General features: G+C 73.8%; 32 protein-coding genes and 2 pseudogenes. 17 read left to right on the top strand and 17 right to left on the bottom strand.

The window, feature by feature from the left end:
* From IF55_RS37970 to IF55_RS34100, 6 genes and pseudogenes are all read right to left on the bottom strand, one after another.
* A pseudogene (locus IF55_RS37970) lies at positions 1-192 on the bottom strand (ABC transporter permease); the annotation flags it as partial.
* Positions 193-270: 78 nt separating this feature from the next.
* Complete coding sequence (locus IF55_RS34120) at positions 271-1,125, bottom strand: glycosyltransferase family 2 protein (protein ID WP_048833012.1); 855 nt, start codon at positions 1,123-1,125, stop codon at positions 271-273.
* A 38-nt stretch (positions 1,126-1,163) separates the two neighbouring features.
* The gene (locus IF55_RS34115) at positions 1,164-1,943 is read right to left on the bottom strand and encodes a CDP-alcohol phosphatidyltransferase family protein (protein WP_078645732.1); all 780 of its coding nucleotides are present in this window, start codon (positions 1,941-1,943) and stop codon (positions 1,164-1,166) included.
* Positions 1,921-2,982, bottom strand: coding sequence for an iron-containing alcohol dehydrogenase family protein (locus IF55_RS34110; RefSeq protein WP_030891698.1), 1,062 nt, complete (start codon positions 2,980-2,982; stop codon positions 1,921-1,923). The genes IF55_RS34115 and IF55_RS34110 overlap by 23 nt, the downstream gene beginning before the upstream one ends.
* Positions 2,970-3,722, bottom strand: a complete 753-nt coding sequence (locus IF55_RS34105; RefSeq protein WP_030891695.1) for a phosphocholine cytidylyltransferase family protein — start codon at positions 3,720-3,722, stop codon at positions 2,970-2,972. Before IF55_RS34105 ends, IF55_RS34110 begins: the two co-directional genes overlap by 13 nt.
* The gene (locus tag IF55_RS34100) at positions 3,719-5,551 is read right to left on the bottom strand and encodes a DUF5941 domain-containing protein (RefSeq protein WP_030891692.1); all 1,833 of its coding nucleotides are present in this window, start codon (positions 5,549-5,551) and stop codon (positions 3,719-3,721) included. Before IF55_RS34100 ends, IF55_RS34105 begins: the two co-directional genes overlap by 4 nt.
* A 289-nt stretch (positions 5,552-5,840) precedes the next feature.
* Between IF55_RS34100 and galE the strand changes: the two genes are divergently transcribed.
* From galE to idi, 3 genes are all read left to right on the top strand, one after another.
* Positions 5,841-6,824 (top strand): UDP-glucose 4-epimerase GalE, encoded by a 984-nt coding sequence (galE, locus tag IF55_RS34095; protein WP_030891690.1) that lies wholly within the window; start codon positions 5,841-5,843, stop codon positions 6,822-6,824.
* A 138-nt stretch (positions 6,825-6,962) separates the two neighbouring features.
* A complete protein-coding gene (locus tag IF55_RS34090; RefSeq protein ID WP_030891686.1) occupies positions 6,963-7,901 on the top strand; it encodes a cation diffusion facilitator family transporter in 939 nt (312 codons plus the stop codon).
* Between the two features lie 56 nt (positions 7,902-7,957).
* On the top strand, positions 7,958-8,575 hold the full coding sequence (gene idi, locus IF55_RS34085) for an isopentenyl-diphosphate Delta-isomerase (RefSeq protein ID WP_030891684.1): 618 nt from the start codon (positions 7,958-7,960) through the stop codon (positions 8,573-8,575).
* 134 nt (positions 8,576-8,709) lie between these two features.
* Here the strand turns inward: idi and IF55_RS34080 are convergent, their stop codons facing one another.
* The gene (locus tag IF55_RS34080) at positions 8,710-9,213 is read right to left on the bottom strand and encodes an ATP-binding protein (protein ID WP_030891681.1); all 504 of its coding nucleotides are present in this window, start codon (positions 9,211-9,213) and stop codon (positions 8,710-8,712) included.
* A 129-nt stretch (positions 9,214-9,342) separates the two neighbouring features.
* Complete coding sequence (locus tag IF55_RS34075; RefSeq protein ID WP_048833007.1) at positions 9,343-10,062, bottom strand: HdeD family acid-resistance protein; 720 nt, start codon at positions 10,060-10,062, stop codon at positions 9,343-9,345.
* An 82-nt stretch (positions 10,063-10,144) separates the two neighbouring features.
* Between IF55_RS34075 and IF55_RS34070 the strand changes: the two genes are divergently transcribed.
* Together IF55_RS34070 and IF55_RS34065 are read left to right on the top strand one after the other, a co-directional pair.
* Positions 10,145-10,966, top strand: a complete 822-nt coding sequence (locus IF55_RS34070) for an enoyl-CoA hydratase/isomerase family protein (protein WP_078645730.1) — start codon at positions 10,145-10,147, stop codon at positions 10,964-10,966.
* Positions 10,967-11,061: 95 nt separating this feature from the next.
* Entirely contained in the window at positions 11,062-13,134 is a 2,073-nt protein-coding gene (locus tag IF55_RS34065; protein ID WP_030891672.1) for an ATP-binding protein, read from the top strand.
* A gap of 51 nt (positions 13,135-13,185) precedes the next feature.
* Here IF55_RS34065 and IF55_RS34060 read toward each other — a convergent pair whose 3' ends face one another.
* The 3 genes from IF55_RS34060 to IF55_RS34050 form a co-directional block, all read right to left on the bottom strand.
* On the bottom strand, positions 13,186-13,806 hold the full coding sequence (locus tag IF55_RS34060) for a DJ-1/PfpI family protein (RefSeq protein ID WP_030891669.1): 621 nt from the start codon (positions 13,804-13,806) through the stop codon (positions 13,186-13,188).
* A gap of 30 nt (positions 13,807-13,836) precedes the next feature.
* Entirely contained in the window at positions 13,837-14,805 is a 969-nt protein-coding gene (locus tag IF55_RS34055; RefSeq protein ID WP_030891665.1) for a GlxA family transcriptional regulator, read from the bottom strand.
* A gap of 135 nt (positions 14,806-14,940) precedes the next feature.
* Positions 14,941-15,861, bottom strand: a complete 921-nt coding sequence (locus IF55_RS34050; RefSeq protein ID WP_030891663.1) for an NADP-dependent oxidoreductase — start codon at positions 15,859-15,861, stop codon at positions 14,941-14,943.
* Between the two features lie 83 nt (positions 15,862-15,944).
* On the opposite strand from IF55_RS34050, the gene IF55_RS34045 reads away from it, so the two are divergent.
* From IF55_RS34045 to IF55_RS34035, 3 genes are all read left to right on the top strand, one after another.
* Positions 15,945-16,514, top strand: coding sequence for a TetR/AcrR family transcriptional regulator (locus tag IF55_RS34045; protein ID WP_030891661.1), 570 nt, complete (start codon positions 15,945-15,947; stop codon positions 16,512-16,514).
* Between the two features lie 134 nt (positions 16,515-16,648).
* A complete protein-coding gene (locus tag IF55_RS34040) occupies positions 16,649-17,512 on the top strand; it encodes an SCO6745 family protein (RefSeq protein WP_030891659.1) in 864 nt (287 codons plus the stop codon).
* Between the two features lie 124 nt (positions 17,513-17,636).
* A complete protein-coding gene (locus IF55_RS34035; RefSeq protein WP_030891657.1) occupies positions 17,637-20,072 on the top strand; it encodes a Tex family protein in 2,436 nt (811 codons plus the stop codon).
* Positions 20,073-20,330: 258 nt separating this feature from the next.
* Here the strand turns inward: IF55_RS34035 and IF55_RS34030 are convergent, their stop codons facing one another.
* Positions 20,331-21,968, bottom strand: a complete 1,638-nt coding sequence (locus IF55_RS34030; protein WP_030891655.1) for an ABC-F family ATP-binding cassette domain-containing protein — start codon at positions 21,966-21,968, stop codon at positions 20,331-20,333.
* 196 nt (positions 21,969-22,164) lie between these two features.
* Entirely contained in the window at positions 22,165-23,226 is a 1,062-nt protein-coding gene (locus IF55_RS34025) for a hypothetical protein (protein WP_030891653.1), read from the bottom strand.
* Positions 23,227-23,356: 130 nt separating this feature from the next.
* Here IF55_RS34025 and IF55_RS34020 point away from each other — a divergent pair, with 130 nt between their 5' ends.
* Positions 23,357-24,310, top strand: a complete 954-nt coding sequence (locus IF55_RS34020) for an FAD-dependent oxidoreductase (protein ID WP_030891650.1) — start codon at positions 23,357-23,359, stop codon at positions 24,308-24,310.
* A gap of 129 nt (positions 24,311-24,439) precedes the next feature.
* Here the strand turns inward: IF55_RS34020 and IF55_RS34015 are convergent, their stop codons facing one another.
* The 3 genes from IF55_RS34015 to IF55_RS34005 all read right to left on the bottom strand — a co-directional run bounded on the left by IF55_RS34015 (position 24,440) and on the right by IF55_RS34005 (position 28,373).
* Positions 24,440-25,414, bottom strand: coding sequence for an ABC transporter substrate-binding protein (locus tag IF55_RS34015; protein WP_030891647.1), 975 nt, complete (start codon positions 25,412-25,414; stop codon positions 24,440-24,442).
* Positions 25,415-25,524: 110 nt separating this feature from the next.
* Positions 25,525-27,018 carry an enterochelin esterase gene (gene fes / locus IF55_RS34010; RefSeq protein WP_245661627.1) on the bottom strand — a complete coding sequence of 498 codons (1,494 nt, stop codon included), beginning with the start codon at positions 27,016-27,018 and terminating at the stop codon, positions 25,525-25,527.
* Positions 27,019-27,212: 194 nt separating this feature from the next.
* A complete protein-coding gene (locus tag IF55_RS34005) occupies positions 27,213-28,373 on the bottom strand; it encodes a nucleotide disphospho-sugar-binding domain-containing protein (protein WP_030891642.1) in 1,161 nt (386 codons plus the stop codon).
* A 156-nt stretch (positions 28,374-28,529) separates the two neighbouring features.
* Between IF55_RS34005 and IF55_RS34000 the strand changes: the two genes are divergently transcribed.
* From IF55_RS34000 to IF55_RS33970, 7 genes and pseudogenes are all read left to right on the top strand, one after another.
* Entirely contained in the window at positions 28,530-32,279 is a 3,750-nt protein-coding gene (locus IF55_RS34000; RefSeq protein WP_157854587.1) for an ABC transporter transmembrane domain-containing protein, read from the top strand.
* A 7-nt stretch (positions 32,280-32,286) separates the two neighbouring features.
* The gene (locus IF55_RS33995; RefSeq protein WP_030891638.1) at positions 32,287-33,354 is read left to right on the top strand and encodes a glucose-1-phosphate thymidylyltransferase; all 1,068 of its coding nucleotides are present in this window, start codon (positions 32,287-32,289) and stop codon (positions 33,352-33,354) included.
* Positions 33,355-33,402: 48 nt separating this feature from the next.
* Entirely contained in the window at positions 33,403-34,422 is a 1,020-nt protein-coding gene (gene rfbB / locus IF55_RS33990) for a dTDP-glucose 4,6-dehydratase (protein ID WP_030891636.1), read from the top strand.
* Positions 34,419-35,333: a dTDP-4-dehydrorhamnose reductase gene (gene rfbD / locus IF55_RS33985; RefSeq protein ID WP_030891633.1), complete on the top strand. Its 915-nt coding sequence runs from the start codon at positions 34,419-34,421 to the stop codon at positions 35,331-35,333. Before rfbB ends, rfbD begins: the two co-directional genes overlap by 4 nt.
* Positions 35,321-35,899: pseudogene (locus IF55_RS33980) on the top strand (dTDP-4-dehydrorhamnose 3,5-epimerase family protein); the annotation flags it as partial. The gene rfbD and the pseudogene IF55_RS33980, both read left to right, overlap by 13 nt.
* 143 nt (positions 35,900-36,042) lie before the next feature.
* Positions 36,043-37,095, top strand: a complete 1,053-nt coding sequence (locus IF55_RS33975) for a FecCD family ABC transporter permease (protein WP_030891626.1) — start codon at positions 36,043-36,045, stop codon at positions 37,093-37,095.
* Complete coding sequence (locus IF55_RS33970) at positions 37,092-38,162, top strand: FecCD family ABC transporter permease (protein WP_030891623.1); 1,071 nt, start codon at positions 37,092-37,094, stop codon at positions 38,160-38,162. The genes IF55_RS33975 and IF55_RS33970 overlap by 4 nt, the downstream gene beginning before the upstream one ends.
* A gap of 151 nt (positions 38,163-38,313) precedes the next feature.
* On the opposite strand, the gene IF55_RS33965 is transcribed toward IF55_RS33970, so the two are convergent.
* A complete protein-coding gene (locus IF55_RS33965) occupies positions 38,314-40,251 on the bottom strand; it encodes a Xaa-Pro dipeptidyl-peptidase (protein ID WP_245661625.1) in 1,938 nt (645 codons plus the stop codon).
* A gap of 235 nt (positions 40,252-40,486) precedes the next feature.
* Here IF55_RS33965 and IF55_RS33960 point away from each other — a divergent pair, with 235 nt between their 5' ends.
* Positions 40,487-41,989: a M1 family metallopeptidase gene (locus IF55_RS33960; protein ID WP_030891617.1), complete on the top strand. Its 1,503-nt coding sequence runs from the start codon at positions 40,487-40,489 to the stop codon at positions 41,987-41,989.
* Positions 41,990-42,165 lie beyond the last annotated feature (176 nt).

Genomic DNA, 42,165 nt, shown 5'->3' with positions numbered 1-42,165 from the left:
CAGCTTCGCCCGGGAAAACGCCACAATAAAATGCCGCCGATCCCACAACTGCCGCACATACTCCCCCAGCCCCGGCCGGGCACCACTCACCGCGAGACCGTACTTCTCGGCCAGGGCGGCGGCTGAGAGACCATCGTCGGGGGAAGGCTGGGCACTCATGGCGATCGCACTGTCGTGCGCTGTCTCGCTCACAGTTGACACTTTCGTCCTCAAGGTGCGCTGCCGGGGCCGCGCCCCGGATCGCGCCCGATGCTCTCAGACAAGAGCCTGTCAGATCACGGGAGGCCGGCCCAGTCGGGTCAGGCGCCAAACGGTACGCCACTTCATGGGGCGCCGAGGACCACAGGGGGTGGCCCAGCCCTCCTTGAAACCGCCGAGCCAGGCGCGCAGCGCGGGCATGGACGGGCGCCGGGCCAGGGTGAGCAGCAGCCAGACCCCGAGGTAGACGGGGACGAGCGGGGCGGGCAGGTTGCGGCGGGCCAGCCAGACCCGGTTGCGGGCCACCATGCGGTGGTAGACGGCGTGCCGGCTGGGGGCCGTGGTGGGGTGGTGCAGCACCAGGTCCGCGCGGTAGTCGATCATCCAGCCCGCGTCGAGGGCCCGCCAGGCGAGGTCGGTCTCCTCGTGCGCGTAGAAGAAGTCGTCCGGCAACCCGCCGACCTGGGCGAAGACGGCCGTACGGACGGCGTTGGCGCCGCCGAGGAAGGTGGTCACCCGCGAGGACCGCATGGGGTCGGCGGCGCGCAGCCGGGGGACGTGGCGGCGCTGGGTGATGCCGGTCTCGGGGTCGGCGATGCGGAAGCTGACGATGCCCAGCTCCGGGTCGGCGGCGAACGCCTCGCGGCACAGCCGGGCGGTGTCCTTGCCGGGCAGCAGTCCGTCGTCGTCGAGGAAGAGCAGGATGTCGACGTCCCGGCCGCCGGGGCCGAACGCCTCGATGCCGACGTTGCGGCCGGCCGGGATGCCCACGTTCTCGGGCAGCTCGACGGTCCGTATGGTCAGCCCGTCGACCTTCAGTTCGGGCAGCGGGGAGCCGTTGCCGACGACGACGACCTCGATCGCGTCGCCCTCCTGCTCGGCCACCGAGTGGAGCAGCGCGCGCAGTTCGTCGGGGCGGTTGCCCATGGTGAGGACGACCGCGCCGACGCGCGCGCCCGCGGCGCTCACTTGAGCCTGCTGGAGGCGAGGACGGACACGAGGTGCAGCAGGGTCTGCAGGAGCGCGATGCCGGCCATGACGGCGACGCCGAGCCGGGAGAAGAAGAGGTCGCCCCGGATGGAGTCCACGATCGCGAGGACGAGGATCAGCAGGGACGCCTCGATGCAGAGGATGAGCCGGTGGAACCTGAGCGCCCCGGCGGCGCGGCGGGCCAGTGCCATGCCGGAGGAGCGGGGCTCGGACGCGGCCTCCTTGACGGGCGGCAGCCCGCCCTGGTGGCGGGCGACGCCGACGAGGTCGGTCTCGGCCTTGATGAGGATGGCGCCGAGGGCGGCGAGGGTGCCGAGGAAGGCCCAGAGCCAGTCGATGCGGCCGCTGCCCCAGATGTCGGCGGCGCGCATGCCGAAGCCGACGAGTACGGCGGCGTCGCACAGGTAGGCGCCGACGCGGTCGAGGTAGACCCCGCCGAGCGAGAACTGCTTCTTCCAGCGGGCGACCTCGCCGTCGACGCAGTCGAGCAGGAGGTAGAGCTGGACCATCAGCACGCCGAGCACCGCGCCCCAGACGCCCGGCACCAGGAGGGCCGGGGCCGCGAGGGCGCCGCAGACGGTCATCAGGTAGGTGAGCTGGTTGGGCGTGACCCGCGTGTTCACCAGGTACCGGTCGCAGCGCAGCGAGATCTCCCGCATGTACATGCGCCCGGCCCAGTGCTCACCGCTGCGCCGGTCCTTCACGCCCGCGGGGTGAACGACCGGGCGGAGTTCAGCTACTGATGGCTTTTGCATAGTCGGCGTATGCGTCCCTGATCTGGTCGGTGGACAGGTCCAGGTGTTCCAGGATGGTGTAGCGCCCGGGGCGGGTCTGCGGTGCGTACTCGACGACCTTGACGAACTCCTCGACGCCGAAGCCGATGTCCTCGGGCAGCACCGGCAGGCCGTGCCGGCGGAGCACCTCGACCATGTGCGCGGACTCCTCGCGGGCGCCGCGCAGGTGCATCGCGAAGGCCGCTCCGATGCCGACCTGCTCGCCGTGGCTGGCGGCGCGCTTGGGGTGCAGGAGGTCGAAGGCGTGGTTGATCTCGTGGCAGGCGCCGGAGGCGGGGCGGCTGTCGCCGGCCACGGACATGGAGATGCCGGTGAGCACCAGGCCCTCGGCGAGCACGGTCAGGAAGCCGTCGTCGCCGACGCCGCCGGGGTGGCGCAGCACGGCCTCGCCGGCCTGCCGGGCCATGGCGGCGGCGAGCCCGTCGATGGCCTCGCCGGTCTCCCGGTTGGACAGCTCCCAGTCGGCGACGCAGGAGATGTTGGAGACCGCGTCGCCGATGCCGGAGCGGACGAAGCGGACCGGGGCCTCGCGGATGATGTCGAGGTCGATGACGACGGCGATGGGGTTCGGGACGCCGTACGAGCCGCGGCCCGCGTCGTTGTCGAGGGTGGCGACGGGCGAGCAGAGGCCGTCGTGCGAGAGGTTGGTGGCGACGGCGACCAGGGGCAGCCCGATGCGGGCGGCGGCGTACTTGGCGCAGTCGATGATCTTGCCGCCGCCGAGGCCGACGACGGCGTCGTAGCGGCCGGACTTCATGGCGTCGCCGAGCTTGATCGCGTCGTCGAGGGTGCCGCCGCCGACCTCGTACCAGTCCGCGCCCGGCAGGGCGGGCGCGAGCCGCTCGCGCAGCTTCGCGCCCGAGCCGCCGCTGATGGCGACGGCGAGCTTGCCGGAGCTGGAGATGCGCTGGTCGGCGAGGACGCCGGCGAGGTCGTTCAGGGCCCCGGCGCGGATGTCGACGACCAGCGGCGAGGGGATGAGCCTCGTCAGTACTGGCACGCGATCTCCCGGCCCTTCGCGAGGTCGTCGTGGTTGTCGATCTCGACCCACTTGAGGTCGCCGATGGGCGCGGTGTCGATGCGGAAGCCGCGGTTGATGAGCTCCTGGTAGCCGTCCTCGTAATAGAGGTCGGGGTCCTTCTCGAAGGTAGCCTTGAGGGCGTCGGCGAGCTCCTCGGCGGCCTCGGCCTCGATGAGGGTGACGCCGATGTACTCGCCGGTGGCGGCGGCGGGGTCCATGAGCTTGGTGATGCGCTGGGCGCCCTTGGCGGGGTCGACGACGACCTTCATCTCCTCGTCGGCCAGGTTCTTGACCGTGTCGAGGGCGAGGATGATCTTCTGGCCCCGGCCGCGGGCGTCCAGCAGGGTCCGCTCGACGGAGACGGGGTGCACGGTGTCGCCGTTGGCGAGGATCACGCCCTGCTTGATGACGTCACGGGCGCACCACAGGGAGTAGGCGTTGTTCCACTCCTCGGCCTTGTCGTTGTCGATGAGGGTGAGCTTGAGGCCGTACTTCGCCTCCAGCGCCGCCTTGCGCTCGTACACGGCCTCCTTGCGGTAGCCGACGACGATGGCGACCTCGCTCAGGCCGACCTCCGCGAAGTTGCCGAGGGTCAGGTCGAGGACCGTGATCGACTCCTCCGCCCCCTCGGGGCCCACCGGCACCAGGGCCTTGGGCAGGGTGTCGGTGTAGGGGCGCAGACGCCGTCCAGCGCCGGCTGCCAGCACGAGGCCGATCATGCGGGTTCTCCTGTTTCGTCGTGTACTGCGGGCGCCTTGGAGGACACCCAGAAGCGGATGCTCTCGCTGAGCACCGCGAGCGCGATGGCGGCCGCGAGGACCGTCAGCGCGATGGTGAGACCTTGACCGTGCCACAGGGCGGCGGCGGCCGTGACCACCAGGACCCGCCCCTCGTGTCCACCGGTCATCCGGACCAGCCAGTGCGGGGGCGCGCCGGTGCCGCCGCGGATGCGGTAGACCGTGTCGTAGTGATGGTAGGCGACCGCGGCCACCAGCCCGAACGCGGCGGGCAGCGCCCCGCTCGCCCCGGACTGGGCGGCGAGCAGCAGGATGATGCCGTACTCGGCGGCGCGGAAGAACGGGGGGACCAGCCAGTCCAGCGGGCCCTTCAGCGGCCGGGCGACGGCGCAGCCGGCGAAGACCGCGTAGACGACGGCCTGCGGCAGGGCCCGCCAGGTGCCGCCGTTGCCGGTGAAGACGGGGCCGACGAAGAGGCAGACGGCGGCCAGCAGGGCCCAGAACGGCGCGTTGTACGTGCCGGTGGGCAGGGTGCGGCCCAGCGTCCGTACGACGCCTTCGGCGAGCGGGCCGGAGTCGGCGAGGTCGGCGAGGGCCCGGGCGGCGCGGTCGGTGCGGCGGGCCTTGCGGGTCAGGGAGCGCAGCACGCGGCCCGCGGTGGTGTAGCAGGCGGCCAGCGCGCAGCCGATGAGCAGGACGTAGAAGACGATGCGCGGGGTGGTGAGCGCGGTCAGCACGGCGATCATGGCCCAGCGCTCGCCGATGGGCAGCACGATCATGCGGCGCAGCCAGACCGTCCAGCCGACGCTGTCGAGGCGGTCGGAGAGGGCGGCGGTGGGGCTGGTGTTGGCGCTGGCGTCGTGGTTGGCCTCGTTGAAGGAGAAGTCGACGACGTGCCGGCAGGTCTGGAGGACCATCGCGCCGAGCGCGAGCGCCCATACGTCATCGTGGCCGCCGCCGTGGGCCGCGCCGATGGCGAGCCCCGCGTAGTAGGCGTACTCCTTGGCGCGGTCGAAGGTCGCGTCGAGCCAGGCGCCGAGGGTGGAGTACTGGAGGGAGTAGCGGGCCAGTTGGCCGTCGGTGCAGTCGAGGACGAAGGAGGCGAGCAGCAGCACGCCGGCGGCGATGAAGCCGGGCCGGGTGCCGGTGGCCGCGCAGGCCGCGGCGATGAGCGCGGTGATCAGGGAGGCCGTGGTGACCTGATTGGGCGTCAGGCCGCGGCGGGCGCACCAGCGGGCGATGTACCGGGAGTACGGGCTGATGCAGTAGGTGGTGAAGAACCCGTCGCGGGACTTGACCGCGGTACGCAGCCGGACGGCCTCGTCGTCGACGGCCTCGACGTCGCCGCGGGCCGCGGAGCGCGCCTCGGGGCCGGTCGGGACGGCGGCGACCAGGATGCCGAGGTCGGGCCGGTGGACGGCGGTGCCCTCGGCGTCCAGGGCGGCGGCGATCTCGTCGGGCAGTACGGCCGCGGCTGCCCGCACCGTGGTGTGCGCGGCGCCGGGGGCGCTCTGCGCGGCCGTCGCGAGGGCGCGGGTCAGGGCGGCGCGCGCCTCGGGCCGCGCGGTGAGCGCCCCGGTGACGGCGGCGGCGGGGAAGCGGGGGTCGGTCAGGGCCAGGCGCAGGCTGTGTACGTGCCCGACGAAGCGGGCGTCGACCAGCGCCACGCGGTCCTGGGGCGGGAGCGCGGCGAGCGCCGTCGCGGCATCGGCGGCGTCGGCCGCCATACGCACGTCGAAGCCCAGCGACCGCAGGTCGTCCGGGAGGGACGAGCCGGCGACCGGGGGGCCGGTGAGAATGGCGGTGGACAGACGAACTCACTCCTCGGAAGCTGGCATGGCGGCCACGGGTCCACAGGCGTCCGGGCAGCGGGCTTGGTGCGCCTCGGCCCTGGCCGGGCGGGCGGCACGTCGGCAGAGGCTATCGGATCACCGGCGGACGCCGTTCACCGCACGTGCACCCCGGCTTCCCCCGACAGACAGGACGTCCGAGGGCGCTCACAAGTTCCGCCGGCGCGGGGCGAGCGCAGGCGACAGCATGGTCGATCACCGGCGCGCTGAACAAATGAGCGTGTCGCGGCGGTGTGGGTAGAGTGCCGACATGACATGGCTGATCACGGGTGGGGCGGGATATATCGGAGCGCATGTGGCGCGGGCCATGACGGCTGCCGGTGAGCGAGTGGTCGTCCTCGACGACTTCTCCAGCGGCATCGCCGCACGGCTGCCGGAGTCGGTCCCCGTGGTGCGGGGCCCGGTCGGCGACCGGGCGCTGCTGGACCGTACGCTCGCCGCCCACGAGGTGCGGGGCGTGGTGCACCTGGCGGCGAAGAAGCAGGTCGGGGAGTCCGTCGAGCGGCCGCTGCACTACTACCGGGAGAACATCGGCGGCCTGACGGAGCTGCTGGACGCGGTCGTCGCCGCCGGGGTGAGGAACGTCGTGTTCTCTTCGTCCGCCGCGGTCTACGGCATGCCGGACGTGGAGCTGGTCACCGAGGACGTCCCGTGCGCGCCGATGAGCCCGTACGGCGAGACGAAGCTGTCCGGCGAGTGGCTGGTACGGGCCGCGGGCGCGGCGCACGGCCTGGCGACGGCCTGTCTGCGGTACTTCAACGTGGCGGGCGCCGCGCGCCCGGAGCTGGCCGACACCGGGGTCTACAACATCATCCCGATGATGTTCGACCGGATCACGCGCGGCGAGGCCCCCCGGATCTTCGGCGACGACTATCCGACGCCGGACGGCACCTGCGTCCGCGACTACATCCACGTCGAGGACCTGGCCGAGGCGCACCTGGCGGCGGCCCGGGCGCTGACCGGGCGCGACGGCGGCGATCTGACGGTGAACGTGGGCACGGGCGAGGGGGTGTCCGTACGCGAGATGGCCGATCTGATCGGGGAGATCACCGGGCACCGGGGGCCCGAGCCGGTCGTCGAGGCGCGCCGCCCCGGCGATCCGGCGCGCGTCGTGGCATCGTGCGAACTGGCCGCGAAGGAGCTGGGGTTCGCCACCCGGCACGATGTGCGCTCGATGGTCGCCTCGGCCTGGGAGGGCTGGTGCCACCACCGTCCGCAGGCCCTGGAAGGCTGAGCACGATGGCCCATTTCCGCAGGTCAGGGTCTTGATCAGGGGGGCGCGGCGCCGCGTTGCCGGTGCCCCCCGCCTGTAGTTGGCTGGAACCCGGCCGGCCGCCGCCGGCCGAGCGGCGCCGACTCGGGAGGCTCCTCCATGGGCACAGGGCACGACCACGCGGGGCCGCCGTCCGCGGGCACCACGGCGACGGCGGCGGCCGCGTACCGGGGGCGGCTGCGGATCGCGCTCGGGATCACCTTCTCCGTGCTGGTCGCCGAGCTGGTCGGCAGCGCGCTGACCGGTTCGCTGGCGCTGCTGGCGGACGCGGGCCACATGGCGACGGACGCGATCGGGGTCTCGATGGCGCTGGTGGCGATCCATTTCGCGAACCGCCCGGCGAGCCCCCGGCGGACCTTCGGGTACGCGCGCGCCGAGATCCTGGCGGCGCTGCTGAACTGCCTGCTGCTGCTCGGCGTCGGCGGCTTCATCCTCTTCGAGGCGGTCGCGCGGCTGGCGGACCCGGCGGAGGTGCCGGGCGGCATGACGGTCGTCTTCGGCCTGGTCGGCATGGTGGCCAACGTGGTCTCACTGGCGCTGCTGGTGCGCGGCCAGCGGGAGAGCCTGAATGTCCGCGGGGCCTTCCTGGAGGTCCTCTCGGACGCGCTGGGCTCGCTGGCGGTGGTGGTCGCGGCCCTGGTGATCATGGCTACCGGGTGGGTGCGGGCCGACCCGGTGGCCTCCCTGGTGATCGGGCTGATGATCGTGCCGCGTACGGTCAAACTGCTCCGTGAGGCGCTCGACGTGCTCCTGGAGGCCGCGCCGAAGGATGTCGACATGGCCGCGGTCCGGGCGCATATCGAGGCCTTGCCCGGGGTGGAGGGCCTGCACGACCTGCATGTCTGGACCATTACGTCCGGGATGCCGGTGCTCTCCGCCCATGTGGTGGTGGACCGGGAGATCCTGGACGCCACGGGGCACGGAAAGATGCTGCACGACCTTCAGGGCTGCCTGGGCACCCACTTCGACGTGGAGCACTGCACGTTCCAGTTGGAGCCGAGCGGACATGCTGAGCACGAAGCGAGGCTCTGTCACTGACGCCGGTGCCGCGTACGGCAGACTTGATGGCCGAAGACCGACTACGAGGATGGTCCATGCCGATCACACCAGCCGAAGGCCGCGCGACGGACACCGCTGCGGTCCCCACCGCCCCGAACGGTGCCGCCACCGAACCGATCATGCTGGAGCTGGTCGACGAGCACGGCACGACCATCGGCACGGCGGAGAAGCTGTCCGCCCATATCGCCCCCGGCCGGCTGCACCGCGCCTTCTCGGTCTTCCTCTTCGACGACGCCGGGCGGCTCCTGCTGCAGCGCCGGGCGCTGGGCAAGTACCACTCCCCCGGCGTGTGGTCGAACACCTGCTGCGGCCACCCGTACCCCGGCGAGCCGCCCTTCGTCGCCGCCGCCCGCCGCACCGGCGAGGAGCTGGGCGTGGCGCCCGCGCTGATGCGCGAGGCGGGCACGGTCCGCTACAACCACCCGGACCCGGCGTCCGGCCTGGTGGAGCAGGAGTACAACCACCTCTTCGCGGGGCTGGTGCGGGACCCGCTGCGGCCGGACCCGGAGGAGATCGGCGAGACGGCGTTCGTCACGCCGGCCGAGCTGGACGCGCTGCGCGGGCGGGGCCCGTTCTCGGCGTGGTTCGGGACGGTGCTGGACGCGGCGCGGCCGACGATCAGGGAGATCACCGGGCCGGAGGCGGGCTGGTAGCGGAAGGCTTCGGGCCGCCGGCGGGCCGGGAGCGGGGAAGCACCTGGTCGCCGGCGGGCCGGTGGCCCGGGGTCACTGGGGCGAGGGGCAGCGGGGCGGCGGCCACCCGGCCGGCGCGGGCCGGCGGCCCGGGGTCACCGCTCCGGGGGCAGGTGGACGGCCGATGTCGTGGGCAGCGGCAGGGCGGCCCAGATCACCTTGCCGCCGCTCGCGGTGTGTTCCACGTCGCACTCGCCGCCCGCCTCGTACGTGACCGTCTTGACCAGCAGCAGGCCGCGGCCGCCGATCCGGTCCTCGTCGGCTTCGAGCGCCTTGGGCCGGTACGGGTGGTCGTCCTCGACGGCGACGCGCACCCATTTCGCCCCGATGGAGACCTCCACCGCGATCTCCGGCGAGAGCAGGGCCGCGTGCCGCACGGAGTTGGTGACCAGCTCGGAGACGATCAGCAGCAGGTTCTGGACCAGGTCGTCGGTGGCCGGTACGCGCTGGTGGTCGAGCAGGTCCCGGACGGCGTGCCGGGCCTGGGGCACCGAGGATTCGAGCGCGGGAGCGGTGAACCGCCACGACCCCTCGTACTCGATCGGACTCCGCGGCGGGGCGTGCCCCGGGTCGGGCGGGACGCTCCCGAGCATTTCCATGTCCGATACCCACCCATCGCCGTGGCTCGACCACACACACCGAGTGTTGAGAATGTGTTGGTCCGTACCCACCCGCTGAACACAAGTCAGCATCTATCGACGGGTTCTGCTCGATATCGTGGGCTTTGGTCAATCCGATGAGCGATCCCGACCGTCTGGTTTCCCATTCGAGGAGCGATCCGGACTATCAGATTCTGGGCCCGGTGCCCCTGCCACCGGCCCCGATCGGCTCTCCTTCCCCCTCCCCCGGTCCGGCCCCCGGACGCCCTCCTCCACGAGCCCCACGACGCGCCGCCCGCCCACGCCGATCGCGATCAGCCCGAGGCCGTCGAAGAGCAGCGCGAGGGAGAAGAAGGTGCCCAGCACGTACAGGCTGCTGTGCGGCCAGTCGGCCAGCACCAGGATGCCCAGCAGCAGCCCGAAGGCGCCCTGCACCAGCGTCCAGCCGAACTGCGGACCGCGCACCACCACGCTGCCCACCAGGCGGAACACGCCGCCGGTGAGGAAGAGCAGCGCGGCGAACATCGTCAGCGCCTCGGCCGAATCGCCCGGGTGCCGGATGACGACCACACCCGCGGCGATGTTCAGCGCCGCGACCACCACGCCGAGCCAGAAGAAGCTGCTGTCGCGGGACTGCACCGCGTGCGCCAGGCCCACCACGCCGCCGATCAGCAGCAGCCAGCCGAAGAGGAGCATCGAGGTGAGCGTCGCGACGCCGACGTAGACCAGGCCGACCAGCCCCGCCAGGGCCAGGATCGTGCCGAGCACCGCCAGCCAGCCGAAGCCGCGGCTGAGCTTGCGGCTCTCCTTGCGGCCGAGGTCCTTCTCGGGTATCCGGGGTGCGGCCATCAGCGCCTCCTCGCCCTGCCCCCTGTCTGCCCCGCCCCTGTCTCGGATCATAGGCTCGCTCCGGCCGGATAGCATCCGGCGCATGACGCCGGACCCCGACTCGCACCCTCCCCACCTGCACGATCCGCACCCGCGCCGCCCCTGTCCGCCCTGTCCGCATCTGCGCCTCGACACCGCGGACGGCATCGCCACCGTCACCCTCAGCAACCCCGCCAAGCGCAACGCCATGACCCCCGCCATGTGGCGCGAGCTGCCGCGCCTGCTGCGGCGGTGCGCCGCCGATACGGACGTACGGGCCCTGGTGCTGACCGGCGACGGGGACACCTTCTGCGCGGGCGCCGACATCAGCGCGCTCACCGAGGGCGACGAGGCGTCGAAGGGCCTGGCGGTGGCGGCGGAGGACGCCCTGGCCGGCTTCCCGAAACCGACGGTGGCGGCCGTCCGCGGCTACTGCGTGGGCGGCGGCTGCCAGCTCGCCGCCGCCTGCGACCTGCGCTTCGCGGCCGAGGAGGCGTTCTTCGGGGTCACCCCGGCGCGGCTCGGCATCGTCTATCCGCCCTCCTCCACCCAGCGCCTCGTCTCGCTCGTCGGCCCCTCGACGGCCAAGTACCTCCTCTTCTCCGCCGAGCTGATCGACGCCGGGCGGGCGCTGCGCACGGGTCTGGTGGACGAGGTCCTGCCGGGAGCGGAGCTCGGCAAGCGGGTGGCGGAATTCGCGCGCGTACTCGTGTCGCGCTCCCGGCTGACGCAGGCGGCGGCCAAGGAGTTCGCGGCGGGCCCCGCCGAGGCCGAGCGGGTCGCGTACTGGGCCCGGCAGGCGCGGGAGAGCGGGGAGGCCGCGGAGGGCGTCGCGGCGTTCCTGGAACGGCGCGAGCCCCGATTCGGGTGGGCGCCGGGGGACTGAGGGGGCGCGAGCGGGACGGGGCGGGAAAGCCTCGTTCACCGGCCGTTCCACGGCCGGGCGGGTTCGGCGGCGCGGGGCGGCGGAATACTGATGCCGTGACCGACCGGTTGGGCGACCGGCTCACGACGGCGCGGGACCACGGCTTCGTCGGCCGCCGCCAGGAGACCGCCGCCTTCCGCGCGCTGCTGACCGCCGGAGACGGCGCGGTGGTCCACGTACACGGCCCCGGCGGCATCGGGAAGACCGCGCTGCTGCACCACTTCGGCCGGCTCGGGCTGCGGGCGGGACGGCCCGTCCTCCAGCTCGACGCGCGGGATCCGCACCCCTACGGCGAGGAGGTGGCGGCGGCGCTGCCGCGCGACAGCGGCGCGCTGCTGCTGCTCGACAGCGTCGAGGCGCTGGCCCCGGACCCGTCCGCCCCGCACCGCGGCCCGCTGCCGAAGCTGCCCGCCGACACCCTCGTGGCCCTCGCCGCGCGCGACGCCCCGCCGCTGTCCTGGCGGCTCGACCCGGCCTGGCGGGGGCTGCTGCACCCCATGCCGCTCGGACCGCTCGACGCGGCGGACGGCGAGGAGCTGCTGCGCCGCCGCGGTGTGCCGGAGCGCGTACGGGCGGCGGCCCTCGCCTTCACGCGCGGCCACCCCCTGGCGCTCGCCCTGGTCGCCGACATCTGCGCGCAGGGCGCGGCCGTGGCATACCCCGCCGAGGCCCCCGAGGTCGTACGGGCACTCCTGGCCGGCCTGCTGGACGCGGCGCCGAGCGCGCTGCACCGGGCGGCGCTGGAGGCCGCCGCGCAGGTCCTCGTCACCACCGAACCGCTGCTCGCGGCGGTGCTGGAGGTGGCCGACGCCCGGCCGTACTTCGCGTGGCTGCGGGGGCTGTCGGCCATGGAGTACGGGCCGCGCGGCGTCCAACCGCACGATCTCGTACGGTCCGCCCTCGACGCGGAGCTGCGCCGCCGCCACCCGGAGCGGTGGCCGGCCCTGGCCCGCCGGGCCGGCGCGTACTACCAGCGGGTCTTCACGGCCGGGGACCGGACGCGGCAGCGCGGCGTACTGGCCGACTTCGCGTATCTGCACCGACGGAGCCCGGTGGTGGGGCCGCTGCTGCCGGCCGCGCCGGACGGGGCGGGCGAGGCGGCGGTACGGCTGGACCGGCTGACGGTCGTCCGCGCGGGAGAGGGCGGGGTGGTGCAGGCGTGCACGATCGCCGCGATCCATGAGGGGGCGCCCTCGGCACGGCTCGTACGGGCCTGGGCGGACCATCCGGCGTGCGAGACGTACACGGTGTGCGGGCCGGACGGGGTGGCGGCGGGCTTCTACACCCTGCTGGAACTGCCCGCCGGGCCGCTGCCGGACGCCCCCTCGGACCCCGCGGTGACGGCCGCCCGGGGGTGGCTGGCGGGGCGGCTGCGGGGCGAGGAGACGGCGCTGCTGGTGCGGTTCTGGATGAGCCGCGACGACTACCAGGACGTCTCGCCCGCACAGAAACTGATCATGCTGCGGCTGACCCGCCACTACCTCACCGGCCGCCATCTGACCGGGCACCGGCCCGCCGTGACGCTGCTCCCCTTCGCCGACCCGGAGTTCTGGGGTCCGGGCTGCGCGTACACCGACTTCGCCCGCCTGCCGGCCGCGGACTTCCGCTGCGGCGGGCGCGCCTACGGCGTGTTCGTCCACGACTGGCGGCGCACGCCGCCGCTCGCCTGGCTGGAACTCCTCATGGAGCGGGACCGGGCCGCGGACCCCCTGTCCGTCCCGGCCCCCCGCCCGCCGAAGCCGCTGCGGGTGCTGGCCCGGGACGAGTTCGCCGACGCCGTACGCGACGCCCTCCGCCGCCTCGCCCGCCCGGCCGCCCTCCGCGACTCGCCCCTGCTCGCCGCCCGGCTGGTCGCCGCCCGCTGCGACGAGACGGCGGACGCCGGGACGCGGGCCGCGGCCCTGCGGGACGCCATCGAGGAGGCGGCGGCTGAGCTGTCGGCCTCGGCTGCGGACCGGCGCGCGTTCCGGGCGCTGCACCATACGTATCTGCGCCCGGCGGGCTCCCCCGCGCGTACGGCGGAACTGCTCGGCCTGCCGATGGCGGCATACCGCGGGCAACTCGCTTGGGGTGTGGGGAGGTTGACGGACCTGTTGTGGCGTCAGGAGTTGGCCGCAGCGGAGGAGTGACGGCCCCTGGGGGCAGTCCCCCCGAGGGGGCGCCGCCGCACCAGCGAACCGTCAGGCCGCGGGCCGGAGTTCGGCCACGATGTCGGCCGGGGCCTTCTGCGGGGAGCCCGCGTCGTACGGGGGCTGGGGGTCGTACTCGATGAGGAGCTGGATGGACTGGGCCACCCGGTCCCCGCCGATGCGGCCCGCGAGGGTGAGGCCCATGTCGATGCCGGAGGAGACGCCGGCGGCGGTGACGTACTTGCCGTCGGTGACGACGCGGTCGCCGGTGGCCTGGACGCCGTAGGAGGCGAGGACGTCCAGTTCGTGCCAGTGGGTGGTGGCGCGGCGGCCGGTGAGGAGGCCGGCCTCGGCGAGGATGAGGGAGCCGGTGCACACGGAGGTCGTCCAGGTGCTGGTGGCGTCGGCGGCTCGGAGCCAGTCCCGGACGGCCGCGGACTCGCGGGGCCCGCTCGTGTCGGGCGCGCCGGGCACCACGATGAGATCCGGCGTCGGCACGTCGCCGAGGGCCGCGTCGGCGAACAGACCGAGGCTGCCCTTCTCGTTGCGTACCAGGCCGGGGCGGTCCGCGACGAAGACGGGCCGCGCGTCCGGCAGGCGGCTGAGCGTCTCGTACGGCCCGATGGCGTCGAGGGCGGTGACGCCTTCGTACAGGAGGATGGCGATCTGCATGTCTCTCGTCCCTTTCTCCGAGGGGGGGTTTCAGGCGGTCGGCGAGGGGCTGAAGCGGCGGCGGTACTCGGCGGGCGACGCGCCCAGGTTTCGCAGGAAGGCGCGGCGCATCGCCTCCGGGGTGCCGTAGCCGCAGGCGCGGGAGATCTCCTCGACGCCGTCGGCGGTGTCCTCCAGCAGGCGGCGCGCGGCCTCCAGGCGTACCTGGTCGACGTAGCGGCCGGGCGCCACGCCGACCTCGGTCTGGAAGGCACGGGCGAAGTGCCGGGGCGAGAGGTTCGCGCGCCGGGCGAGCGCCTCGACGGACAGGTCCGCGTCGGGGCGCTCCGTGATCCACTGCTGTACGTCCCGCAGCGGCCGGCGCCGCGCCGTCTGGGCGGCGAGCTGGGCGCTGAACTGCGTCTGGTTGCCGGGCCTGCGCAGGAAGACGACGAGGTCGCGGGCGACGGCGAGCGCGGCGTCCCGGCCTAGGTCCTCCTCGACCAGGGCGAGCGCGAGATCGATGCCCGAGGTGATGCCGGCGGACGTGGCGACGTTGCCGTCGCGCACGAAGATCGGCTCCGGGTCCACCCGGACCGCCGGGAACCGTTCGGCGAGCGCCGCGCACTGGGCCCAGTGCGTGGTGGCCCGGCGGCCGTCGAGGAGCCCGGCCTCGGCGAGCAGCAGCGCGCCGGTGCACACGGAGACGATCCGGTCGGCGGCCGGGGCGCGGCGGCGCAGCCACTCCACGAGCCCGGGCTCCGGGGCGCGCGTCCCCTGGCCGCCCGGCACGACGAGGGTGTTCGGGGTACGGACGCCCTCCAGTGCGGTGTCCGGGGTGAGGGTGAGGCCGCTGGAGGTCCGTACGGGTGCGCCGTCGAGGGAAGCGGTGCGGACGCGGTAGGCGTCGGGCCGGTCCGCGCGCTTCGAGGCCCCGGCGAAGACCTCCAGGGGCCCGGTCACATCGAGGCTCTGCACGCCGTCGAAGAGGACGAAGAGCACGTTGTGCTGTGGCGTCATGGGAACCATGCTGCGCGGGCCGCTCCATGGCCGCAATGACGGATTCCCCACCCTTTCGGCCATCCGCTTCTCTCTGGCGGTCCTCTGGGGCGGCCCGGCCCTCGGCAGGCGTCGCCGGGGCCGCCCGACGGCCGTCTACAGCGTGATCACGATCTTCCCGTGCACATGCCGCTCGGCCTGCGTGGTCACGGCCTCGTGAATGCGGTCGACGGGGAAGGTCGCCGCGATCGGCACCGTGATCTCGCCGGAGTGGACCGCGTCGGCGATCCGCTCCATGCTGCCCGGCTCCGCCTCGACGGCGCCCGTCTTGCGCACGCCGGGCGGCGGGGCGGGGCCGTCGGCCACGACGGAGATCCGCTCGGGCGCCACGCCGAGCTTGAGCGCGGTCTCGGCCGCCTCCCTCCCGAACAGGTCGGCCGCGGCGGTGATCCCCTCGGGGGCCAGGTCCCGTACCCGGTCCGCCAGGCCGGGGCCGTACGCCACGGGTTCGGCGCCGAGCCCGCGCAGGAAATCGAACGTGCCCTCGGAGGCGGTGCCGAGCACCCGGGCGCCCGCGCGCTTCGCCAACTGCACGGCGAAGATGCCCACGCCGCCGGCCGCCCCGCCGATCAGGACGGTGTCCCCGGCGCGGAGCCCGATCGCGGCGAGCGCGGCGGCGGCCGTGAGACTGGCGACCGGAAGCGTGCCCGCCACCTCGTCGGCGATCCCCTCCGGGGTGTGCCACAGGTCTGCGGCGGGCGTCTTGACCAGCACGAACTCGGCGACGGACCGGCCGATCGCGGCCCCGTACACCCGGTCGCCGACCGCGAACCCCGTGGCTTCGGGGCCCACCTCGTCCACCACTCCGGCGAAGTCGCTGCCGAACCCGGCGGGCAGGGTGATGCCGAACCGCGCCGCCATGTCGGGCTGCGTGGTGATCTGCCAATCCATCGGGTTCAGCCCGGCGGCGGCGACTCGGACGCGCACCCCGTCCGGTGCCGCGTGCGGCTCGGGTATCTCCCGCACTTCGAGTACCTCGGGACCGCCGAATCGCTCATAACGGACAGCTTTACTCATCGTGACCTCTCCTGGCCGGTGATGGGACTTGGTCTCATGGACCCTACACCAGCGATGGGACCGAGTCCCGTAGACTGCCTTCCATGGCTCGCTGGCAACCCGACGCACCTGGACGACTCGCCGCCGCGGCCCTCGACCTCTTCGAGGAGCGCGGCTACGAGAACACGACCGTCATCGAGATCGCGGAGCGCGCGGGGCTCACCAAAAGCACGTTCTTCCGGTACTTCCCGGACAAGCGCGAGGTGCTCTTCGGCGGGGGCACGGTGGCCGGTCTGGTCGTGGAGGGGATCGCCTCGGCGCCGCCGACGACCGGGCCGCTCGACGCGGCGGCGGACGCCCTCGACGCGCTGGGCCGGACGTTCTTCACCGCCGACCGCCGCGAGTTCAGCGGCCGGCGCCAGGCCGTGCTGGACGCCAACCCGGAACTGCGGGAACGCGAGGCCCTCAAGAGGATCGACATCACCGCCGCCATGGTCGAGGCCCTCACCCTCCGCGGCGCCCCGAGCCTGACCGCGCGCGCGGTCGCGGCGCTGGCCGCGCTCGCCTGGGAGGTCGCCTACGACCAGTGGATCGAGGCCGGCAACAGCGAGGGGTTCGGCCCGCTGGCCCGGCGAGCGCTCGCCGACGTCCTCGCGGCCGGAGCCGTGCGCTAGCCGGCACCGCGCACCAGTTGGCGAAGCGCGCCAAGGACCGCTCCCGGCCTGAAAGTTGCCCGCCCCGGCTCCCCTCCCCGAAGAGGGCACCCAGACGGTTCCCACACGTACCAACCAGTCGGTAACGTGCTCGTATGACTTCACTGCCGGAGCGCGCCGGACGCCGCTGTTATCAACCCGTGAACGCCTTCCACTCCATGGTCTACTTCTCCCCCGACCTCTCCGACGCGCTCGCCGCGCTCGGCGTCGAGGACTCCCGCGCCGCGTACCTCGCGGGGCGCGGCGCGGCCTTCGGGCGCGTGGGGGCGGGCGCCATCACCGCCTCGTTCTACAACTTCAGCCATGAGCTCGTCGCCCGCCATGTGCCGAGCGTCTGGGACATCGCGTCGCCCGAGGACGTACTGGCGGCCCGGCTGCGCGCCGCCGACGCCACACTGCGCCGGCTGCTCGGCGACGAGGCCGTCGCGTCGGCGGAGATGGCCGAGGCCGCGGAGCTGGCGCTGCGGGCGACCGAGGTGTGCAGCCGCGCCGCCCGCCCGCTGTACGCGGCCCACGCCGACCTGCCCGTACCGGACGCGCCGCACCTCGCCTTCTGGCACGCCGCCACGCTGCTGCGCGAGCACCGCGGCGACGGGCATCTGATGGCACTGGTCGGCGCGGGGCTCGACCCCGTGGAGGCGCTCGTCAGCCACACCGCGACCGGCCGCGGCATGAACCCGGACTGGGTGCGGTCCACCCGGGGCTGGACGGACGCGGACTGGGCGGCGGGCCAGGAGCGGCTGCGCGAGCGCGGACTGCTGGCCGCGGACGGGGAGTTGACCGAGGCGGGCGCCGCGCTCCGCGCCGGGCTGGAGGACGAGACGGACCGGCTGGACGCGGCCCCGTACGAACACCTCGGAGCGGTGGGCGTCGCCCGGCTCACGGAGCTGGCGGGCGGCTTCGCGAAGGCCCTCGCGGCCGCCGGCGCCTTCCCGGCGGACCTCATGGGCAAGGGCTGACGTCGGCCGGCCGCCCGGCCGGCGACGGCGGCAGACCGCCCGCCTGACGACGGCGGCGCTCCGCTCTGTCGGAGGTACCTGCCACAATGCAGGTCGCAGCTCAGAGAGAAAGCGGAGCGTGATCGTGACGACGTCGATCGAAGGCAGGATCGCCGAGGAGCTCGGCGTGCGGGAGCGGCAGGTGACGGCGGCGGTCGAGTTGCTCGACGGCGGCTCGACCGTGCCGTTCATCGCCCGCTACCGCAAGGAAGCGACCGAGATGCTCGACGACGCGCAGTTGCGCTCCCTGGAGGAGCGGCTGCGCTATCTGCGCGAGCTGGAGGAGCGGCGGACCGCGATCCTGGAGTCGGTCCGCACGCAGGGCAAGCTGGACGACGCCCTGGAGGCGCGGATCCGCGCGGCCGACTCCAAGGCGCGGCTGGAGGACATCTACCTCCCCTTCAAGCCCAAGCGGCGCACCAAGGCGCAGATCGCGCGCGAGGCCGGCCTGGAGCCGCTGGCCGACGGCCTGTTGGGCGACCCGGGCGTGGAGCCGGCCGCCGCGGCGGCCGCGTTCGTGAACGCCGAGGCCGGCGTCGCGGACCCGGCCGCGGCGCTGGAGGGCGCGCGGGCCATCCTCACCGAGCGGTTCGGCGAGGACGCCGACCTGATCGGCGAGCTGCGCGAGCGCATGTGGTCGCGGGGGCAGGTCTCCGCGAAGGTCCGGGAGGGCAAGGAGGAGGCGGGCGCGAAGTTCGCCGACTACTTCGACTTCTCCGAACCGTTCACCCAGCTCCCCTCCCACCGCGTGCTGGCCATGTTCCGGGGCGAGAAGGAGGAGATCCTCGACCTGGCCCTGGAGCCGGAGGAGCACGAGGGGCAGCAGGACGGCGACGTGCCGAGCGCGTACGAGCGGACGATCGCGCGCCGCTTCGGCATCGCCGACCGCGGCCGGCCCGCCGACAAGTGGCTCGCGGACACGGTGCGCTGGTCCTGGCGGACCCGCATCCTGGTGCACCTCGGAATCGACCTGCGGCTGCGGCTGCGCCAGGCCGCCGAGGACGAGGCGGTGCGGGTCTTCGCCGCCAACCTGCGCGACCTGCTGCTCGCCGCCCCCGCCGGCACGCGCGCCACGATGGGTCTCGACCCCGGCTTCCGTACGGGCGTGAAGGTCGCCGTCGTCGACGCGACGGGCAAGGTGGCCGCCACCGCCGTCATCCACCCCCATGTGCCGCAGCAGAAGTGGGACGCGTCCCTGGCCACGCTGGCGGCGCTCGCGCGCGAGCACGACGTGGAGCTGATCTCGATCGGCAACGGCACGGCGTCCCGCGAGACCGACAAGCTCGCCGCCGACCTCATCGCGGCGCACCCGGAGCTGAAGCTCACCAAGGTCATGGTCTCCGAGGCCGGCGCCTCCGTGTACTCGGCGTCGGCCTTCGCCTCGCAGGAGCTGCCGGACATGGACGTGTCGCTGCGCGGCGCGGTCTCCATCGCGCGCCGGCTCCAGGACCCGCTCGCCGAGCTGGTGAAGATCGACCCCAAGTCGATCGGCGTCGGCCAGTACCAGCACGACCTGTCCGAGGTGAAGCTCTCCCGCTCCCTCGACGCGGTCGTCGAGGACTGTGTGAACGGCGTCGGTGTGGACGTCAACACCGCCTCCGCGCCGCTGCTCTCCCGCGTCTCGGGCATCGGCGCCGGGCTCGCCGAGAACATCGTCGCCCACCGCGACGCCAATGGCCCCTTCCGGAGCCGCCGCGCCCTCAAGGACGTGGCGCGGCTCGGCCCGAAGGCGTACGAGCAGTGCGCCGGGTTCCTGCGCATCCGCGGCGGCGACGATCCGCTGGACGCGTCCAGCGTGCACCCCGAGGCGTACCCGGTGGTGCGGCGCATGGTGAAGTCGACGGGCAGCGAGGTCGCCGCCCTCATCGGCAACACGACGGTGCTGCGGTCGCTGCGGCCCGCCGAGTTCGTGGACGACTCCTTCGGGCTCCCCACGGTCACGGACATCCTGAAGGAGCTGGAGAAGCCGGGGCGCGACCCCCGTCCCGCCTTCAAGACGGCGACCTTCAAGGAGGGCGTCGAGAAGATCGGCGACCTCACGCCGGGCATGACGCTGGAGGGCGTCGTCACCAATGTGGCGGCCTTCGGGGCGTTCGTGGACATCGGCGTGCACCAGGACGGGCTCGTGCACGTCTCCGCGATGTCCAAGACGTTCGTCAAGGACCCCCGCGACGTGGTGAAGCCGGGCGACATCGTGCGCGTCAAGGTCATGGACGTGGACATCCCGCGCAAGCGCATCTCGCTGACGCTCCGCCTCGACGACGAGGCCGGTTCGCCCGCCGGCGGGGGCCGTTCCGCCGGTGGCGGCTCGGGTTCCGAAGGCCGCGGGGGCCGCGGAGGCCGCCCGAAGGTCGGCGGCCAGCGCGACCGGTCCGCCCAGCCCCGCCAGGGCGGCGGCCGCGGCGGCTCCGGCGGGCGCGGCAACTCGGGCGGCGGCCGCGGCCCGGCCCCGGCCAACGACGCCATGGCCGACGCGCTGCGGCGCGCCGGTCTGCTGGGCGGGGAGAACGGCGGACGCTGAAACGACCGCTGTCGGCGGGCCGCGCGAGGTCGGCGGGGCCCGCGGGTGATCGAAGGGACCTGAGGGTGATCGACAGTCCTGAGGGTGATCGAAGGGGCCTGAGGGTGATCGGAGGGGCCGGACGCGTGCGGCGGTACGTGTCCGGCCCGGCCGGTGCGGGTCCGGCCCGGCGGTACGTACGGCCCGCGGCGCACCCCCACTCGCGCCCGGACCCCAACTCCCGCCGGACCAGCCGCCTCTGACGGGACGTCAGCGGCGTCAGCGCTCCGTGACGCGGCCTTCGGCGACCTCGATGCGGCGGGTCGTCTCGACGGCGTCGAGCATGCGGCGGTCGTGGGTGACCAGGAGGAGCGTGCCCTGGTAGGAGGCGAGGGCCGACTCCAACTGCTCGATGGCGGGCAGGTCCAGATGGTTCGTCGGCTCGTCGAGGACGAGGAGGTTGACCCCGCGCGCCTGGAGGAGGGCGAGGGCCGAACGGGTGCGTTCGCCCGGCGAGAGCGTGGCGGCGGACCGCAGCACGTGCGCGGCCTTGAGGCCGAACTTGGCCAGCAGCGTACGGATCTCGGCCGGTTCCAGCTCGGGCGCGGCCGCCGCGAACGCGTCCAGCAGCGCCTCCCGCCCGTGGAACAGCGCGCGGGCCTGGTCCACCTCGCCCACGACGACGCCGGGCCCGAGCGCCGCCGACCCCGCGTCCAGCGGCAGCCGGCCGAGCAGCGCGGCCAGCAGCGTCGACTTCCCGGAGCCGTTGGCTCCGGTGATGGCGACCCGGTCGGCCCAGTCGATCTGGAGGTCGACAGGGCCGAAGGCGAAGGACCCGCGGCGCACCTCCGCGCCGCGCAGGGTCGCGACGACCGCGCCCGAGCGGGGCGCGGCGGCGATCTCCATGCGCAGTTCCCACTCCTTGCGGGGCTCCTCGACCACCTCCAGCCGCTCCAGCAGCCGTTCGGTCTGCCGGGCCTTCGCGGCCTGCTTCTCGGTCGACTCGACGCGCGTCTTACGGCTGATCTTGTCGTTGTCGGTGGCCTTGCGGCGGGCGTTGCGGACGCCGTGCTCCATCCAGTTGCGCTGGGTGCGGGCGCGGGCCTGGAGCGCGGAGCGGGTGTCGGCGTACTCCTCGTACGCCTCGCGCGCGTGGCGCCGGGACCGCTCGCGCTCCTCCAGATAGGCCGCGTAGCCGCCGCCGTAGACGTTGACCTGCTGCTGGGCGAGGTCCAGCTCGACGATCCGGTGCACGGTGCGGGTCAGGAACTCGCGGTCGTGGCTGACGAGGACCGTGCCGGCGCGCAGCCCGGTGACGAACTGCTCCAGGCGGGCGAGGCCGTCCAGGTCGAGGTCGTTGGTGGGCTCGTCGAGCAGGAAGATGTCGTAGCGGCTGAGCAGCAGGGAGGCGAGCCCGGCGCGGGCGGCCTGGCCGCCGGAGAGGCTGGTCATCGGCCGGTCGAGGTCGACCTTCAAACCGAGGGAGCCGGCGACCTCCTCGGCCCGTTCGTCGAGGTCGGCCGCGCCGAGCGAGAGCCAGCGCTCCAGGCTGGTCGCGTACGCGTCGTCCGCGCCCGGCGCCGCCTCGACGAGCGCCTCGGTCGCGGCGTCGAGCGCCGCCTGGGCCTCCGCCACGCCGGTGCGGCGCGCCAGGAAGCCCCGTACGGTCTCCTCCGGGCGGCGCTCGGGCTCCTGCGGCAGGTGCCCGACGGTCGCGCCGGGCGGGCTCAGCCGCAACTCGCCTTCCTCCGGCACGTCCAGCCCCGCGAACAGCCGCAGCAGCGTCGACTTGCCCGCCCCGTTGGCTCCGACGAGCCCGATCACCTCACCGGGCGCGACCACGAGGTCGAGCCCCGAGAAGAGGGTGCGGTCGCCGTGTCCGGCGGCGAGATCCTTGGCGACGAGGGTGGCACTCATAAGGCCACCGACTTTATCCGCTGCCACGCTGCCGCAGGAAACGGATTACGTCGCCCGGTCACGGGTTCTGTGGTGGAGGGCCTTGGTGCCGCACGGCCCGTTCAGGGGCGGAAAGGGCCCCGGGGCAGCGGTAGGCAAGGTCCGTACGAGCGTGGGACACGCATGCCGCCCACGGAGGTGCCGCGGCGCTGGTGCCTCACGGCCCGTTCGGCGGGGGCGGGGTGACGGCCGTCACGAGGACGTTGCCGTTGGTGCGGGCGACGAGGAAGGAGCCGGGGCGGGCGGCGGCGTGCGGGAGGGGGATCCGGTGGCGGCCCGGGTCGAGGTGGGCGTCGAAGAGGTCGTAGGTATGGGGGCGGGAGAGCCGGTCGAGGCGGTAGCCGAGCAGGGTCACCCGGCAGGGGGCGGTCACCTCGACCTCCGCCGCGCCCGTACGGCCGTCGCGGTGGGCGGTGAGGCGGGTCAGCCGGCGCTGTTCGCGGGGGCCGCGCTCCAGGGCCTCCTCGATCTGCGCGACGAGCAGCCCGACGATCGGCGCGAGGCCGGCGACGAAGACGGCGTCGGACCCGGCGGCGTCGAAGGCGGCGCGCACGGCGGCCCGTTCGTCCTCGCCGACCGCCTGGCCGAAGGCCACGGCCCCGTAGGTGCGCAGTTCGTCAGCGTGCGCCCCGGCCGCGTCGCGGGTGATCTCGGCGCCGATGCCGGTGCCGCGCAGCGCGGCGGCGAGCCGGGCGAGGAAGGCGACGCGCTGTCCGACGAGCAGGACGCGGCGGGTGGGCGGTTCGTGGGGGTCGCCGTCGGCCAGGAGCCGTTCCAGCGCGCCGCGGTACTCCTGGCCGCGGAAGCGGAACGGGCCGACGCCCGCGTAGCCGTCGCGCTCCAGGTCCGGCGCCGCCTCGTCGGTCTGCCAGGCGAAGTCGCGCCAGACGAAGTCGGGGCCGTCGCGCTCGATGACCGCCGTGACGGCGCCGCACTCCAGCCCCTCGCACTCGGGGCAGCCGTAGATGACGAAGCGGCCGTCGGCCGGCGGATCGTCGGTGTCCAGCAGCAGTCGCCGCACCTCGGAGGTGAAGATCGAGGGGCCCAGATCGGAGGCGAGGGGCGAGACGGCGTCGACGTCGGCGAGGCGCAGCAGCAGCGGTCTGCCGTCGACGATGAAGTCGAGGAAGTCCCGGTGGAGCCGGTAGGCGCCGCCCGCGAGCACACCTCCGGTGCGCGTCGCCGGCGCCAGCCCGAAGGTGACGTACTCCGCTGCCATGACCCGAGTATTCCCACGCCCGGACCGTTCCGCTCCCGGCGGCGCGCATTCCGTATCCGGCGCTCGTGGGGCGTTCCGCATCGCGCGCCCGCGGGGCGCTCCGCGCGCGCCCAGCGGATAGCGTCCGGGTATGACGAGCGATGCGATCGTGATCGGCGGCGGGGTCATCGGCCTGACCACCGCCATCGTGCTGGCGGAGAGCGGGCGCCGGGTCGAGGTGTGGAGCCGGGACGCGGCGGCGGACACGACGTCGGCGGTGGCCGGCGGGCTGTGGTGGCCGTACCGGATCGAGCCCGAAGAGGCCGTCGGCCCATGGTCGCTGCGGTCGCTGGAGGTCCAGACCGAACTGGCCGCGGACCCCGACGAGACGGGCGTACGGCTGGTCGACGGGGTGCAGGGCGGGCTGGACGTCACGGAGCTGGGGCCGTGGGCGCGCCATCTGCGCGGGCTGCGGCCGTCGAGCGCCGAGGAGCTGCCGCACGGCTATGAGAAGGGGCTGCGGGCGCGGGTCCCGATCATCGATATGGGCAGTCACCTCGCTTACCTGCGGCGGAGGTTGGAGGCGGCGGGCGGCACGGTCGCGGTCCGGGCGGTGTCCTCGCTCGCGGACGCCGGCCGGGCCGCGCCGACCATAGTCAACTGCACGGGCCTCGGCGCCCGCGACCTGGTGCCGGACCCCGGGGTGCACCCGGTGCAGGGCCAGATCGTGGTGGTCGAGAACCCGGGCATCGCCGAATGGTTCGTGGCCGCCGACCGCGCGGCCTCGGACACGATGTACGTCCTGCCGCAGCCGTACGGGGTCGTGCTCGGCGGCACGGCGCGCGAGGGCGTCTGGGACCGCGAACCGGACCCGGTGACCGCCGCGGCGATCGTGGCCCGCTGCGCCCGCGTTCACCCGGCCCTGGCCCGCGCCCGCGTCATAGAACACCGCGTCGGCCTGCGCCCCGGCCGCCACCAGGTACGCCTGGAGGCCGAGGACCTGCCCGGCGGCACCCGCCTGGTACACAACTACGGCCACGGCGGCGCCGGCATCACCGTCTCCTGGGGCTGCGCCACCGAAGCCGCCAACCTGGCAGCCGACTGACCGCGCCCTGGGGCCCGGCCCCGGCCCCGGCCCCGGCAGGACCATCGCGCGCCGCCCGCCACGAGGCATGGCTCGCTGGGGCCCGTACGAGGGCGGGCGGGAGCAAGGTCGGGTGGGTTGGCGTGCGGGTCAGCTTTTCTTTGTCATGGCCGACTTGATGTCGTCGAGGACGGCTTGGGCGGCGAGGGGGCCGCCGGAGCTGTTCCAGGCGGAGCCGTCGACCACCACGACGTGGTGCTTCGTGACGGCCTTGAGCTTGTTGAAGTTGGGGACGCCGCCGGCCTCCTTGAGGCCCTTCTCACCGGCGGCCTTGTCGCCGAGGGCGCCGAAGAACAGCCAGTCGCCGTCGATGGAGTCGAGGCGCTCCAGGCTCACGGGCTCGCTGTGGCCGATGCTCTCGCCCTGCTGCCCCTTGGGGCGGCTGAGGCCGAGGGCGGCGAGGGTGTCGCCGACGTGGCCCTTGCCCTTGCCGACGACGGAGGGCGCGCCGTTCTGCCAGCGGATGACGCTGGTGACGGCGCCGGCGTTGCCGCCCAGCGCCCCCTTCACCTCCCCCACCTGCTTGTCGAACCCGGCGAGCAGCTTCTCGCCGTCAGCCTTCTTGCCGAGGGCGTCGGCGGTGGCGGAGAACGCCTCTTTCCAGGGGGCGTTGAGCTTGGCGGTGAGCACGGTGGGCGCGATGCCCTTGAGCTTGTCCTGGACGCGCTTGGCGCCGACGGTCTCGTCCAGCAGGATGAGGTCGGGCCGCATGGCGGACAGCTTGTCGAGGTCGGGCTCGGCGACGTTGGCGACGATCTTGGCGGACTTCGCCTTCTCGGCGAGGTAGCCGGCGACGCCGGACTGGCCGCGACCGCTGGTCGCGCCGATCGGCTGGACGCCGAGGGCGAGCGCGGCGTCGAGGGTCGGCTCGCTGAGCGTCACCACCTTCTTGGGCGCGGCGGGCACCTCGACCTTCTTGCCGTTGGCGTCGGTGACGGTCCGCTTGCCGGAGCCGCCGCCCGCCGCGTCCTGGGACCCGGCCTTCGAGTCGCTGCCGCATCCGGTGAGGGCGAGACTGCCCGCTATCGCGGCGACGAGCAGGGCGGCGCTTCTGCGGAACTGCATGGGTGTTGCTCCTTGGATGGAAACTTGGTGTCTGTCGATGGGGGTCGTACGGATGGTGTACGGGTGGCGTACGGAGTGTGGTTCGGCGCTGGTCCAGTGCGCCGTATGCGTCAGCGGCCCAGCAGCCTGACCAGGCCATCGGCGAGCGCCACCGACCAACACACGTAGTCGTGACCGCCGTTGAAGTCCGTTCCGCTGACGTCGTAGCCGCGTGCGCGCAGCGCGGAGCGCAGTTCGCGGGTCTGTTCGAGCATGCCCCACTCATGAAGCCCGACATCGAGGCGCAACCGCAGTTCGCGCGGCGCCCCTTCGAGGTAACGGCGCGTCATCCACGGCGTGTCGCCCGGCAGTTCGTCGGCCGGTCGCCACCAGAGCGAGGAGGACTGGGCGAGCACGTTGCCGAAGCGGTACGGCGCGGAGTACCCGGCGTACAGGGCGGTCAGCCCGCCGAGGCTCTGGCCGGCGATGACGGTACGGGCCGGGTCGTCGGTGACGGGCAGCCGGGCCGCCGCCCAGGGGAGCAGTTCGGCGGCGAGGAAGTCGACGTAGGCGGGGTTTCCGCCGAACTCCCTTCTACGGGTGGGGTTGTCGACGGCGTGCGGGGCGAGCACGGTCAGTGGCGGGATGGCGCCGTCGGCGATGAGGTTGTCCAGCGTGTCCTCGATGCCAATCTGGCCGAACCACATGTCACCGTCGAGGAGGACCAGCACGTCCGTCTCAGCGCGGGCCGTCTCAGCGCCGGCCGTGCCAGCGCCGGGCGAGTCGGTCTCGGGCGGTACGTACCTCCACACCTCGCGTTCCGAGCCGAGTGCCGCGCTCGCGAGGTGGTACCGCCGTACGGTCCCGCGTGCGACGCCGTCGCGGCGGGCCTCCCAGGGACGCGCCGGAGCCTCGGGCAGCTCGAAGGCCGATCCGGGGCGTCCGTGCCAACGGGTCGGGACCGTACGGGGGTTGAAGGGGTCCGGTACGGCGGTGTCGGCGAGGCGTTCCAGTTCTGAGCGGTCGAAACCGGTGGTGTCGGGGGCGATGCGGTACGAGCCGCGGTGGTCTGCGCGGAGCCGGTAGGTGAGGTGCCAGACGTCCGTGCCGGGGAGCCGGCGCATGAGGCTGGCCGCGAGGTCGCAGCGGTCGAGGAGCCGGTTGACGAGCAGCAGGACCTGCCGGGTGTCGGTGTCGCCGCGCCACAGGAAGGTGACGGCCCGATGCCCGGGGTCGCCCTCGATCGTCTCGATCAGCGGCGCGCCTGTGGTCCGCACCTCGCCCCAGAACGCGTCGAGCACGGTGCTCCGCGCGTTCCAGGACCGGGCCGCCGCCATGTCGCGGGCGAGCCGCGCCAGCCGGGGGCTCTCGGTGGTCTCGACGGGTGCGGGCCGAGGGGAGAGCGGCGGTTTGTCCGCGCCCACGCCGAGTTGCCGCGCGGCCATGAGCGCGACGCCGACCCCCGCGACCGAGTCGGCGACCTGCCGAGTCGCGGGCCCGGCGACCGGCCCGGCAGCGGGTCCGGCGACCGGCCCCACCGCCGCTCCGGCTGCCGCCTCGGAGCCCTCGCGGGCCGACCCCGCGCCCGTACGGCCGCTGCCGCCCGAGGCGAGCGACGCGCTCACGGGCGCGACCGCCCCGTACCCGCCGGCCGGGCCGCGCCCGGCGCCCCCGGAACCGGGCCCGGCCCCCGCCCCGAACGCCCCGTCATACCCATCGAACCTGCCGGACCCGCCTGACCTGCCGGGCTCGCCATACCCACCGGCCCAATCGACCCCACCAGACGCGCCATATCCACCAGCCCCACCAGACCCGCCCCTCATCGGTGCCTGCCCTGCGTCAGCGCCAGTTCGACCAGCCGCGCCGCCGTTTCGGACGGGCTCGGCATGGCGGCCATTTCCTCCGCCGTTTCGCGCGCGGCCGTGCGCAGGTCGTCGTCCTCCAGGAGCCGCTGGATGAGTTCGGCGTCCGGGGCGAGCCCGCCGGGACCGCCGTCGGCACCGGGGACGAGGCCGCAGCCGCGGGTGCGTACGGCGGCGGCGTTGGCGGGGCGGTCGGCGCCCTCGCCGAGGACGATCTGCGGGAGGCCCGAGTCGAGGGCGGTGAGGGTGGTGCCGGCGCCGCCGTGGTGGACGACGGCGTCACTGGCGGCGAGGAGCGCGCCGAGCGGTGTCCAGTCCACGGGGCGTACGTTCTCGGGGAGCGGGCCGAGCGCGGTGAGGTCGGCGCCGCCGAGGGCGAGCACGAACTCGGCGTCGGTGGCGCGGGCCGCGTCCACGACCCATTGGAGGGGCGAGACGCCGTCGACGACGGGGCGCACCGTGCCGAGGGTGACGGCGACGCGTGGCCGCTTGCGGTCCTCGAAGAGCCAGTGCGGGAGCGAACTGCCGCCGTTGTAGGGGACGTAGCGCATGGGGCGGGTGCGCGGTTCGGCGGCGACGCTCATGCTGGGCGGGGTGACGTCGAGCCAGGCGGCGATGGGGTCGGGGCCGTCGAGGCCGTGGCGGGCGTAGCCGTCGGCGAGGGCGTCGTTCATCATGGCGACGTGCCGTCCGGTGTGGCCGAAGCCGACGGCGTGCAGGACGGACGGTACGCCGAGGCGGGTGGCGACGAGCTGGCCGACGACGCCGTTGGGGGTGTGCACGACGAGGTCGGGGCGCCACTGCCGGCCGAGGTCGACCATGGTGTCGGCCATTTCGTCGCTGAAGAAGGAGAAGCCCTTCCCCTTGGGCGGTTCGCCGGCCTCGCCCGGGGACGGCGGTTTGCGGTCGCGACGCTTCTCCATGTCGGCGTAGAGGGCGTCGGGGCCGATGCCGGGCGCGCAGTCGAGGGCCGGGAGGCCGGCGTGCGCGGCGTGCCCGGCGGCCTTTCCGCAGGTGCCCACGAGGACGTCGTGGCCCGCGGCGCGGAACGCCTGGGCGAGCGGAACCATCGGATAGAGGAGTCCGAAGAACGGCGGTCCGGCGAACAGGACACGCATCGACAACCTGCTTTCCTCCCCGACGCACCGTCATATCGCCTGCCGGGCCTGGGTGATGACCGGTCGGAGGCGCATGGCGGCGCACGCGGGGCGAGTGTGGCCGAGGTCACACGGAGAACGTGGCGACCCTTACTTAGGTAAGCCTAAGCTAATCACGTGCCCAGCAGCTCAACAACAACCCCCGGCTGGATACGCAGGCTCGGCGCCGCGTGCCGCCACCACCCTCGACTTCTCCTCGCAGTAGCACTGAGTTCCGTTCTGGGAACGGGTCTTGAGGCCATCGGGCCGCTCCTCGCCCGGCTCGGCGTCAACGACGCCGTCGCCGGGAACACCGGCCGCATCGGCTGGCTGGCGGCGGCGCTCACCGCGCTCGCGCTGGTCCAGTTCGGCGCGGAGTTCACCCGCCGGTACGCCGCCGGCAAGCTCGCCCTGGGCGTGCAGCACCAGCTCCGCACCGAGGTCTTCTCCTCCGTGCAGCGGCTCGACGGGATCAAACAGGACGCGCTCCGCACCGGCCAGGTCGTCTCCCGCGCCAACAGCGACCTCCAGCAAGTACAGATGATGCTCGGCATGCTGCCCATCCCGCTGGGCACCAGTGCGCTCTTCCTCGTCGCGGTCGGCGCGATGCTCTGGCTCTCCCCCCTGCTCACCCTCGTCGCGCTGACCGTCGTCCCCGCCACCGCCTGGGTCGCCGCCCGCAGCCGCACCCGGCTCGTACCGGCGACGCGTGCGGCCCAGGCGGGCGCGGCCGAGATCGCCGAGCACGTCGAGGAGGCCGTCACCGGCGTCCGCGTCGTCAAGGGCTTCGGGCAGGAGGAGCGCGAGACCGACCGGCTCGCGCGCGCCGCCCGCGCCCTGTTCGGCCGCCGGGTGCGCGTCGCCCGCATCCAGGCCACCGCGACCGCCACCATGTCCGCGCTCCCCGCCCTCGGCCAGGTCGGGGTGCTCGCGCTCGGCGGCTGGCTGGCGCTGCGCGGCAGCGTCGACCTCGGCACGTTCCTCGCCTTCGCCGCCTATCTGGCGCTGCTCGCCGGGCCCGCCCGGCTCTTCGCGAGCTTCCTCGTCACCGCGCACCAGGCCCGCGCCGCCGCCGAGCGGGTCTACGAACTCGTCGACGCCCAGCCCGAGATCACCGAGGCGCCGGACGCCCGCGAGGCCCCGGCCGGGCCGGTGGGGATCGAGCTGCGGGACGTGCGGTTCGGGTACGCGCCGAGCGACCCGGTCCTGGACGGGGCGTCGCTCGCGGTGCGGCCCGGCGAGACGCTCGCGCTGGTCGGCCCCTCCGGCTCCGGCAAGTCCACCGTCTCCCTGCTCCTCGCCCGCTTCTACGACCCGCAGCACGGCTCGGTGCGCGTCGGCCCGCCCGACGCGAGCGCCGACGTCCGCGAACTGACCCTGGCCTCCCTGCGCGCCACGATCGGCGTGGTGTTCGAGGAGCCGTTCCTCTTCTCCTGCTCGCTCCGGGACAACATCGCCTACGGCCGCCCGGACGCCACCGACGAGCAGGTACGGGCCGCCGCCGAGGCCGCCGAGGCGCACGGCTTCATCTCCCGGCTGCCCGACGGCTACGCCACCGAGGTCGGCGAACGGGGCCTGACCCTCTCCGGCGGCCAGCGCCAGCGCGTCGTCCTGGCCCGCGCGCTCCTCGCCGATCCCCGCGTCCTCGTCCTCGACGACGCCACCTCCGCCGTCGACGCCGTCACCGAGGCCGCCATCCAGGCCACGCTGCGGGCCGTCACCACCGCCCGTACGACCCTGCTCATCGCCCACCGCCGCTCCACCCTCGCCCTCGCCGACCGCATCGCCGTGCTCGACGGCGGGCGCGTCGTGGACACCGGCACCGAGGCCGAACTGCTGGCGCGCTGCGCGCTCTTCCGCGAACTCCTCTCCGGGCCCGGCGACTCGATCGACACGCCGGTCGGCCCCGCCGCCGACCGCCCGGCGGCCGACGGCACCACGCCGGAGCTGTGGCCCGAGCCCGACACCGGCACGGCCCCCGCGCCGGCCGGCGAACCGACCGACGAGCCGACCGACAAACCGACCGACGACCCGCGCCTCGACGAACGCGAACTCCGCTCCCCCGACCCGCGGTTCCGCCTCTCCCGCCTGCTGAAGCCGGTGCGCGCCGCCCTGCTGCTCGGCCTCGCCCTGGTCGCCGCCGACTCCCTCGCGACCATCGCGCTGCCCCTGCTCGTACGGCACGGCCTCGACGCGGGCGTGGACGCCGGCGACGGCCGGGTACTGGCCACCACCGCCCTCTTCGCCCTCCTCGTCGTCGCGGGCGGCTGGCTCGCGCTCAACCTCCAGGCCCGCGTCACCCGGCGCGCCGGGGAGCGCGTGCTGTACGGGCTGCGCGTCCGCACGTTCGCCCAACTCCAGCGGCTGGGGCTGGACTTCTACGAGCGCGAGCGCGGCGGCCAGATCATGACGCGGATGGTCAACGACATCGACGCGCTCTCCGCGTTCCTCCAGACCAACCTGCTCACCGCCGTCGCGGCGCTCGCGACGCTGTGCGCGGCGGTCGTCGCGATGCTCGCCGTCGACGTGTCGCTGGCGCTCACGGCGCTCGCCCTGCTGCCGCTCGTCCTCATCGCCACGGCCGTCTTCTGGCGGCTCTCCTCGGCCGCGTACACCGACGCCCGGCTGCGCGTCGGCGAGGTCAACTCCAGCCTCCAGGAGAACGTCACCGGGCTGCGCGTCGCCCAGTCGCAGAACCGCGAGGGCCACACCGCCGAGGCGTTCGGGAAGCTCTCCGAGAGCTACCGCACCGCCCGGCTGAAGGCGCAGCGCTACGCCGCCGTCTACTTCCCCAGCATCAACCTCACCGCCGAACTCTCCAAGGTCCTCGCCCTGTTGGTGGGGGCGGGCTGGGTCGCGGACGGCTCGCTGAGCCCCGGCGTGCTCGTCGCCTTCATGCTCTACCTGGGCATGTTCTTCGCGCCCGTGCAGCAACTGTCCCTCGCCTTCGACAGCTACCAGCAGGCGTCCGTCGGGCTGCGCCGCACCGTGGAACTGCTGCGCGTACCGGCCTCCGTACCGCCCGCCGAGCACCCCGCGCCCGTGCCGGACCGGCTGCGCGGCGAGATCGAGCTGCGCGACGTCACCCACCGCTACCCCGGCGCGGAGCGGCCCTCCCTGGCGGGCGTCAGCCTGCGCGTGACGCCCGGCGAGACGGTGGCGCTCGTCGGCGCGACGGGTGCGGGTAAGTCCACCGTCGTCAAGCTCCTCGCCCGGTTCTACGACGCGAGCGAGGGCCGGGTCCTGGTCGACGGCGCGGACATCAAGGACTACGAGCCGTCCGCGTACCGCCGGCTGCTGGGCGTCGTGCCCCAGGAGGCCCACCTGTTCACCGGCGACATCGCCGCCAACGTCCGCTACGGGCGGCCGGAGGCGAGCGACGGCGAGGTCGAGGCCGCGGTACGGGTGGTGGGCGCGCTGCCCGCCGTGGCCGCCCAGCCGTACGGCTTCCGGCAGCCGGTCGGCGAGCGCGGCGCGAGCCTGTCCGCCGGGCAGCGGCAGCTCATCGCGCTGGCCCGCGCCGAACTCGTCTCCCCCGGCCTGCTGCTCCTCGACGAGGCGACGGCCGCGCTCGACCCGGCCACCGAGCGGAGCGTCCTCGACGCCGGGGACCGGCTCGCCACCGGCCGTACGACCGTCGTGGTCGCCCACCGGCTCGCCACGGCCGCCCGCGCGGACCGGATCGTCGTCCTCGCCGACGGCCGCGTCGCCGAACAGGGCCCGCACGAGGCGCTGCTGGCCGCCGACGGGCCGTACGCACGGCTGTGGCGGCACCAGGCGGCGACCGCCGGCACCGCGGCCGAGCACACCGAGCACACCGTGCACACCGACGCCACCGCAGAGAGCACCGCGACCGACACCGCGTCCGCCCCCGTCACCCAAGGATGACCCCCTCATGAAGGCACTTGTCCTCTCCGGAGGCACCGGCAGCAGGCTGCGCCCCATCACGCACACCGCGGCCAAGCAGCTCGTCCCCGTCGCCAACAAGCCCGTGCTCTTCTACGGCATCGAGTCGCTCGTCGCCGCCGGGATCACCGACATCGGCATCGTCGTCGGCGACACGGAGGCGGAGATCCGGGCGGCGGTCGGCGACGGTTCCCGCTTCGGGGCCCGCGTCAGCTATCTGCCGCAGGCACGGCCCCTGGGCCTGGCGCACGCCGTGCTCATCGCCCGTGACTGGCTCGGCGACGACGACTTCGTGATGTACCTCGGCGACAACTTCGTCGTGGGCGGCATCACCGAACTGGTCGAGGAGTTCCGCGCGACCCGCCCCGACGCCCGAATCCTGCTGACCAAGGTGGACGACCCCAGCGCCTTCGGGGTCGCCGAACTCGACCCGGACGGCGCCGTGCTGCGGCTGGAGGAGAAGCCCAGCGCGCCGCGCAGCGACCTCGCGCTCGTCGGCGTCTACCTCTTCACGTCCGCCGTGCACGAGGCCGTACGGTCCATCACCCCCTCCGCGCGCGGCGAGTTGGAGATAACGGACGCCATCCAGTGGCTCGTCGAGGACGGCCGCTCCGTGTGCTCCACCGTCATCAGCGGCTACTGGAAGGACACCGGCAACGTCACCGACATGCTGGAGGTCAACCGCACCGTGCTCGAAGCCATGCCGCCCGCCGTGCTCGGCACGGTCGACGCGGACAGCGAACTCGTCGGCCGGGTACGGGTCGAGGAGGGCGCCAGCGTCGTCCGCTCCCGGATCGTGGGCCCGGCCGTCATCGGCGCGGGCAGCGTCGTGCGCGACTCCTACATCGGCCCCTCCACCTCGGTCGCCGACGGCTGCCTGATCAGCGACAGCGAGGTGGAGTTCTCCATCGTGCTCGACGGCTCCCGCATCGAGGGCGTCGGCCGGATCGAGGGCTCCCTCATCGGCCGTACGGTCCGGGTGACCGGCGCCGCCCGCGCGCCCCGCGCCCACCGCCTCGTCCTCGGCGACCACAGCCAGGTCCAGATCACCCCCTGACGCCGCGCAGACCCGACCGCCTGACCGCCCATCACCTCCTGGACACCCATGAGAATCCTCGTCACCGGCGGGGCCGGCTTCATCGGCTCCCACTTCGTCCGCACCCTGCTCGGCCCCGAAGGGCCCGGCGGAGCGCTCGCCGTCACCGCCCTGGACTCCCTCACCTACGCCGGAAACCTCGCCAACCTCCGCACCGCGCAAGGCGATTCACGGTTCACCTTCGTACACGGCGACATCCGGGACGGCGGGCTCGTCGGCTCCCTCCTCGCGCGCCACGACATGGTCGTGCACTTCGCGGCCGAGTCCCATGTGGACCGGTCCATAGCGGGCGGGCAGGAGTTCGCGGCGACCAATGTGCTGGGCACCCAGGTGCTCCTGGAAACTGCGGTGCGGCACCGCGTCGCGCGCTTCGTGCACGTCTCCACGGACGAGGTGTACGGCTCCATCGACGCCGGGTCTTGGACCGAGGACCAGCCGCTGGCGCCCAACTCCCCCTATTCCGCGTCGAAGGCGGGCTCCGACCTGCTCGCGCTCGCCCACCACCGCACCCACGGGCTCGACGTCTCCGTGACCCGCTGCTCCAACAACTACGGCCCGTACCAGCACCCCGAGAAGGTCATCCCGCTGTTCACCACCCGGCTCCTGGAGGGCGGCAGCGTCCCGCTCTACGGCGACGGCGCCAACGTCCGCGACTGGCTGCACGTCGACGACCACTGCCGGGCGCTGCGGCTCGTACTGGAGGCCGGGCGGCCCGGCGAGGTCTACAACATCGGCGGCGGCACGGAACTGAGCAACACCCAGCTCACCGAGCGGCTGCTGGACGCCTGCGGAGCGGGCTGGGAACGGGTCGAGCGGGTCGCCGACCGCAAGGGCCACGACCGGCGCTACTCCGTCGACTGGTCGAAGATCCGCACCGAGCTGGGCTACCGGCCTCGCCACTCCTTCGCGGACGGGCTCGCCGAGACCGTCGACTGGTACCGCGCCAACCGGTCCTGGTGGTCCCCCGCCGCCCCCGCCCCGCGAGCGGCGGCGCGCCCGGCGGCCGGAGTGCGCGGTGAGGGCCGGTGACCCGCTGGCTGATCACCGGCGCCGGCGGGATGCTCGGCCGCGACCTGTGCCGGCTGCTCGCCGCCGGACACGTCCCGGTCCTCCCGCTGACCCGCCATGACCTCGACCTCACCGACGAGCGCGCCGTCGGCTGCGCCCTGCACCGCGCCCGCCCCGCCGTGGTCGTCAACTGCGCGGCCTGGACCGACGTCGACGCCGCGGAGTCCGCCGAGGAGCGGGCGCTGCGCGTCAACGGCGAGGCGGTACGCGTCCTCGCCCGCGCCTGCGCGGCCACCGGCGCCCGGCTGCTGCACGTCTCCACCGACTACGTCTTCCCCGGCCACGCCGGCCCGCCCTACCCCGAGGACGCCGAGCCGGGCCCGCGCACCGCGTACGGGCGCACCAAGCTGGCCGGCGAGCGCGCGGTCCTCGCCGAGCTGCCGCGCGCGGGCACCGTCGTGCGCACGGCCTGGCTGTACGGCCCGTACGGCCGCAACTTCGTGCGCACCATGGCCGAGCGGGCCGCGGGCGACGGCGTGGTGCACGTCGTCGACGACCAGTACGGCCAGCCCACCGCCACCGCGGATGTCGCGCGGCGGCTCATGGCGCTGGGCCGGGGGCCGCTGCGGCCGGGCGTCTTCCATGCCACCGCCGGCGGCCACACCACCTGGTACGAGCTGGCCCGCGAGGTGTTCCGGCTGGCCGGCGCCGACCCCGAGCGGGTGCGGCCCACCGACAGCGGCGCACTGGGCCGGCCCGCGCCGCGCCCGGCGTGGAGCGTGCTCGGCCACGACCGGTGGCAGACGGCCGGGCTGCCGCGGCCCCGGCACTGGCGGGACGCGCTGCACGCCGAGTTCGCCGCCGTCGCCGCGGGGACGGCGGGCGCCGACGGAACCGTAAGCATCCAAGGAGGGGCCTCATGCGCCCGATGACCATCGAGGGCGCGTGGACGCGCGAGCCGACGATCCACCGCGACGACCGGGGCAGCTTCCACGAGTGGTTCCGGGCCCCGGACTTCACCGCCGCCGCGGGCCACGCCCCCGTCCTCGCCCAGGCCAACTGCTCCCGGTCCCGGCGCGGCACGCTGCGCGGCGTGCACTTCGCCGACGTGCCGCCGGGCCAGGCCAAGTACGTCACCTGCGTACGGGGCGCGATCCTCGACGTCGTCGTCGACCTGCGGGTCGGCTCCCCCACGTACCGCGCGTGGGAGGCGGTGCTCCTGGACGACGAGACCCACCGCGCCGTCTATCTCTCCGAGGGGCTGGGCCACGCCTTCATGGCGCTCACCGACGACGCGACCGCCGTCTACCTCTGCTCCACCGGCTACCAGCCCCGGCGCGAGCACGGCGTGCACCCGCTCGACCCGGAGCTGGGCATCGAGTGGCCGCGCGGCGTCACGCCCCTGCTGTCGGAGAAGGACGCCGCCGCGCCGTCGCTGGCGCGGGCGGAGCGGGAGGGGCTGCTGCCGTCGTACGAGGAGTGCCGCCGCTTCCGCGCGAGCGCGGATACGGGCGTGAGTGCCGGTACGGGCGCGGGCCCAGGTACGAGTGGGGGCACGGGTACGGGCGTCAGCACGAGCACGGGCGTCAGTACGAGTACGGGCGCGGGTTCCGGGGCCGGCGGCCGTGAGAGCAGCGCGGCATGACGGCCGCCACCACCCTCGCCGCCGCCGAGGCCGCGCCGCCGCCCGCCGCGCCCGGCGCCCGGCGGACCGTACGGACCACCGGCCTGCTGGTGGGCCTGGCGCTGCTGGCGGTCGCCGTGCTGGCGAGCATCTCCGTCGGCGCCAAGCAGATACCGCTCGACCAGGTGTGGCACGGCCTGTTCGAGGCGACGGGCACCGAGAACGACCACATCGTGCGGGGGCTGCGGCTGCCGCGCACCGCGATCGGCGTCGCGGTCGGCGCGGCGCTGGGGCTGGCGGGCGCCGTGATGCAGACGCTGACCCGCAACCCGCTCGCCGACCCGGGGCTGCTCGGCGTGAACGCGGGCGCGTCGGCCGCCGTGGTCACCTCGATCAGCCTGCTGGGCGTCACCTCCTTCACCGGCTATCTGTGGTTCGCGTTCGCGGGGGCCGGGGTGGCAGCGGTGGCGGTCAACGCGCTGGGCGGCAGCCGGGCCGCGACGCCCGTACGCCTCGCGCTGGCCGGCACCGCCGTCAACGCGGCGCTCTTCGGCTACGTCAACGGCCTGCAACTGTGGGATCTGAGCGCGTTGGAGACCATGCGGCACTGGTCGATCGGCACGCTGGCCGGGCGGCGCGGGGATCTGCTGCTGCCCGCGCTGCCGTTCCTGGTGGCGGGCGCGCTCCTCGCGCTGGCGCTGGCCCGGCCGCTGAACGCGATGGCGCTGGGCGACGACACCGCGCGCTCGCTGGGCGCGCACCTCGGCCGTACCCGCGTGCTGTCCATCGTCGCGATCACCCTGCTGTGCGGGGCGGCGACGGCCGTGTGCGGGCCGATCGGCTTCATCGGGCTGATGATCCCGCACGCGGTACGGGCGTTCTGCGGCCCGGACACCCGCTGGCTGTTCCCGTACTGCGCGGTCTTCGCGCCGGTGCTGCTGCTCGGCTCGGACATCGTCGGCCGGGTGCTCGTACCGCCGTACGAGATCGAGGTCGGGGTCGTGACCGCGTTCCTCGGCGGCCTGCTGTTCATCCAACTCGTCCGCCGGCGCAAGGTGGCCCACCTGTGAACGTCCCGCACGCCCCCGCGCGCCCGAAGTACTCCGCCATCGTGGTGGTGCGCTCGCGCGGCGGCCTCTCGCTCCGCTTCCGGCGGCGCGCGCTGCTGGTCTGCGCCGTTCTGGCGGTTCTGGGCGCGGCCCTCATGGTGTTCTCGCTCGGCATGGGCGCGTACGAGCTGGGCCCGGCCGACGTGGTCCGCACCCTCTTCGGCGACGGCCCGCCGGGCGCGGACTTCGTCGTGAACGAGTTGCGGATGCCGCGCGTCCTGGACGGCCTGCTGGCCGGTTTCGCGATGGGCATGAGCGGCGCGGTGTTCCAGTCGCTGTCCCGCAACCCGCTGGGCAGCCCGGACATCATCGGCTTCGGCAGCGGGGCGTCGGCGGGCGCCCTCGTCGCCATCATCGTGCTGGAGGCCGGGACCGTGCAGACCGCCGTCGGCGCGGTGGCGGGCGGCCTGGCGACGGCGTTCGCCGTCTATCTGCTGGCCTGGCAGCGCGGCGTGCACGGCTACCGGCTGGTCCTGATCGGCATCGGCGCGTCCGCGGTGCTCTCCTCGCTGACCAGCTATCTGTTCGTACGCGCCGACATCGGCAAGGCCGCCGAGGCGGCCACCTGGATGATCGGCAGCCTCAACGGGCGCGGCTGGGGCGACGTACGCGTGGCGGCGCTCGGCATCGTGGTGCTGGTCCCCGTCGTCCTGGGGCTCGGCCGGCGGCTGTCGATGCTGGAGATGGGCGACGAGGCGGCGGCGGCGCTCGGCGTGGCCCCGGAGCGCAGTCGCGTATGGCTGCTCGCCGCCGGTACGGGGCTGACGGCGATGGCGGTCGCGGCGGCGGGGCCCATCCCCTTCGTGGCGCTGGCGGCCCCGCAGCTCGCCCGGCGGCTGACGCGTTCGGCGGGGCCGAACATGCTGCCCGCGGCGTGGATGGGCGCGGTGCTCGTCACCGCGGCGGACTGGACCGCCCAGCGGATCTCGGGCTCGGCGATCCTGCCGGTCGGGGTGGTCACGGGCGTGGCGGGCGGCCTGTACCTGGCCTGGCTGCTGTTGCTGGAACGGAGGTCGGGACGGCTGTGACAGCGCCGCTCCGCCGCGTCGCCTCCGCGGCCGTACGCCCACCGTGCCCCCACCCGCCGACGGTTCAGTGGGGGCACGGACCGGGCGCCGAACCGGACATCCGGCGCGTACTGGGCGTACTGGGCATACGGCGGGACGCGGCCGTCAGGGTTCAGGAGCGGGCGGCGGTGGCGCGTACGAAGGCCGGGTAGCCGCCGACGACCGGCACCCGGGCGGCGCTGCCGGCGAGGTCGACGGTCAGCTTCGGGGTGGTGTCGGCGGGTTCGATCAGCCCCTTGTCGGTGCCGGCCACGATCAGGGCCAGCCGGTGGCCCGCCGGGACGACGTGGTCGCTCGCGGCGAGGTCCAGCGTGATGCGGTAGGACGTGCCGGGCGTCAGCCGCTGCCCGTGCCACAGGTCGGCGTAGTGGCCGAGATCGGCCCAGCCACGGCTGAAGATGGTGTGGCCGGTCTCCTTCGTGTCGGCGACGGTCCGCTTGTAGCAGGCGCTGTCGCCCGGCGTGCTGCTGCCCCAGCAGGTGCGGTCGGCGAGGGTGGTGATGCCCTCGCCCGCGCCCCAGTAGTCGCGGATGGTGTCGGGGCCGAGGTCGACGAGGACCGCCGACAGACGCGCCGAGGAGGTGGACGGCGTGACCTTGAGCGTGACCGTCGAGGAACCGGAGACGCGCAGGTCACGGCTGAGCGCGGGGGTGATGAACCCGGTCTTCGAGGGAGTGGACCGGTCGATGTCGGCCGCCCAGGCGTCCTCGTTCAGCTTCGGGTCGTCCGTGAACGAGGCGGTGGAGCCGGCCGGCGCGGGCTTGACGCCGAGCGTTCCGACGCCCGCGACCGGGCCGTTCGCCGGGCGGAGGGCGGTCGCGGACGTGCCCCGCGGCGGCCAGTTGCCGTCGGTGCTCCACTGGTCGGGGTGGCGCTCGATGTCGGCCATCGGCTCGCGCTCGACGCCGTTGCGGTAGCCGAGGAGGTAGTGGTCGAACCAGCGGTGCAGGGTCCGGGTCCACTCGGCGCGGCGGAAGTCGAAGGGGTCCACGTGGCCCGCCTGCGAGAGCCAGACCTTGCGCTCCACGCCGTTCTCGGCGAGCGCGTCCCACCACTGGCCGAAGTGCTTGGTGCGCACGTTGAGGTCCTGCATGCCGTGCACGGCGAACACGCTGGCCCGCACCTTGCCGGCGTCGGGCACGTAGTCTCGCTCCGCCCACAGTGACGTGAAGTCGCCGTTGCGGGGCGCGCCCTCGACGAGCCGGCGCTGCACGGCCTGGCAGCGGGCGCGCGCCTCGGCGCTCTCTATCCCGTTGGAGAGCTGGTCGGGGCCGCCGTCGTAGAGGGCGGCGCCCTTGGCGAAGTAGTAGTCGTACCAGGAGCTGATGGCCCCGATGGGCACAATGGTCTCCAGCCCCTCGACCCCGGTGGCGGCGACGCCGTTGGCGACCGTGCCGTCGTAACTCTTGCCGATCATGCCGACCGCGCCGGTCGTCCAGTCCGCCTTGACCGGCGTGGTGCCCGTACGGTCCCGATAGCCGCGGGCGCGCCCGTTCAGCCAGTCGACGACGGCCTTCGCGGACTGCACGTCGGAGCGGCCGCCGACATCGACGCAGCCGTCGGAGCGGTTGGTTCCGGCGAGGTCGACCAGGACGGTCGCGTAGCCGCGCGGCACGAAGTAGTTGTCGTAGTAGAGCGGGAAGAGGACCGGGTTTCCCTGGGCGTCGTAGGTCTTCTTCTGGCTCTCGTTGCCGCGTCCGCAGCAGGAGTAGTACGGGCTGGCGTCCATGATCACGGGGACGTCGCGGCCCTGCTGGGCCGCCTCGCGGGGCCGGACGATGTCGACGGCGACCCGGTCGCTCTTGCCATTCGAGTCGCCGTCGATCCCGGTGTCGACCCATACGGACTCGCGTATCGCGTTCGCGTAGGAATACACGGGCTGGCTCTGCCCGCCGGAACCGGCCTGTGCCGTGTTTGCTGTGCCTGCCGTTCCCGCCGTTCCTGCCGCGCTCGCGGCGCCCGGAGCGAGGAGCACGGCCAACAGGGCGGCCACGGCCGCCAGGAGGAGGGCTTTCCAGGGGATGCGGGGCTGCCGCGCGTGTAGGGGCACGGCGGGACCGTAGCGCGAGTGAACTCCTGTGCAGAAGGGGGCGAACAGTCGGCTCCTGGGGTCAGGCGGCCGATATCCGCTATCCGCCGGTCCAGAAGGCCGACATGGGAGGTCAACCGGGCCGCGAATGTCAGGGGGATGTCGTTCGTATGACATGACGCGCCATGGACAACTCTTCGGCTCGATGAGTACATAGGCTGCGAAAGATCGTTCTCCCCAACGAGTTGGAGGACTCGTGCGTCACAGACTCATCGTCCCGAGCGCCGCCGCCCTCGCGGGCCTGCTGCTGGCGATCCCGGCATCGGCCGCCGGCGCCTCGCCGGGCGCGCCGGGCATCGGGGACCCCTATTACCCGGATTCCGGCAACGGCGGATACCACGTCTCCCACTACGACCTGCGGCTCAAATACCAGCCGAAGACGGACGAGCTCCAGGGCACCGCGACGCTGCTCGCCACCACCACCCAGGCGCTGTCCCGCTTCAACCTCGACTTCGCGCTCGACGTGAGCGAGGTCCTGGTGAACGGGAAGAAGGCGAAGTTCGCCCGGTCCGGCGCGCATGAGCTGGAGATCACGCCGTCCGCCGCGCTCGACTCCGGGAAGCAGATCAGCGTCGTCGTCCGCTACCGGGGCATCCCCTCGAAGGTCAAGGTCAACGGCAGCACGTCCTGGCAGCGCACGCCGGACGGCGGGATCGCCGCGCAGGAGCCCGAGTCCGCGTGGTGGTGGTTCCCCAGCAACGACCACCCGCGCGACAAGGCCACGTACGACGTGTCCGTATCCGTCCCGGACGGCACGCAGGCCATCAGCAACGGCACGCTCCAGTCGAAGAGCTCCAAGCTCGGCTGGACCCGCTACAACTGGCGCTCCAGCAAGCCGCAGGCCTCCTACCTGGCGACGCTCGCCGTCGGCAAGTTCGATGTCACCACCGACACCACGGCGAGCGGCCTGCCGGTCATCAACGCCTACAGCAAGGACCTCGGGGCCGACGACGGGGCCGCCAGGGCGAGCATCGAGCGGAGCGCCGAGGTCGTCGACTGGCTCAGCTCGGTGTTCGGGCCGTACCCCTTCGACGCGGTCGGCGGGTACGTGCCGAACGTGCCGTCCCACTTCGCGCTGGAGACGCAGACCCGGCCCTTCTACAGCCCCGCGCAGTTCGCCAAGGGCGCCAATGTGTCGGTGGTCGTGCACGAGTTGGCCCACCAGTGGTACGGGGACAGCGTCTCCGTGAAGAACTGGCGTGACATCTGGGTGAACGAGGGGTTCGCGAGCTACGCGCAGTGGCTGTGGTCGGAGAAGGAGGGCGAGGGCACGGCCCAGGAGCTGGCCGACTACACGTATGCGCAGCACCCGGCCGACGACCCGTTCTGGACGGTGAAGCCGGGCGATCCGGGCGCGGACAAGCAGTTCGACTCGGCGGTGTACGACCGCGGGGCCATCGCGCTCCAGGCGCTGCGCAACAAGGTCGGGGACCAGGATTTCTTCGCCATCCTGAAGGGCTGGCCGGCGGCGCACCGGTACGGCAACGCGTCGGTGCAGGACTTCGTGACCTTCGCGGAGCAGGTCTCCGGCAAGCCGCTCGCTTCCCTCTTCGACACGTGGCTCTTCAGCACGGAGCGCCCAGCTCCCCCGACCGCCACCAAGGCGGGCCTCACCGCCCGCTCCTCCCACGCCAAGCCCACTGAACCCAAGTCCTGGAAACAAATCCAGTCCACGCGAAGCGCCCACGCTCCGCACTGACGCTACGGGTGGGTGCCGGGGCCTACGGCGTGGGGGGGCGGCGACGTGGGTGGGTGGGTGCGGGGTCGGGGCCGGGGCCTACGGCGTGGGGGGCAACGTCCGTGGTTGGGTGCGGGGTCGGGGCCTACGGGGTGGGGTCCTCCACCGCATATTTACGGGCCGCAAACCCGGAACCG

Source organism: Streptomyces varsoviensis, assembly GCF_000718635.1.
Classification (GTDB): Bacteria; Actinomycetota; Actinomycetes; order Streptomycetales; family Streptomycetaceae; genus Streptomyces; species Streptomyces varsoviensis.
Note: the sequence above shows the minus strand (reverse complement) of the source record. Positions and strands in the feature narration are given on the sequence as shown.

Coding starts and splice junctions, on each gene's coding strand:
- IF55_RS34120 (WP_048833012.1), bottom strand. CDS start 1,125: ATGGGCAACCGCCCCGACGAACTGCGCGCGCTGCTCCACTCGGTGGCC.
- IF55_RS34115 (WP_078645732.1), bottom strand. CDS start 1,943: ATGCAAAAGCCATCAGTAGCTGAACTCCGCCCGGTCGTTCACCCCGCG.
- IF55_RS34105 (WP_030891695.1), bottom strand. CDS start 3,722: ATGATCGGCCTCGTGCTGGCAGCCGGCGCTGGACGGCGTCTGCGCCCC.
- galE (WP_030891690.1), top strand. CDS start 5,841: ATGACATGGCTGATCACGGGTGGGGCGGGATATATCGGAGCGCATGTG.
- IF55_RS34090 (WP_030891686.1), top strand. CDS start 6,963: ATGGGCACAGGGCACGACCACGCGGGGCCGCCGTCCGCGGGCACCACG.
- idi (WP_030891684.1), top strand. CDS start 7,958: ATGCCGATCACACCAGCCGAAGGCCGCGCGACGGACACCGCTGCGGTC.
- IF55_RS34080 (WP_030891681.1), bottom strand. CDS start 9,213: ATGGAAATGCTCGGGAGCGTCCCGCCCGACCCGGGGCACGCCCCGCCG.
- IF55_RS34075 (WP_048833007.1), bottom strand. CDS start 10,062: ATGGCCGCACCCCGGATACCCGAGAAGGACCTCGGCCGCAAGGAGAGC.
- IF55_RS34070 (WP_078645730.1), top strand. CDS start 10,145: ATGACGCCGGACCCCGACTCGCACCCTCCCCACCTGCACGATCCGCAC.
- IF55_RS34060 (WP_030891669.1), bottom strand. CDS start 13,806: ATGCAGATCGCCATCCTCCTGTACGAAGGCGTCACCGCCCTCGACGCC.
- IF55_RS34055 (WP_030891665.1), bottom strand. CDS start 14,805: ATGACGCCACAGCACAACGTGCTCTTCGTCCTCTTCGACGGCGTGCAG.
- IF55_RS34050 (WP_030891663.1), bottom strand. CDS start 15,861: ATGAGTAAAGCTGTCCGTTATGAGCGATTCGGCGGTCCCGAGGTACTC.
- IF55_RS34045 (WP_030891661.1), top strand. CDS start 15,945: ATGGCTCGCTGGCAACCCGACGCACCTGGACGACTCGCCGCCGCGGCC.
- IF55_RS34040 (WP_030891659.1), top strand. CDS start 16,649: ATGACTTCACTGCCGGAGCGCGCCGGACGCCGCTGTTATCAACCCGTG.
- IF55_RS34030 (WP_030891655.1), bottom strand. CDS start 21,968: ATGAGTGCCACCCTCGTCGCCAAGGATCTCGCCGCCGGACACGGCGAC.
- IF55_RS34025 (WP_030891653.1), bottom strand. CDS start 23,226: ATGGCAGCGGAGTACGTCACCTTCGGGCTGGCGCCGGCGACGCGCACC.
- IF55_RS34020 (WP_030891650.1), top strand. CDS start 23,357: ATGACGAGCGATGCGATCGTGATCGGCGGCGGGGTCATCGGCCTGACC.
- IF55_RS34015 (WP_030891647.1), bottom strand. CDS start 25,414: ATGCAGTTCCGCAGAAGCGCCGCCCTGCTCGTCGCCGCGATAGCGGGC.
- IF55_RS34005 (WP_030891642.1), bottom strand. CDS start 28,373: ATGCGTGTCCTGTTCGCCGGACCGCCGTTCTTCGGACTCCTCTATCCG.
- IF55_RS33995 (WP_030891638.1), top strand. CDS start 32,287: ATGAAGGCACTTGTCCTCTCCGGAGGCACCGGCAGCAGGCTGCGCCCC.
- rfbB (WP_030891636.1), top strand. CDS start 33,403: ATGAGAATCCTCGTCACCGGCGGGGCCGGCTTCATCGGCTCCCACTTC.
- IF55_RS33975 (WP_030891626.1), top strand. CDS start 36,043: ATGACGGCCGCCACCACCCTCGCCGCCGCCGAGGCCGCGCCGCCGCCC.